The organism is Alteribacillus sp. HJP-4 (genome assembly GCF_042139015.1).
Taxonomy (GTDB): Bacteria; Bacillota; Bacilli; order Bacillales; family Marinococcaceae; genus JBHIKY01.
Window position 1 is genome coordinate 57672 of sequence record NZ_JBHIKY010000004.1, and the last position, 57671, is coordinate 115342.

The following is a 57671-nucleotide window of genomic DNA, read 5'->3' on the forward strand; positions in this document are numbered from 1 at the left end:
CAGAAAATCTCAAATGCCCACTGGGCAAGGCGGATTCCCATCTATTCGGCTACATGAGCTCTGTTACCGGCTGCAAAAGGAGCCAATATCTCAGTCTCCTTTTTTAAAGAAAAAATTTTGCACAAATACAAAAAAGAGCTGGAAAGGGCAGGATTCCCTTTCCAGCTCATACATTAGCTCTATCGTCTACATATTTCCGCCGGATACATATTCGATTTTAAAAACCAATTCTTATGTAAAAGCTACACATTTTGGAATAGCTTCAGAAATAGTGGTTACCCAAAATACTGCACATTGAAACCTAGTAAAAAGATTTTTGAGGATCTTTTTACTAGATTATCACATTTTCCTTAACTATAACATCTATTGTTTATTTTTGAGCCGGTAAATCAATTCCATGGCGGACATTCCGTTCCCGCGGCTTCGCGGAACGGTACCAGTGAAGACAAAGAATAAAAATTATAACAAGATCAATAACATCACCGCCATAATACATAAGCATACCGCCATTTTCTGCCTGAGCGGAAGACACTCCCGCGGGAGGATTTGCGTACACAAATTTAGATAATATTCCGTGTCCCGCAAGTGCAAGTAGTAAAACAACTCCCCTGTAAACAAAGCTCTTCCGATGAGGCGCCGGGTCAATATAAATAATTGAAGCAGTAAACAGCAGGCCTGCGGTAAACACATGCATATGGATTAATAAATGAAGTATTGTATATTGGTGCATTGCCTCGTAAAGAGAGGTCGTATATAAAATCCATAATCCGCCTATGTTGAGGAGAGCAGCAACCGCTGGATGTGTAAAAAAACGAACAGGCATGCTCTTTAACATCCGGCTCAGTTTACGGGCAGCAGTTACCGGAAGTGTTCTCAGAAAAAGAGTCATCGGTGCAGCCATCACCATGAAAAGTGGAGCAAGCATTCCAAGCAGCAGATGACCAAGCATATGAATTGTAAAGTCCATATGCGCCTGACGTGCGAGTGGTCCTGCTACTGCAGCAATTGCACAGCAAACCCCGACAATCCAAAGAATGATCCGGTACCATGGCCAATGTTTCTGCTGATGCATTGACATGACTGCTGCAGCAACATACACCCCTAACATCAGCGCGAAAGGCAGAGCCATCATCAATTGAACAACAGCCCCCGGTCCGTGGTCAGCGGCCATTTGAGACCTTACTAAACCTTACCCGACGCCTTGTCTGCATCAACAGGATAACTCCGGCTATAATCATGGCGCCCGCAGTGATATTCCATACGAGGTCATAGATAATGACATTCTCGACATAACGGATTTGATGGATCCTCATAAGCTTATGCTGAACGATTCCATCATACAGCTGAAATATACCTGCCCCAAGGAGGATGCCGCCAGCCCACCGCCTGGGCCAAAAACCTCTGCGCCGGCGGAGGTCCGCAAATAAAAAGAATCCTCCCACAGTCGCAAACCAGCTGAACGCATGAAATAAACCATCTGAAACGAGGCCAATCTCTGTGGTCGACTTATCATAAAAATGATGCCAGTGCAGCAGCTGATGAAAGAGTGTTTCATCTAAAAAAGCCACAATTCCAAGGCCGCATAATATGCCGGACCAAAGATTGCGCTTCGCAAAGTTATATCTGTTGGATTCCACGAATGATGGCCTCCTTCATTGATTCTTTCAATGAAAATTTTCCCTTTTATGAATGCTCTGTAAACCTCTTTCCAAGCTGATAGAGAACAAAAATAAATATCGCAGGAAAATAGTCAGGGCACATTAAAAATTTTTTCCAGTCCTTAATAGTGTGAGAAAAGGCATTCTCTTCCCACTTCCCAATATATACCAGTTTTAAATACTCAGTTTTCGTTTATAACGGGAACAAACATTCTATATTATGGAGGTGTCGATTCTATGGTGAATAAACTAACAGCTGAATCGAATTTACGATGGGAAAGCATGAGGATGATTCTTCCTGAATACAGGGAAAAATGGTTGGATGTTCTAGGAATTAAAAGGAAAAGAATGAAACCGTCTGTCGATGAACAGCAGTGGCAGGAATTTGAATGGCTGCTGAAAGAAGCAATGACCACAGACCTGGAATTAACGTTCACGTTTTGGAAAAATGGATATTTTCTTGAAACTTCCGACCGCTGCACGTGGATTAATTCTTCCCAGGGTTTACTTCATATCGAAAAGAACGATGAAGTGATCTTTATAATTGCTGAACATATTGCCGATATCAGGAGATCAGAATGACAGATCACGAGGAGCTGTTAAAATATTTGGAGCAGCGGATTAAAGAATTGAGCTACAGATCACCCTCCAGCCATGACGATTCTCTGATCTCCCTGGGAGGAAGGCTGGCAATTCAGGAAGTGAAGAAAAGCGAAAAATCACAGAAGTCGAGGTCTTTTAAACTAAACAAAAAAGGGTATATGTCTGGAACATCAATTATGGGAGTGAGACAAGATGGAAACAAAGACCAAGAAGCGCCCGGTCATCGCGTTAACCGGGGCAAGCGGATATATCGGAAAGAATCTATTAGAACAAATAACTGATTTTGCAGATGTGATTGCACTTTCCCGCCATGGTGAAGCTCGTAATAATACAGCGCATGTTGAGTGGCGTTCCTGTGATTTATTTTCAATGGCCGATGCTGAAAAAGGACTGGAAGGAGCTGATATTGCTATTTATCTTGTCCATTCCATGAAGCCATCCGCCAGATTGACACAGGGAAGCTTTGAAGATATGGATGTCATACTGGCCGATAATTTTGCCCAGGCGGCGAAAAAAAACAGAGTGCAGCAGCTCATTTATTTAAGCGGGCTGATTCCAGAAACGCCTGACTTATCCCGGCATTTGCGGAGCCGCTTAGAGGTCGAGGAGATCCTTAAGTCATATCAGATTCCCGTTACCACCATCCGTGCCGGCCTTATCGTCGGCCCAAAAGGTTCTTCTTTTCCTATACTTGCCCGGCTGGTAAAACGCCTGCCGGTGATGGCTCTCCCAAAGTGGACCCGTACGAACACTCACCCAATCGCCCTGGAGGACGTTCTTATCGCTCTCAGAAAAAGTATCGGCAATCAATCGGTATTCAGTCGCTCCATTGATGTAGGCGGACCGGACATATTAACGTATAAAGAGATGATGAAACAAACGGCCGAGGTCATGGGAAAAAAAACAAAAATGATAAATCTCCCACTTTTAACGATCAATCTTTCCAGACTGTGGGTGAGCCTCGTGTCGAATTCTCCGAAGGAAACCGTATATCCTCTCATTGAAAGTCTGATTCATCCGATGACCGCTAAACACAAAAACATGGATAAAGAGATCAGCTATGGCAAAATTCCCTTTAAACAAGCAGCCCGCCAGTCACTGGAAACCGGAAAGAAGGAACAGAGCAGCAAAAAATCTCCTATTTCAGCCGCAGCACCACCAGATATACAGCAGGACGTCCGCTCTGTTCAGCGCATCCCACTTCCGAAAGGGAAATCTGCCGAATGGCTCGCGCATCATTATATAAACTGGCTCGAAAAACTTACAGCACCATTTCTTACGATTCACACCGCTCCGGTAAAAGAGGGGCTGGTTACTATTTCTTTCGGTAACATTCCACTGCTTTCCCTGCAATACGCTACAGAACGAAGCAGCAGCAGCCGAACACTATTTTATATCACCGGCGGAGCTTTTGAGAACAAACAAAAAAATGAGCGCGGCCGCTTAGAATTCCGGCAGATTCCAGGCAGGCAGGAATGTATTGTTGCCATCCATGACTACATGCCGTCTCTGCCATGGTTTATTTATAAATATACTCAGGCAAGGGTGCACTTGTTAGTTATGTACTTTTTTCGCAGGCACCTGCAGAAATATATGCAGGAGAATAAATCAGAGATGGAAGAGAGGCCCGTACTCATTTCTCTGAATTTCTGATTTTGAATGTCTTCATTCTGCAAGCTATAGTGAAGTCATGCAAGGCATAACTATGGCTTTAAGTTAATTCTCCCAAGCAGCGGTGTGCGTGCAGGAGATCCGTTATTCCATCAAATTTTACTCTTATTGAATGGCTTGCGGACATCAGGTAAGTTATTTGCCTGAATGACGGAAAATTGGGCTTACTTTTCAACCGATAACGAAACACTCATGGCCGGGAGAGTCATTAAACCAGGTTGTTTGGAGCAAATAGCGGACGCATTGTGCAGAGAACCAGCCACGGCTGCCTCGCAGCACTTTCTAAGAGGTAGTTCCTCTTCAATCAGCTGTGTAAGCAGCATAAACTTATACATGTGAAACACGAACGCCACAGCAGGACGCTTTTGAAGATGGTAGCTATGTTTATGTTGAGAGCTGCGATGCAAAGGCTACTGCAAACTCCCGGCACCGTTTCACGTCCTGCTCTTCAGGAGTCAGCTCCACCTTTAAATTCTCTAAAACAAGTCTTGCTCCGCATGATTGAAAACGCTCTCCGAAGGTGTCAATTGCTCCTCCATATATCGGGTACATCGAATCGCAGGAACCAAATACTCCTGCTGTTTTCCCCGTTAAATCAATCTCCTCCAGATCATCATAAAATTCTTCAAATTCATACGGTATGTCTCCGTCTCCCCATGTGTAAGTTCCAAGCAGAATCCCATCATATGAAAGAAGCTCTTTGGGCTGAACCTCATCCATATCTATGTGATATTTCGTAACCGAATGACCGCAGGAGGTTACGTTCTCCTCGATAATTTCAGCCATTTCCTCCGTATTTCCGGACATGCTTGCAAACAAAATAATAATCTTAGCCACCGTTTTCCTCCCCCTTCTTCCATTACATTGTCAATGTTAAATGATAATGATTATCATTGTCAAATAAAATTCGGCAGACTAAAGCCCTGAAGTGTTTTTGCTTTCTTCAGGGCTTTGTAATAGTTTTACTATTGTTTTGCCTTCCAGACGCTTGCGTATTTCTTCCGGTATTTTGGATCTTCTTCTTTCTCTATCAGCGTCTCTGCTTTTTCTTTAATGCTTTCATCATTCGTGGCCCGGTAAAGGTTGCGAAGGTCTTTAATAATGTCATAACGAATTAAAGTATAATTTGCTTCCTCTCCGCTTTGTAAGTAACGGTTCTCAAGGCTGTCCACCACCATCTGCTTCTGTTCGTCTCCCGCCAGGCCGATTCTCCAGATTGCCTGCAGGCTGTGGCGCGCCGTAACAAATTTATCGTCTCTCGTAACTGCCTCGATGGCAGGGAAATCCTCCATGATCCGATTTTCCGGATCACTGAGAGCGAGGTTACTTAAAAACTGAGCCGCTCTCGCACGGCGGTGCTGGTCCTTGTGGGTGAGGTCTTCTTTAAGCTCGTCCCATACTTCATAGGCCCAGTCCACTTTATTTTCTGTAGCCGTCATAATGGCCTGGAATGCTTCATATTGTTCATTTCGATTCTTCGATTGTAGATTACCGAAATGATATTCGAGAATCGTGTCCATGTTCTCTCTCCTTCTCAGCTGCCTTGTTCTCCCTCTATTGTAACAGCCGTTTCCGCTGTAGGCATCCTCCTCCACCTTTAAGTAATCAGATTGAAATATAAGAGGGAGGATTATTTAACTGGAAAATTTACTTCTAATCTCTTCGATCATGCTGTTTACTCCTTCAATTTTCATAAGGTAAACGAGAATGAAATATACTGCTCCGGCAATCGTGATGGCTGTCAGAAGGGCGGGCTGAAAGCCGGTAATCGAAGACAAATAATCATAAACGAATTTCGCAGCAATGCCCATTAAGACAGAGGCGGCGCCAATTTTCATAAAGGAAACAGCCATTCGTTTATACTGCATCACGCCAATTTTTTTTCGTAAATCATAGAAAAGAAGCAGCGTGCAGAATATACCGAATACTCGTGGCAAGCGCAAGCCCTCCAATACCTAAATACCTCGAGAGGATAAAATTCAGCACGATATTGAGAGCCATCGCAATCGCAGCGTTGATCATGGGTGTTTTTGTATCCTGAAGGGAATAAAATGCCCGCGACAAAATCACCCGCAGCCCCATCCCAATCATGCCGATAGAATAATAGAAAAAGGCCTGGAATTCCAAGGAGATTCGGTACAGCAAAATATCTTTTATAATTTAAATAGCTGCTTAATATACGGATAAGTACGGTAAAATAAATACCGACGAGACTGATTCTCGTAAATAGTACTGCCGTCGCAAGCGTTTCTCCTTCGAACCCACCCGCAAATATTTTTACGAGCTGTTCTGTAAACAGCAGACCTGTCAGCACAATCAGCGTACTAAAAACAATAAGAGTATTTATTAGATTGTTCGTAAACCGCACCGCGTCGCGGTGGCCATTTTTCTCTGCAATGCGGCTGTACATCGGGATATACCCGGTGGATATGCCTTTAGCAACAACCCCAAAAACGACCGTCGGGACCGTAATCGATATTAAATATGCATCACTGATGCCGGAAGCGCCGTAGAAAAAGGCGAGTGTAACATCCCGAAAAAATCCGATTATTTTTGAGATGATGGTCAACATCATCAAGATAATGACTGCTTTTTTCATAGTATGCTCCAATGCTTTTAGACGATTTCTGCGGAGAACGACTTAAATATTATTTTTATAGTATTTTTGTTCCTCATTGGAATAAAAATGTTTCATATAGCTCGTGCTGTAGAGCTTATTAATATATTCTTCACTTGGCTTAATCATGCTTTTAAATTCTTTATATACTGAATGGTACCATTTTTTCTCACTCATATTATCTTTTATCAACGAGAAGTGATCCAATTCGAGAAACTCCCTCAGCACTTCCTCCGAATCATCGAGCTTCTCCATCTTCAAAAGAAGAATTTCCATGTTATCTTTCTCAATCACCGCATGGCCCTCCTCTTTATTAAAAGGATAGGCATATATATCGACATTCCACGCCTTCTTAAATTCCTCATGAAACCAGTTCACGCCGTAGTAATGATTAAATTTATTAAAGAAATCCTTCCGGAAGGCAGCTAGATTCGTATTCGCTTCCTGGCGGTTATCAGTTTGACTGTTAACATCCATCAAAGGAACATGAAATGCCTGGAAATACATCGATACGTTCGGGCGAGACCGGCTCACGCACAATTGAAATGATCTTTACTTTTTTTCGGCTTTTTAACAGCTTTAATATTAACCGATTGCGGATATTAAACTTCAGCCGGTGAAAAAAAGAACGGTAATATTTAATAGAGTGATAGTTTTTATACATCTGGTACGAAATCGGTGAAAAAAAGCTGTGAATATGTATCGGAAGGAACCCTTCATCCTTCAATGAGTTTGTAATGGAGGTAGAACCGACCTTTCCCATCTGATGAATGAGCACGAGGTTCTCATTTTTTCGGTACGTGTCATTATAATAATTTACTTTATTCAGCAATAGCGGACTCCTTTCCACGCAAAGCTACATGAAAAGTATAACATCGTTGCATCGTGTAGAATAGGAGGCGAAAAATGAAGATATCTGCTTTACATAGATTGTTCATCTTTCTTTAACCTGCCTATACGCTCGCTGAGGCATCTTCAGCAGTTTCTTTTTTCGCCGGTTGAGTAGTCGACGAGCTGTGTGCGGAACATGAGATCCGTATTCTCTCTAGATCATCTAATTTTCATTGTTGGAGACACGGCAAATCCATTAAACTGTGCTCTTTTAAAAGCAAATGCGGAACTCATGTCCGGAGAACCAGCCGGGTTGTCTGGAAAGTCGCTATGTTCCGCAGGCGGAGATTTTAAACTTCCTTGTAGTACAAAATAAAGGAGTAGTACAAAATAAAGGAACCATTGACTTCGGTTATGAAGCATGGCTCCTTTTCATTAAAACTATTATTAAACAGCCGGCGGTCCGAATTTTCCATCGCGAAAATCCTGGAATGCCCGTTTAATCTCTTCCATTGAACTCATTACAAATGGACCGTGAGGGACAATCTGTTCTTTAATCGGCGCTCCCGAGTAAATGAGAACTCTGGAGCGGCGGCTGTTGGAATGAAGCTTCAGTTCGCTTTTCTTATTCATGTCCCCATCCTCAGGGAATGTTAAGGTTCCTGCTCCATTTTTTTTTACAGTAACTGTTTCTTCACCTATATCCAGGTCACCCGATAATACATAAAAAATCGCGTTATGAGTTTCAGGCAGCTGAATGGTGTAAGATGCTCCCTCTGAAAGAGAAATTTCTGAAATCGTGACCGGTACCGCCGCATCCAACGGCCCTTTCGCACCTGCGATATCACCGGAAAAGACTTTTATCGCACCTCCGTCAATTGGAACAACTGGTGCCTGCTCCGAGTACACATTTTGATAGGTGGTATTGGAATTTCGAAGGTCCTTTGGCAGATTAACCCAAAGCTGAAGCGTATGGGCAATGTCATCACCTACACCTTCTTCTGCATGACGCGCTGCCCAGCCGGCGTTCATGTACTGCAGATCCCCCGGCTCTAAAATGTCGCGGCCGCCGCCATTATCAATGTGCTCGAGCCTGCCATCAATAACATACGTAATTGTTTGAAAGCCACGGTGTGGATGATCGGAAAACGCACCTCTCTTAAACCAATCCTCCGCCATTAAAATAAATGGATCAAAGTCAGCCCATCTCTCAACAGGAAGCACCCAGCCCTTCTGAATAAATGGGAATTGGGCTTCCTGATATTTTACATACCAATGATCTTTAACATTTCTCTGAAATTGATATTCACCTTCTGCCATATGATATCTCCTTTCATGCTATTAGTTGTTATAGCAACTAAATGAAATAGAATATTTCTCGAATGATTTTCCAAGGGACCTTTCCTATGATTGGAACATATATAAGAACAGAAACTCAATTAATATGTTTTTTCTACTAGTTCAATCAGAGAGCTTGTATGTGACGTTATCCGCTGCGGTGATAATGATCGGAGAGCAGCGCCAGCTCTTCAAGAGTATCATGAATCGACAACACGACATAAAACACGATTACTTCTTTCGGGAAGTGATGGTGATACTTACGCGGTACAGCTTCAGGATGATGCTCCTGGATGTGCCAAAAATGATTATCAAGCTCAGAAATTAATGTATAGTGCGGTGTAGGTATTAAAAGACTCGAACTTCTTAATATAGAGGTAATCGATTGCACGGACCGTTGGAGTATTTCATTTTCTTCGTTCGTAAAGGCACATCGGTCCTCTTCTTCTATCATATAGAGACTATTTAAATGATAAACCATCCGCTCAATGGCGTGCAGCCGCTTTTGCTCGTACTCAAAATACCGTACATTTTCCCGGCTGTAACGGTGATATTTCCATTCTTCCCGCTGATAATAAGCCAGCTGCATGGATTTATCTATTTCTCGCTGCAGCTCCGATATTCCTGCTTTGAAGTTTTTGAGATCTGCTCATCTTTAGTAAAAAGTTCTCTTGAACGTTTTTCAAGAACATCCGCCGTATGTAGAAAAAACTGTTTGTTCCGGGATGCAATCATTTCAGAAAAGTGCGGTGGAATAATTGTAAGATTGACCAGCGTAGATATGACGAGGCCAATTGTTGTGGTGCCTGCCCGCTCTAGAAATGCGAGAAGAAATGCCTCATTGGTGCCCGGCATCATCGCAACCGCAGTAAGCGTGGCAACTAGCATTCCTGCTTCGAGCCGCAGTAAATGACAAATATATATTGTAAACACCGTAGCCACCGCATATGCCATCGCATTATGCCCGAGAAAGTAAACCGAAGTAACTGCAAGGCCTGCGCCAATCAAAGATGCTGGAAAACGCTGCATCCCCTTTTTTATTGAATCTGCTGCGGTCGGTTCCAGTGTCACAATCGCCGTGATTACTGCAAAAGCAACTGGAAGATCAGCCTGCTGGCAGATAAGCGCTGTTAAAAAGACTGCTATGCCTGTTTTTACTATACGACCGCCTAAGAACTTGAATCTATTCTTCTTCATCTCATATCGCCTGCACTTTTAATCCGTTCTGCGTATATCTTATTAGTATAACAAAGAAACCGGACAGCCGAAGCTGGAGCCGGTTCTCTTTGTTTATTTAATGATTACAACGATAGAAAATAAATTACGATAAGTCATCAAAAGCATTTAAAGCGTTAACACCATGTGCAAGAGCGGAGCCGGCTTTTAATGACGCAGCCACCATGATTGCTTCTGCCACTTCTTCTTTTGATGCCTCCGCTTTTTTAGCTCCCTTTGTATGAACATTAATGCAATACGGGCATCCGGTGGTATGAGCTACAGCAATTGCAATTAACTCTTTTTCTTTTATTCCTAACAAACCAGGTTTCATTGTTTCATTATCAAAGTCTATAAATGCTTCAAAAGCCTTCCCATTTAACTGGGAAAATTCTTTAAGTCTATTAAAATAGGCGGTTTTATACAATTCGTCATCCTTTTGTTGATCATAAGCGTTGAGTGCATTTACACCATGTGCGAGAGCAGACCCGGCTTTTAATGCTACAGCCACCATAATTGCTTCTGCCACTTCTTCTTTTGATGCTTCCGCTTTCTTAGCTCCCTTTGTATGAACATCAATGCAATACGGACAACCAGTGGTATGAGCTACAGCTATTGCAATTAACTCTTTCTCCTTATGGGTCAGCGTATTTGTCTCCATTGTCTTTTTATCAAATCTGCCAAACTCATTGAATGCATCCGGGACCAAAGTTTCGAATTCTTTTAGCCTCTCAAAATATGATTGTTTATACAGACTCTCTTCACTCATTAGTAAATTCTCCTTCTGATTAGAGATATAAGAAACTTACACAGTCTGAGCAAGGATATACATAGAAGAAGCAGACAGCTGTTCACTTATTGAAAAATTCTTTCTTTTATCTTAAATAAGATGGTAACGCAGCAGGCTTAATTCTTCAAATTCTTTCTTTTCCCTTTTATTGGGGCTGTATCATAAATGATACTCGCCCCCTTTTACATGGTAAAAATGCAGTGGACAAGTCCTTCGCTTTCCGTGGGCAGCGCTTCAGCTAACCGGGCGAAACCCACGCCCGGCGGATCTTCAGCCGCTGCTCTTCCCACTGGAGTCTTCGGACTTGTCCTCTGCTATCTTCTATTTAGGATACTACTTTTTCTATAAAAAGGGGCTTTTGCTACAGCCCCTTAATCTTCAATAAAATTGTATTTTACTGTTGCAGTGGTCCAGTTGTTCTCTGGATAAAAGGGACATGGCACAAGCACTCCCTCCTTCTATGAATAAGCTATTGTATTGATATGGGAAGGGAGGTGTAAAGGATGAAGAGTAAAAGAAAAAAAACCAGAAAAAACCTAACCTATAAACATGATCTGGATGGATTCAGAATATCGATTAACATCTATAATACAAACAATAACGCAAACCAAGGAAGCAGTGCTGGCGTTAAACAAAAAGCAACACAAGGCGGGCAGAATTCTTCAGGAAAAAAAGGGAAAAATGCCAATCAAGGTGGCCAAATCACAGGAAAAAAAGGCCAAAATGCTAATCAGGACGGAATAACCGTGAAGAAAAAACGCATAAAACGTCGACGCAAAATAAATAAAGATAAACCTCTAAGATAAATTAAATTTTGAGAAATTTACACCGCAGAAAAAAGGCTAAAGCGGATAGAATTCCGCTTTCTTTATCATTTATTTTATCCCCTCTTATATCCTCGTTTCTGTTACTTTTGATTGATTTATGCTGGTTTCTTCCATTATACTTATATCATACTAAAGAATTACTTTTATCATCTGCAACTATGAGGATATCTTTAGAAACATATTATCCTTCTTCTGCTGAACACGGACAAATAGAGACATTTTTTTCACTATGTATAGAGAGGTATGAAAATCATGACAACCGTATCAATGAATGGGGTATCCCTTCAGAACCCGGCCGCAATAAACTCGGCAGTAAAAGTCGGCAGCAGAGGAAGCTTTGTGGAACAGCTGCAAAAAACTCTTGTAGAAACTGGATATAACGCTTCGTCAAATGTCGATGGCATTTTCGGTCCGAGAACTCTTGAGGCTGTACAGGCGTATCAATTATCCAACAATATCTCCAGCCCGCGCGGGAATTATTACGGTGTGGCCGGTCCGCAGACTCTTGGTTCTCTCGGCCTAGCTGCTACCAACGATTCCTCCTCTGAACCCAGGACACCGGGCCATGCTGACCGTCTTATTACTTCTGCCAAACGCCATATTGGTACCCCGTATCAATGGGGTGGAACGACATCCACAGGATTTGACTGCAGCGGCTTTATCCAGAACGTGTTCTCTGAAAATGGGAAACAGCTTCCAAGAACCACCTCTCAACTATGGGATGCCGGCACGAATGTGGCCAGCCCTTCAAAAGGTGATCTCGTCTTCTTTGAAACACGCACCGGTGCCTCCCACGTAGGGATGTATGTCGGGAACAATAAGTTTATTCATTCAGGTTCTTCTACTGGAGTCACTATCACAGATATGGATAATACTTACTGGAAATCAAAATATTTAGGGGCGAAGCAGGTCTAGCAATATGTTTATCTTCAGCAGAATAGCTTTTGAGAATCCATTTCGAGAAACATCTTAATGGATTCTTTTTATTGCATTTTTTTGTATGAACTTCGAATAGAATTGATAGATCGTTCATACATTATATTCTCCACGGAAAGACTCGTACCGTGTGTTAAAATAATAGACTGATAGAATGAATGCTCATACATTACGCAGTTCAGGAGGGAACAATAGATGGACAAAAAAGATATAGCTGGTATCCGCAGACATTTAAAAGTAGACAATGATTTATTGAAGATTACTGATATTTTCAACGTTTATATTATGAAAGAGTCAACGGAAATTTATCATCATCAGAGTCAGCCGTTCGAAATGATCGATAAGGATCAACAGGAGCTTTTCATGAACAACTTCAAAAAAGTACTTACAGGCCGGCTCGATGAAAAATTATTTGAGCTGAAATTCCAGCGGGATGCAGAGAATCATAGTCAGCTCATTCTTCATAAAGGGCTATTGAGCAGCGATGTCGAGGACTGGAAGGAACAAATGCTGCTTATGACATCAAAAATGATCGAAGACCAACCGTATGAAAAGGATATCGTTATCTCCTTTATTCGAGCAGAGTACTGGAAACCAACAAAACACCGGAATGATGAGTCGGAGGAAAATCTACGGGACGCCGTTTACTCCCATCCCTTTATTTTGTGCAGCATCAACAAAACAGAGGAGCCCAGAAAAGAGATACAGTTCGACTATATCGAAAAAGAGTTCAAATACAAGATTGAATCAGATCCAGTCATTGATCTGAAAAACCCGATGTCAGGATTTTTATTCCCTACCATTACAGACGGAGCCTCTGATGTAAACCATATTCTCTATTCTGCAGGAAAGGCAAATGAACCTGACTACCGATTTATCGAAGACGTATTAAACGGAGAAGAATTCATGACAGCGAAAGAGGACAAAGCGGTATTCGAGGAAGTCATAAAAGATGTTGTAGGCAATCAGCTCAATCCTTCCACACTCGCCAATGTATATGGAGAAATCAACCGGGTGGTGGAAGATAATGAAGAGGACATCCCTCCAACACTCGATTACAAAGACGTCGAGCGCGTTCTAAGTCAGAGCGGGGAACAAGTTGATTCTGAAAAAGTCAAAACAGCTTTTCAAAGAGCCGCTAATGACGATTCCTATGAATTCAAAGCAAGCAGCATCGTCCCAAAATATAAATCGAAATCAATTAAAATCAACACTAAAATCGCCAACATCTCCATCAGTCCTCAGGATCTGCAGTATGTAAGGCAGATCAACTATCATGGAAAACGCTGTATAATGATTGAAGTGGAAGAGGATGCGGAAATTGACGGATTTAAAATACTTCCGGAAGCTTTTGGGGAGTGAAATCTAAACTAATGACTAAGTAAACTCACAAATAAGCAGAGTCCATTTTGAGCGAGCTGTTCTCAAAATGGACTCTGCTTTTATGACACCACTTGAATCACTAAGGCATTATTGGAAACCTTCTTCGTTTTCAGTGTTACTGTTTTCATTTTTCATAAGCTCATAGCGCTGGCGCTGCCGATAGCCATATGTGGCTGAAAGCACTACATTTTCTTTTTCGAGCGCCGAACCGAGAGCTCCTATAATGGTGGAAATACTTGTGGCCGTCCATGCTATATTAAAATAATCCATAAACTGCGGAGGTTTGGATAATTGTGATTCCAGCATACCAGTGGGTATTAATACTATAACTGCTACCGAAAATAGAAAGAATAGTAATAAATAATACAAACACACGGTAAAGAAAAGAGTCAATACTGTCGCAATATTATATAATTTTCGTAAATAATTGGACCGGTCCTCCATTGTTTTTTCCCACAGGCTGTGCGCGAGAATAATCCATGCAACCATAGCTGAAATGGAAATGACGGTGAGCATAGCCATACGCCAGAGGCCATAATCGGTGCTGAGCATCCATAGTGTCGGAAATATCAAGGCATAGCTTCCTGTCGTAAATGCTATCATAATAACCTTCATAAATGCCGGAAACATCGACCACGGCCGATTGGCTCTGACCATTCCTGTTAACATACGCAGCGCCCCGCTGAATCGCGACTTTATGAAAAAACGAACATCAATAATGGTGTTTTCTACCGTATTCGTTCCGGGTACTTCCCGGTGTATTGGACTTAGTCGCTCTACTACCCTATTTCCTACCAGTTTCTTTGAGCTTTTATTTCTTAACTCTTTATGCTCCCCTTCATCTTTAGATTGAATTCTATTTTCCGCCTGCTCTCTATCTTTTTCAGATGTTCCGTAATACATTTCATTTATGAGCTGAAGAACGGATTCCTTGATTCGTTTAACCATCGGGATGGATCCCAGACCAGGAAGGCTGATGGCTGCCGCTCTCTCCCCTTCGCTGGCTTCTGCCACAATTGGTTTCCGACCACTAAGCAATGGAAGATCCGTTATGCATATAACAAAATCCCAGCCCTTCTCCTGTCTTTTCTCTCCGGCTGACTCGAGAACTTCCTCTGATTTCTCGGTTATTCCGGTCACTGGATCAACGATGTATTCCACGATCCACTCACATTCATCATTGACATAGAAGCTGAACAGTTCGGGAAGTTCTTTTTGTAAATCTTCTACAATGCTTTTCGGATAACCATGTGATGCGGCAAGCCCTACCGTAATTTCTTTTTTACCCAATGCCTTCACCTCTGACTGAAAACTACCTATTTCTATTATCCGATTTTCCTGGATCGTAACCCTCTTTTTCAACACACTATGCCATTGTTCGATATATCCACGAAACCGTTATACCTATTATCTTAATCTGTTATACTATTTAAATTATAACTGTAATATATTATCCTGTTCCTTTGTTATATGTGTTATATCTAATGTAAAACCTCTGCCATACCAATTTCAGCCGTCTTGCAGAATTATTGATTACTGGCAGCAAGAATTATTAATAAAACTAGAAATTCGAACAATTTTATATAAAAAATAGGCAATAATGCCTGAGTCTTATCTATTAATTTTAAATTTTTTGAAAAAACAATTAATATTTTATACGTAGTAAAACGCTTTCATTCCCTTTATATCAACCTCCAAGCTTCTTCAGGCAGAAAAATTAACATTTGAAGTCAGATTTGGTAAGGTATAAAGAACCTTGAATTGATACAGGTTGTATTCATCTATTAATACAGATAGAAAAAAGAGGAGGTTTTTTATGATGATAACGAAAAAAGTCGAAACATTCAGTCAGAAAAACGTTCTCTTGAATGGAGAATGGAGAGAGAATGAAAACGGGGAGCGTATCACTCTTACTTCCCCTTCCACCAGAGAAGAGATCGGAAGTGTACCAGCCCTTTCGGAGAGCGAAGTGGGTACGGCTGTAAATGCAGCCAAGGAAGCTCAGAGAAAGTGGGCGAAAACACCGCTGCACGAACGGAAGCAATTGTTATACCGCTGGGCAGACAACCTGGAAGAACATAAAGAAGTCATCGGCACCATGATCATGAAGGAAGTGGCAAAAAAGAAATCTTCAGCTGTAGATGAAGTCGTCCGCACGGCTGATTTCATCCGTCATACCGCAGAAGAAGGAGTGCGGCTGAACGGTGAACTTCTCACCGGCGACAGTTATAATGGTGGACCGGCCAGTAAAACAGCACAGGTCAGCCACGTGCCGCTGGGAGTCGTACTTGCCATTGCTCCATTTAATTATCCACTGAACCTCTCCGCTTCTAAAATAGCACCTGCGTTGATGACAGGTAACGGCGTGGTGTTCAAACCAGCTACTCAAGGGTCCCTGAGCGGCATTATGATGATGGAAGCTTTGGATCAGGCCGGCCTTCCGAAAGGGCTCGTCAACATTACAACCGGCCGGGGCTCGGAAATTGGCGATACGCTGGTAACTCATAAAGGTATAGACCAAATTTCCTTTACTGGAGGGTCCGAGACGGGACTTTCCCTGTCCAAGAAAGCAGGAATGATCCCGCTCGTCCTTGAACTGGGCGGCAAAGATCCAGCTATTGTACTTGAAGACGCGGATCTCGACAAAGCAGCCAAGGAAATCACCGGGGGTGCCTTTTCCTACTCCGGCCAACGCTGCACGGCTATCAAGAGAGTACTGGTAAAAGAAGAAGCAGCAGACGAATTAGTGGACAAGCTGAAGGAAAAAGTAGAAGAGCTGTCTGTAGGGCTGCCGGAAGATGATGCTGACGTTACACCTCTTATCAACGACAAGGGAGCCGACTACGTTCAGGGACTGATTGATGACGCAATCGATAAAAAAGCGAAAGTTGTGACCGGGGATGAAAGAAAGGAAAACCTTATCTCCCCTACTTTGCTCGATCATGTAAGCACTGATGCCCGTATTGCCTGGGAAGAGCCATTCGGCCCGGTCCTTCCGATCATCCGTGTCACATCAGAAGAAGAAGCGATCAAGATTGCCAATGATTCTGAATACGGACTCCAGGCAAGTGTTTTCACCCAGGACATTGATGCAGCACACCGCATTGCAGATCAACTCGAAGTCGGAAGTGTCCAACTCAATGGGAAAACTTCCCGCGGTCCTGACCATTTTCCATTCCTCGGAGTGAAAAATTCAGGTCTCGGAGTTCAGGGTGTGCGTTACAGCCTGCTGTCCATGACCCGCCAAAAAGTAAAAGTATTAAATGGGTAGGTGTTAAGAAAAGAGTATGACACATTAAATATAAGTAGCATAATCACTGCTTGCTGACATCGTATTCCTTAAATAAAAACAGTCGTAATGGTATATCCATCACGACTGTTTTTTTGTTCATAAATTTAACACACAACCAAAACTGGATAGCTCAACAAAAATCTTCAGCCACCCAATAATGAAACAAGCAAAAAGCTTTCCATACAGACAGTGAAACAATCTTATTCAGACTGTTGAAATTCTCGCTTCAAAACACCCATTAATATTGAGTCATGATATTTTCCATTGTAAAATAAGTCTTCTCTAATTCTACCTTCTTCTTGAAACCCTAACTTCTCTGCCTTTTTGTCCAAACGAATTTAAGCGAGAATATGTACACCTAAATGAACCTTTCTCTCTCTTAAATGATAGTTTTTCCTTATTTTATGAATTCATAAAAAATAATTCGATTGCCAAAGGGATCTCCCACTCTTACCTCTCGAGTATCCCAAGGAGTAGATTCCATGCCAGGGCGGGCGAATTTGTATTGCTTTGCCCATAGGTTTTCATGAAAGGAAGACAGGTTTTCTACTTCAATTCTCACAGACGATCCTGGGCAGGCATCCCCATGATTCTCAGAAAGATGGATTTTACAGCTGCCATGAGATATTTGCATATATAGAGGAAGATCCTCTTCAAACTTGTGCTCCCAATCCACTTCAAATCCTAAAAAGTTCAAATAAAACTCTTTTGCCTTGGCTACATCAAAGATACGGAAAACGGGTATCGAATTTTTCAATTTTGGAGATATCATTCAATTGCCCCTTTCTTAAACGGTCTGTACTTTTATTATATATTTCAGAAAATTTTATGGAAAGTTATTTTAAGGTACAGGTTATCTTTCTTTCTGACTTACTCACCATTAATGTATTAGAAAACAGCTGCTATAGTAGCAGCCGTAAATGAAGTATATAAATATGAAGAAAATGACTATATGATAGCCTTTTCTTAAATCACCTTAGTGTTAATGGAGTGGGTAGATGTCATGGACCGTCCCCACTACTTCTTTGCTAGCCATGTCACACACTCCACGTGAGTCGTCTGCGGAAACATATCAACTGGTTGTACTTCTTTCGTTTCATAACCGCCCTCTTCCAGGATCTTGAGATCACGGGCGAGTGTGGCCGGGTTACAGGAAACGTAGACGATCTTTTCTGGCTTCATAGCCAGCATTGTTTCGAGCAGTGCCTGGTCGCAGCCTTTTCGCGGCGGGTCGACGACGATCACGTCAGGCTTGATGCCGTTTGCTTGGTGCCACCAGGGGATTACTTCTTCGGCCTGTCCGACAGCAAAGGTGACGTTATCCATTTTGTTGAGCCTGGCGTTTCGCTTGGCATCGGAAACGGCTTCCGGCACAATTTCGACACCGTATACGTGCTTTGCTTTCTGGGCGAGAAACAGAGAAATTGTACCGATGCCGCAGTAGGCGTCGATAACGGTTTCGTGACCGCGCAGGTCAGCATATTCCAGTGCTTTTTCGTAAAGCACCTTTGTCTGCATAGGGTTTACTTGATAAAAGGAGCGGGCGGAAATAGCGAATTTTACGCCGCCGATATGATCGTAAATGTATTCTTCTCCGGCCAGCACCTTCGTTTTTTCTCCAAATATAACATTCGTTCGTTTCGTGTTAATGTTTTGAACGATGGAAGCTGCATTCGGCATGGACTTATGGATGTCTTCTATTAATTTATTTTTGTGCGGAAGCTCTTCCCCATTCGTAATCAGGACAATCATGAGCTCGTCGGTACTGCGGGCGTGACGGGTGACGATATGGCGCAGAACGCCGCGGTGTTTTTCTTCGTCATACGCTTTAATGCCATGCTTATCCGCAATATTTTTAACAATTTGAACAGCGTCATCGTTTGATTGCTGCTGAATAATGCAGCTTTCCATGTCGATGATGCGGTGGGTGCGCTGCTGGTAGAAGCCTGCCTTCAAGTGTCCATCTTCACGGGAACCGACCGGAACCTGAGCTTTGTTGCGGTAGCGCCACGGGTCGTCCATGCCGATAGTGGCATGAACGGGTACTTTTTCAAGTCCACCGAGCCTGGTAATCGCATTCTTAACTTGATTTTGTTTGAAACGAAGCTGTCCTTCGTAGGTCATATGCTGCAACTGACAGCCTCCGCAGCGATAATAGATCGGACACGGCGGTTCCGTGCGTTCGCTGCTTTCGTCTATTTTTTCAACAAGCCGGCCGAAGCCGTAGCCTTTTTTCGTTTTGATCACTTTTATTCTCGCTGTCTCCCCCGGGAGTCCATAAGGTACAAACAGTGCGTAACCATCGACCTTCGCCACTCCTGCCCCTTCGTGTGTCATGTCTTCAAAGGAAGCTGTAATGACATCGTTTTTTTGCACCGGTGCCACTGGCTGTTGTTTCTTTTTCATGTTATAAAGTCCTTTCTTTCTCCGTACTTATTTGCTAAAAGACATTGTATCACAGGTGCATCTTTGAGAGCTTCCTAGTACAATAGAAATATGTCAAAATTTGCTGTGCGGAGGAACAGACATGAAAAAATTAATACTCCCGTTTTTGTTAATTGGTCTGGCGGCGTGTTCGAGCGGGCCGACCCAGGAAGAAGTCATGGATGAATTTGTAACCGCCTGGAATGAGCAGGACTTTCAAACCGTGTATACATACTTATCTGAAGAGAGCAAAGAGAACTTAAATAGAAAATCCTTCGTAGACCGTTATGAAACAATTTATGAGGGTGTTGAAGCGGAAGAGCTTTCCGTGCAGGCCGGCGATCCGGACGAGGATGCGGATGATGAAGATCCCTATCCATATTCGGTGGCAATGGAAACGGTAGCCGGGGAAGTCGCATTTGACGGAGAAGCAGAACTCGTTAAGCAAGAAACGGAGGAAGGAAATACGTGGAAGGTAAACTGGGATTCTTCCTTTATTTTTCCGGAGCTTGGAGAGGATGAATCGGTACGCGTAGCTTCCGAGGAACCGGTGCGCGGAGAGATTCTCGACCGCGACAGGGAGCAGCTCGCAATGAATTCGCCGGTGGATGAAGTCGGAGTGGTACCCGGTCAGCTGGAAGACAGTTCGATTGGGGAGCTAGCAGAGAACCTTGATATGTCAGAAGAAGAAATAGAAGAAGCATTAGATGCCGGCTGGGTTACTGACGAGTCCTTCGTTCCCCTCACGGTACTGGAACCTGGCGAGGATGAGCTGGTCGAGGAAGTGACAACGATTGCCGGTGTTACTACTCAGGAGACTACCTCCCGTTATTATCCACTTGCCGAAAAAGCGGCTCACCTCACCGGTTACATCCGCAGTGTGAATGCAGACGATCTCGAAGAATTGCCGGACGGTGAATACAGCGGGTCGTCGATGGTCGGGAGCACGGGGCTGGAAAGTGTGTATGAAGAAAAGCTTCGCGGAACGATGGGATGGCGGGTTTTTATCCCGGAAAGCGATGAAACGATCGCTGAAAAAGAGGTCGAAAACGGGACGGATGTAATAACTACCATTGATGCGGAATTTCAGGAAAATATGTATGACGAGCTGAAGGAAGATACCGGAGCCGGCGTAGCGCTCCAACCACAGACCGGCGAAACCATCGGGATTGTCAGTACACCTGCCTATAATCCAAATAACTTTATTTTCGGGTGGCCGGACGGTGAGTTCGAGGAAGCAAACGAGAATGAAGACGCCCCATTCTCTGCCAAATTCAATAACCGCTACGCACCGGGTTCCACCATAAAACCAATTTCTGCATCCATTGCACTGCAGGATGGAAGCCTGGACGCCGAGGAAGCAAAGACGATTGAAGGAAGAAGCTGGCAGCCGAATGAGAGCTGGGGAGGCTATGAAGTTACAAGAGTTTCCGAGCGTTTATCTGAGGTAAATCTCGAAGATGCGCTGATTTCGTCCGACAATATTTATTTTACCCGGGCAGCGCTTGATACCGGAAATGAAGCGTTTACTGAGGGACTGCGGAGCTTCGGTTTCGAAGAGGATGTTCCGTATGAATTTCCAGTAAGCGCCTCAACTATTGCCAACGATGGACTCGATGAAGAAATTCTGCTGGCTGACACCGCTTACGGCCAGGGGCAGATGATGATGTCGCCCGTGCATTTAGCCGTTGCGTACACTCCCTTTCTAAATGACGGCAATATGCTTGCTCCGACACTCGAACGAAAGGATGATCCAGGCGACGTGTGGCGCGAGGAAATTGTACCCCCGGAAGACACGGAGATAATTACAGCCGGCCTGCGCGGCATCGTCGAGAATGAACGAGGCTCCGCGTACGAGCCAGTCCGCGACGAGCTGACGATTGCCGGAAAGACCGGCACTGCAGAGCTGAAGCAATCTCAGGATGATGAAGATGGCAGCGAAAATGGCTGGTTTGTCGCCTATGACTACGAAAATGAAGATATGTTGATCTCTATGATGATTGAGGATGTCAAGGGGCGGGGCGGCAGTGCGTATACTGTCGAGAAAGTAAAAAATTTGTTTGAGGAATAATAGGTGGAACGTGCTGGTTTTCGGGTGGTGCCCGTGGGCCAGCTCTTTTTTGTTGTTCGGCGGTGCAACGTTCAGCGACTGGTAAGTATCAGCTCGAACTTTTTTGTGGGAGTGTTGGGCGATTTTTGATTGTGGATCGGCGATTTTTTCGAATTCATGAGCGAAAATTGGAAATTCATCAGCGCTTTCTTCGATTTCATCAGCGAAAATCGAGAAATCATCAGCGAAAAGGCAGTTTGTATCTTCGCCTGCTGTATTCCCCGCTCTGGGAAACCTTTATCGACTGCAATAAACGCTTGACAGCGTCGCGGGAAGGAATTTTTAAGAACTCACGAGCCTGTTTGTTTGAAATGGTATGGGAGAAAAGCAGACTGAAATCGGAGAGCGCCTCCATATGGGCTTTTTTCCAATGTTTTTGACAGGCCGGACAATTCCAGCTCCCATGCTTTCGCTGCATCACGGAAGCCGGACAATCTGGGCAGTACACTCCCCGGATAATTTCGTCCGGGCTGATACTGAATTGTTTTAAAATGTCCCGTTTCCCTTCTTTATGCTGGTGCATTAACTTTTTCGATAAAGCCTTTAATTGGGATTGTGTAACAGTGGTTGTAGGATACAGCTTTAAGAGATCCAGCACCTTTTCGGAAGCCACATGGCCTTGTATTACATTTTCGAACGTTTCTAAGCTGTCCGGCGTTTTTTTTAACACTGTCCGATAGTTTCCCATGACGACAAAGCCTTCTACTGGAATCGAAAGCCCCACCTGCTGAAGCCAAAGTGTAAGCTGTGCCTGGTGCCGCCTCACTTGAATCAAAGGATCAGAAAAAGCTTCTTCTTTTTCCCCGTCGTATCGGATTAATTGGTTAAAGTCTGTATTAAAAATGAGAGTTCCCGAAATGCTTTTCACTTCAAGAATAACTAGAAAATGCTCAGAGAGGATGAGGGTATCCATCTGGAAATAGTGGGTCCCGTCGTGAAGACGGACATCATGAAGAATGAGAAACTTATCTTTAGGCAGGAAGGTAAGGGGATAATCAAGAGACTGCTCTCCTTTAAAACCAGCGGACCAGCGCGCCATCGTATTTTCCACCATTTGACGCTTCGGATGCGGGGATGGCAGCCTTCGCTCCAGTGCCTGAAGCTGCTGCAGATAGAGGGGAGTAGTGCGGGGTTTGACAATCAAGACATCACTTCGCTTTCTTGCTGGAATGATATTATTATTGCCGGAGACAACGAAATTGTCAAAGTTTAGTAATAATAGTTTTGTTTTTCACTAATTACGTGTTGTGAGCTGTGATATTCTGCTATGAATGGGCGATAATTCGACTTTCATCAGCACTTTCTTCGATTTCATGAGCGAAAATTTGAATTTGATCAGCGAAATTCGAGAAATCATCGGCGAAAATCAAAACATCAGAGCCGCAGACGCAATCGCAAAGCAAAAAATAGACCTGGTTCTCTGCGTGGGGCAGGCTCTGCTTATCTGTTAAGATCAGCGCTCCACATGATGTCTCCAGTTTTCTGTGCATGATTGACAGTAACATCAAATCCGTGCTTTTCATAGAAGTGAATAAGTCGATCAACGTGGCCGTAATCCCGTTCGGCGATATCGCCTGTAATGAACGGGATATTTTGATCAGCGGCAAGGCTTTTCAAATACTTCATACAGACCGAGCCATAGCCTTTGTCTGCCGGACCCTTGATGTCCCCAATATGGATCGTTTCTTCATCGGCGTAGGTCGCCTGAATCGAAAAATCCCACTTTCCCTGGTAGGCACTGTCACTGTCATTCAGCATTATTTTGCATGTGCCGGGCTCCTCCGGTGTATAGACTACGACAAGTTTATCGTCCTTCGTCTGATCGACACCGAGAACGCGGCTTTTCTTCGCTATTTTCTGGACATTGTCCTGCATGCGGAGCATGCTGAATTCAAGGTTATCAAGCTCTTCTTTTAATTCAGACGGGTCCTTGGTACTTTCTTCTTTAGCTAGTAACATTGGATACATATGGAAAACTCCCAAGCGTAATTTATTACACAAACCAGCGATATATTATAAAGGCTGGCAATCTATTTTTCAAGGAGATCGACAATGAAAAAATTATAGGGAGAATTGTCTAAGCAGGAATGGCTTCATGCATTACGGATAAAAGAAGAGAACGTGCCTGTCTCTCTTAATCTGCATGGGGAATTTGAGCACGAGGGGAATTTGAGCACGAGTGGAATTTGAATCATTGGAAGGATATTTTGATTAGGGATCAATACCTTCCCCATTGGAATATGGTGACCGGAGATTTTCAAGGAAAAAATGTTGGTTTTTCAAATGTGTTCGGCGGATCTATGGCAGGAATGCTTGTCCATCAATTTGCTTTAGTGGGAACAGAAAAATTTATCCAGACCGTCTACTTTGGAGGATTAAGCGAACAGGTTCAGTACGGAGATATTCTAATTGTTACAGCAGCCAGAACGGCGGACGGTGTGTCCCCCTTGTATACAAAGGAAAAAAAGTGTACGCCGCTCAGAGGATGGTGGAAGAAGCTGTCCGCTATTGCGATAAAAAAGGGTATGTGGATGGAAGGCACTATTTTCTAGATGGAACCAAGGTGGAAGCCAACGCCAACAAATACACGTTTGTCTGGCGCAAAAGTATCGAGGGCTATGAAGAAAAACTCCAGAAGAAAATCGAGGACAACCTGCGTGCGATTGAAGAGGCGATCGAGGTGGATATCGAGACCCTAAAACAAGAAGACGAGAGGTTTCAACGGGAACGAATCTCCCGGAGAGCCCTCGAAGAGGTCGCTGAAAAAGTCGAACAGGAGCTACGGGCCCAAGAGAACGCTATCGAAGCTGCGGACACAGCCGAAGAAAAACGGGCGAAAAAACAAGCGGCCAAACCTCTGCGTGAGTTTCATCGTGCGGTAACGAATGATTACCTTCTCCGGCTGGAGACATACGAAACCCACATGGGTTTATTTGGAGAGCGCAACAGTTATTCGAAGACGGATGTGGATGCCACGTTTATGCGCATGAAAGACGATCACATGATGAACGGCCAGCTCAAAGCAGGGTATAACATCCAGGCCGGTACGCAGGACCAGTTTATCCTCCATTATTCGATCCACCAGAGTCCGACGGACGCCCGGCTGCTTGCGCCCCATTGGGAAAGCCTCAAGGAAACCGGACGCAAGCTGCCCAAGCACCTGGTGGCCGACGCCGGTTATGGAAGTGAACCAAACTACATGTATCTCACCGAACAACAAGATCTTCACACGCTGATCCCATATAACACGTACGACCAGGAACAGAAACGGTCGTTCTCGAAAAAAGCCTATCATCCGCATCACTGGACGTATGAGGAGAAAGACGACCTTTACTGGTGTCCGAATCAGCGGAAAGTCACGTTCCGCCACTACCGCCGACGCACAGACAAGTACGGATACAGACGGGACTTTAAAATCTATGAATGTGAATCCTGTGAGGGATGCCCGTTCAAAGCGGACTGCACCACCGCCAAAGGCAACCGGAAAGTTTATTACAATCCGGTCTACGAGGAACTCAAGGCCAAAGAAGCAATCAAACTGCAAAGCGAGTTCGGACGAACACTCTACGCGCGCCGGAAAACGGACGTGGAGAGTGTATTTGGACATGTCAAACAGAATCTCGGCTTTCAGCGATTCCACCTGAGAGGGCAGGAAAAAGTTCAGGTGGAGTTCGGTTGGGTGGCTCTCGCCCACAACATACGAAAGATAGCGGCGGCGAAACACCGTAAAAAGAAACCAGCTGCATAAGCTGGTTTGAAAAAAATACCATGGTCACCATCTGGAGGGATGGCGTCCATGGTATTTTACGTTAAGGGCTTTTGATACAACCCCATTATTTTTGGGATGACCTCAACTGTCTTTAACCTTTTGATACTGCCCCATGCTGAATAACCTATTTAACGCCATCGGTGATAGAAAAACCTAGAGCATAAATTACCGTTTTTGACATCTCCCCGTCGCAAGTAGTCTTATTTTTGATATATTTTTATATTTAATTACTACCTCAAACCATTTTAGCATTATTGGTTGGAACAATAACAGAGCCTTCCTATAACCTGATAACTGCATTAGTGAGGAAGTGATCAACGATACCCACTAATATACTCATAGAAGAGCAGAGGTAAATAAATATGTGTCTCTTCCTCTTATAATTTTAGATACATATTGGTTTACACCTATCAAATTGTTCAATGCTCCACTCTATAAAATTTACGAACTATTAATAAGGACATATATATAGAACGCTCGTAGATTTTCGCACATTTTCTTTTAATTAGGCTTTATTATAGTTCGTTTCCCAATAAGAAGTTTGTGGCTATTTCTTGCCACCTCACCACTTACTCGTTGGACCGTTCATAACCTCGAGGAGAAATGAAAAAAGAAGTATTGCTGGAAAATAGCTGTTAACCAGCAAACTCAGGAAGTGATAATGTACCAGTAATTGTTGGATCTACTAAAACGGTCATTGATACAACTGCGGTAAGCTCCCAACCACTTGGTGTAGGAACAAATCCTTTACCAAACGAGATTGATGTAGATTATAATGATCCCTTTCGGGTCGGCCCCTTTTTGGGGAGCAGTAAATCCTTCATAGATGACTCTCTGACGAGTCCACCAAGTCATTGACATTTATATTATTAGTTAATAACAAGCGAACTTCCTACTATAAATAGGCGGTTCGCTTTTACTATTAGGAATAGATGCCATAAAACGGAGACAATAAGAAACAGATTGTGCCGTTTTAAGAAACACGGTAAATCTAATAAAAGATTATCAAAGAATATGAATGGACGTCTTCTTCATTTGATCGATGGATCAGTCTTTATAGACACTCCGGTTCCTTCAAAGAAGAAGTTAATCGCACACCCGAATACACTAAACCTTCGAAATAGACACCCTTATCTAACGGTTAACTTCGAAAATGGATTTGTTGATTAGTATCTTATGAAAACCGATGTAAACATCTCAAATCTTTTACTACCGACTGAAGAAGTTAAGTAAGTAAAATGGGTCTCAAAGTATGAGATCGTCCATATGATTTCAGAAGGTTTATTTATTCCTTATCATCGTCGTTTATTGAATGAATGTTTGATAGGAGAAACAACACGGGAGCGCCCAACCAAAAAGAATGTTAGTAAAAACTATAGGAATTGTACAATGTTCTCATATTGTTGTACTCTGTTATTTTCACTGTTTTCTAGCCTCTCTGTAAAGTGTAGCTCTGCTTATTTTATATGTCTCACAAATTTGGTTTACGGTTAGTTCATTTTTATCCCTGTTCTGAAAATCATCTAAGGCTGATTCTAAACCCTTATGGTTTTTTGTGTACGTTTTCGGTCTCCCTTTGTATACCCCTCTTTCTTTAGCTTTTTCAATCCCTTCTAATTGCCTTTCTCGAATCATGTCTGCTTCAAATTCTGCGACACCTGCAAGCATCGTTATCATGAACTTTCCAATCGGGGTTTGTGTGTCTACTTTCTCCCCACCCATATTCAGCACCACGAGGAAAACCCCTTTATTATTTAAAAAATCAATGGTGTTAAGCGCATCTTTGGTACTTCTGGCAAATCGATCTAACTTCGTAACCACAATGGTGTCTCCATCACTTACGGTATCCAGCAGCTTATTAAATTGCTTTCGTTGGTCCATTGAACGACCACTAATTTTTTCTTTGAATATTTTTTCACAACCAAACTCTTTGACTCAACTTGTTTTGTAAACCTGAAGATAATTCTCCATTTCTTCCTTGTACATATGGCGACATTAGATAGTAAAGAATAAAAGTCGATGTCCTTGAATACCCTCACTACTGTTACATGAGAATCAACAAAATAGTTCGTATTTCCTTCTCGTTTGGTTTCATTCCTCTGTTTTCAGCCTTGTCCTTACATTATACGAGAATTCTCTTTCATAATTTTTTCTGCTGATTTCCACAACCGCGGCAGAAAATCCACCATTTTATAGCTTCGGGCCTTCATATCTTCACTTGTATGGATGCCAAGATCGGAGACGATGGCTTTAAATGCGGGCAAGTGTTGCTGCTGTTGCTCCTCGGTGGCATCAGCTGCCAAGATCATGTGGCAGCGTGCAAAGGTAGCAACCATCCAGAAGATCGCTTCTCGGTGAAAACCAGCTTCTATCAACTTCCGGCTGCCGTCAATCGCGATCGGTCGCGATTGTACTGATATGTCACTGCTGAAAAAGAATGGCGTCTCAGATAGTTCAGCTGCGGTGTCATAGGTTCGGGCCAGTTCGCCCAAGTGGTACTCCACTTGTTCCCTGGTAAAATCCACACACCCGAGTAATGACAAGAGCTCAGGGTATAGATCGAGCTGATTGTAGTCCTGCAGGACCTCCTGTACCTTTAGATAGCGGAGGCGGACTGTAGGATTTCGGAGTGCTGCGACCAGAAGTAGATGTGTAGTGATACCTGTCGGAAAAAGCCACCCTGTTACTTGTTCATGAAACGGTTTGGAGAGATTATTAGAACGCAGGCCGAGTTCAATTCGTTCTTTTACTATCTCGCAACGTTGTCTTACCGAGGATATAGTGTAGAATTTTTGTTCGACTTCTTTCTGCAGCGGTCGAAGCTTTCCTTGGGGGTCTGTGATAATGTTATTTACGCGGAGGCTGTTCGCTAAATGATAATTGTTCAGTACCTCTTCTGTTGTCCGAAATTGGGAAGCGGCCAGATAAGAGACTTCAAGCAGCACTCCTTCGTAAACAAATTTTCCAGGCTTTAATGGCGGGTCTGCAAAGCTGGTAACAACCATAATATCGAGATCTGAGTCTGCCGGAAGCTCCTCCTCTGCTTCCAGATCCATTACTGAACCGCTGAAAAAAGCTCCACGAAACCATGACTCGCCGCCCACCTCTTCTTCCACCCACTTTTGTGCTATCGATTTTGCCGCTTCCACCTTCATATTTTTTCTCCTCCGATCCTAATGGTATGTTGTTCCATTATCTCTTTATTCATTGCCATCGGTCAAAAGAATTCAGGATTATTTTGAATAGAAGTGGAGCTTGTTTCCATTTTATCGGCAGAAATCTCAGGTTGTTCAGCGAAAATCTCTTTTCCATCAGCGAATGACTCGAATTGATCAGCGGGTTTTCGAAAATTATGGGCGAAAAATCGAAAATCATCAGCGGAAACTTTCGTAACATAGGCGAAACGAACGTTAGTCAGCCCGGTAGACTTAAGGGATTTTATCCTGCATCTTTACTCATGATTTTTACAATTTGTAAAAAGAAAGGGGATATTGCCAAAATGTAAAGAATGGTTTCATAGGGAGTATAAACAGCTCTCGGTCTTTACTTCAGAACTTCTCTTCTATTCTACATAATATTTTTTCCATAGCTTTACACTCCATTAATAGTAGTCTGATAGATTGAGAGAGGATGAAGAAAGACAAATTTACTAAAGATGAGGTGGTTCGATGCGGAAACGCTCAAAGGGAATTATTGGTTTTGGGCTGGCATTATCAGTTGGAGCATTCGGTTCTTTTGCAGCGAAGGCTGATGCGGAAAATATTGATGTGCAGCTTCTCAGCCTGAATGATTGGCATGGCCAGATTACAAAGGAAACAGCCATTGATGTCGGCGAGGACGAGGTCATGGTCGGAGGTGCTGATTACCTGGCCACCCATTTAAAGGAGTATGAAGCAGATAACGAAAATACGTTGACAGTGCATGCCGGCGATATGATCGGAGGCTCTCCGATTATTGCTTCCGCTTTTCAGGATCAGCCGGTCGTAGAAATTATGGAAGCGATGGAAGTAGATATCGGCACAGTCGGAAATCATGAATTTGATGAAGGCATCGAAGAATTTCAGCGCATGGTGGAAGGCGGAGATCATCCGGATGTTCCGGAAACGGAAGGCTACGATGGCATGAATTTTCCAAACATCGCTGCAAATGTATATGATTCCTCCACCGATGAATTACTGCTTAATCCTTATCATATCGAAGAAATTGATGGAGCTAGAATCGGTTTTATCGGAGTTGCCACTACAGATACGCCGGGTATGGTAAAGGTGCAGGGCAACGAGAATCTCGAAGTCCGTGATGAGCTCGATGCTATTAATACATATGCGGATGAGCTGGTCGATGAGGGTATAAGCGCGATCGTCGTTCTTGCCCATAATCCTGCCTCGCAGCAGGATGCCGAGTTTTCCAACGAAGTTGTAGATGGAAAAACGATCGCGAAGGCAGAAGGCGGAACAATGATTGAAGATGTCGGCGAATGGGAGGAGGAGCTCCATGATGAAGTGGATGTCATTTTCGCAGGACACAACCACGAAACCGTAAACTCCACCATTAAAGATGATGTGCAGGTCGTTCAGGCATGGGAATACGGATACGCCTTCGGAGCAGTCGATATCGAGATTGATCCAGACTCAGGCGATATCGTGAGAGAGGCTACGGAAGCGGAAGTGGTGTACAACACACACGACGTCGAACAAGACCCGGAAGTAGCGGAAATCATCGCTGAATACGATGAGCTGATTGAACCAATTCAAAATGAAGTAGTCGGCGAAAGCCTTTATGACTACGAATCAAACCGCTATCCATTCAACGACCGTGCTTATTCAGATCATGCTATCGGCAATTTGATCGCTGATTCGATGGTTTGGTCGATGGAATCTGACTTTGGAATCATGAACGGAGGCGGTGTCCGGGCCGGGCTGAATGCCGGGGAAGTTACCTTCGGCGATTTATATACGATTCAGCCATTTCAGAATATGCTTCAGAAATTCACAGTGGACGGCACAGGGCTCCGCGAAATTATGAATAATCAAATTACGAGCTACGGCCTTGATTATTCAATTGCCGGCTTTCAGTACACATATCGCTATGATCATGATGCCCAGCAGGGCGAGGTTGTCGATATTATGCTGCCGGACGGAACCCCGATTGAAGACGACGAAACCTACACCGTGACTACAAATGACTACAGTTTCCTCGCAGACAATATGGATGATTACGCAATTGGTGACAGCGAGGTTGGCGATATTGACTCTGATGTACTTCGGGATTACGTAAAAAATGAAGTGAAGACAATTGACATGAAGCCGGAAGGCCGTATCATGCAGGTCGGAGAACGTTTCAATGATGTCCCACTCGATAACTGGGCAAACCCATATGTGTTTGACATGTCATTTAACGGTCTGGCAAAAGGTACATCCGAATCAATGTTTTCTCCCCGGACGAAAATAACACGTGCTCAGTTTGCGTATATGCTCACAAGATCTCTTGGTCTCGAAGCTTCCGGCGATGCTCCATTTGACGACATCACCCATCTTGCCCAGGAATCACAGGATGAAATTGCAGCGGCATATGAAGCAGGTCTTGTCATCGGAACATCATCCGACACATTCGAGCCGCATAAGCAGATTAAACGCTCTCAGATGGTGACGATGCTCATGCGTGCCTATGAATATGAAAATGGAGAAGCCCACGAGCCTGCTTCCGAGGTGTTTAAAGATACCGATCATTTAGATGAAGAAATGGCCGCTGCCGTAGAATCTGCGTATGAGCTAGGTTACATTGACGGCTATGACGGAGATGAGTTTAAGCCGAATAACACAGCGACTCGTGCCCAATCTGCCAAAGTCCTGTCGTTGTATCGGCTAAAATAAAATGTACATGGCAGTCTCCCTTTTGGGAGGCAGCCATATTTTGATTATTGTGCTGATGAGCTTGCGTCATGTGTTGTCGAGTTATTATAGATCGCTGATGATTTTCAAAATTTCGCTGATCAATTTCGATTTACCGCCGATCAATTTAAAAAACTCGCTGATCAATTTCGAGTTTTCGCCGATCAATTTAAAAAACTCGCTGATCAATTTCGAGTTTTCGCCGATGAACCCCTGCCTGCTGCTTCATTTAATCACGAATTGACGGAGCGATAATATCAATACGGTTCGTCCAGATCCCCCCAGAAAAATCATCAGGCAGCCGTTCCATATCCTTCGCAGAATCAAAGCCTTCTGACCAGCCGCCATCTCCTGCAACAACAATTACCCTGGTGCCGGCGGCCTCCATACGATTTAAAAACTTATCCGGCCATCCCCATATCCAGGGAGCAAATTTTTCTGGAAGATGGATCTGCGTATTATGGCATGAATCAGGGACGTAACCGGACCACCCCACTCCAATGTAAGGCAGCATACAGCTTTTCAAAGATTCCATCGACATAACGCGCATGTCCGGCATGTCCTCATTCAATGCTGCAATCGGCTTGTCCCCCCCATAAACTGCAAGCTGCTTCGTACGGCTTTCTGGCAGCTCTTTCAAATATTCTGCGAGCTGATGTCCTTCTTCTCTTTCATTACTTTTTATATGTATCAAAAAGGATTCGTCCGGAAAACTCGATACTACCTCATCAAGCGAAGGCATCATTCCAATCCCTTTTCCACGAAACGGATAGGTCTTTCCATCATCTGCTGTATATCCGTAGCCGACATCGAGCTTTCTCAACTCATCCATCGTATAATCCTGCGTCGTACCTCCTGAGTCCGTGCGGCAATCGAGCCCGGCATCATGAAAAACTGCAAACTGGCCATCCTTTGTCGGCATAATATCAAACTCTACAATATCAGCTCCAAGCTCAAATGCTGCCTCCATCGACGGAATTGTGTTTTCCAAATAAGAGTGTTCCGGTTGAAATATACGCTCTGCCGTACATGTATCAGACTCTATATTTTCCATAGAGAATGGTTGCCCAAGTCCGCGATGCGCCAGCAGTAATGGATCTTCGTTGCGCTCCTCTGCAAAAAATGAGCTGTTATTTACATAGATAAAGATAATTAGAAGCAGCAGCCCTGTCACGAACCATTTCAATCTTTTTTTCCATTTCAAATGAGTATCCCCTATTCATTGTTTAAGTCCCCTCTATGGTTTTTGGGACCACGGTTCAACGATCCCGACAATCGTTCGGCCATTTTTTTGATGGTAGGCGGAGATTACGTTGTCACTGATTTCCTGTTTTGTCAGCCGTCTCGAACGGCTGTCTGATAATTTAAATCCGAGGAAAACCTCTTTATAAGTTACTTTTGAGAAATTTTACTTGAAATATGCCCTGTCCTCTGTTTTAACAGTAGGGTTTTCGGCACTGCTTCCGAGAACTCTTATTATTTCTATATGTTTGTTATTGTTAAAATAAGCTGCCTGGTTATAGAAAGAAGGCTGAGTTCTTCCATGAATCCCTGTGATATATAAAGAAATCTCACCCTACTCCCTGTTTATTTTTTTTATAGCTTCAATAAAGTCCTGCTCGTCGTTGTAGTTAAGAGAAAGTGGAACAAAGGTGCCCTGTAAGTGCTCATATTTCTGCTGAAGTGAGGATAACTTGCGTTTATTTCTACCGACAACAATAACAGTATATTGTAGAGCAAGAAAATAGGCAGCTGCACTGCTTTGCATTCCACTGCCTCCTATGATGAGTACATTTTTCATAATGCCTCATTTTTACTGATACACCTCCGTCATCCATTCGACGATGCCCTGCCCTTTTTCTGAACGCAGTTCTTCCACATTATGATGACCGATGATTTTCCCATCCTTAATGCCGATTACTTCATCTAATATCATCTCAATCTCTTTTATTTCATGAGTGGTGATCAATACGATCTGCCGTTCTAAATCAATGTATGAAATCAGGCTTTTCACAATTGAATCTCGCACCATTGGATCCAGCCCTGAAAGCGGCTCATCCATCAAAATAATTGGAACATCCCGCGACAGAGCTAAAACAATTTTAAACCGGCCACGATTACCTTTTGACAAATTTCTTAATTTGTCTTTTTTCTCCAGCTTCATGAAAGACAGCATGGCCATAGCCTTCTGTTTATCAAAATCTGGGAACTGCGAGGCATAAAAGTCCATCATGCCTCCAACAGTATAAAATCGGTAGTATTCATCCAACTCGGATAAATAAGACACTTGAGAGGCAATTCGGCGATCGACACGTCTGCCATTTACTAATACTTTTCCTCGGGTCGGCTGATTAAGCCCGGCAATCAGCTTCAATGTTGTAGATTTCCCACTACCATTTTCACCGACGAGGCCAATAATTTTCCCAGTTTCAAGTGTTAGATCAACATTATCCAATGCCTTCTTCGATAAAAAACGCTTTGTTACACCTTCCATTTTTATCATCTTAAGTCCTCCTTCGTCTGCTTAAAAAAATCAGCAATTCCTGCTTTAATTTCCTCTGCTGTATACCCCATATCACGCATAACTCCTATAAAATACGAGATTTCCTCCTGCTTTAAACGCTCCCGCATCGATTCCAATATGGCCGGATCCTCAGTCACAAATGTTCCCTGGCCTCGTCTGCTTTCCACGATATTTGATCCCTCCAGTACCTGATACGTCCTTTGAACAGTATTTGGATTCACATTTGACTGCATGCCCATCTCACGCACTGAGGGCAGCTTTTCGCCGGGCTTCAAATCCCCTCGCAGAATCTGCCGGTTGATACGATCAGCTAATTGCATATAAATTGGACTCGTTGATTGAAAATCCTCGCTCATCGCCTACACCTCAACTTTTCTATCCAAGATCCAGCATGAAAACACAAACAACAGGATCGTCACAATTGTTTCATACACGTAGTTTCCTGCATAAAACATTCCATTTTCGTTGGTGGGAGCCGCATCCATAGAAAACCCGCCGCTTTGAAAGGAGCCAGTATTTCCATGATCAAGCCAAAAGAGGACATCTGTGATTTGAAAGGCACCCCATTGGGTTAGAAAGCTGTATACCTGAGTGTCCGCGAACCAGCCGATTAATGTTAACGTAATGATTCCGAGCACAATGGTTAAAAATATACTCAAAATTGTTGGCATGGAGCGTTTGATGAATAAAAAGATCATCCAGAAAAATACGAGCCACATGCTGATGCTGATAGATAGCAGTACTACATGGATACCGATAAAACCGACAGCGCTCCACCAGTCAGCCCAGTTTCTTCCCATCAGCACTTCCGGAGTGAAAGAGACCGAGATTGTTAATACCAGTAGAATAACTGCAATCGTTACAATCTGATTCAGTAAGCCGGAAGCCAGCTTTGCAGAAATGAGGCTCTTACCGGAAGCAGGCTGATGCATCCAGATGTGTAGCCGTTTCGTGTCTGATCCAAAACTGAAAATTAAATAATAAGCCAGGTACAATACCATCGCCACTAACGAGACTGCACTAAAAGCAAGTAACGTTTCTGATAAATAGCCGGATCTATTTCCAAAAAATCCAGCAATAGCACCGACGAACAGGAACAGCCCTATTGCAATCCAGAACGCCGGCTGCCCTAAGCGTATTTCCTTTTTAACTAAATTTGTCCAAGCATGCATTTCTTCATCTCTCCTTTAAGTATCTGTGTACTAATAAAATAGTACACTAATACTTAATGACAGTCAATATTAAAAAACACCATTCTTATTGAACAGTGTTTTTTTTACTGAAATGCTGGATATTCTCGGCGTGCCGTCTGTGCTGAGAGCGGCAGATGTAGGGTGCTGGAGCATTCCGCTGATGATTTTCGAATTTCCGCCGATGATTTTCGAGATTTCGCTGATCAATTTGAATTTTCCGCTGATGAATTTCAAAATTTCGCTGGTGAGCCATCACTTTTCGCCGATTCACGTAAAAACAAAGTGTCATCTTTCTTTACTTTTCTGCAATTATCCTTTATAAAACAACAGCAGAGATAGTCCCATAAAAACCACTCCACACAGGCGGCGAATGGTAATCGGATAGGAGACGCTACCAAACATTCCAAAATGATCAAGTATCATTCCAATAATGACCTGTCCAAGTATGGCCGCTATTAGTGCTGAGCCTGCTCCAATGTTTGGAACACTCCACACCATGATAAATATGTAGGACGCCCCTAATGTTCCTATAAATAATTTCCACCATGAAAGGGATAAGGCTGCTGACAAATCCCCCTTCCCTAAAAATAAAACAAAGATAAACAGTACGACCGTTCCTGTTCCATAAGCGAGAAAGGATGCCTCCACAGTGCCTACTTTTTTCCCGATTTCCCCGTTAACACCCGCTTGAAAAGCAAGAGCTGCTCCGCCAACCAGGCTGAACAATAAAAAAAACAAATTCATTTTTCATTCTCCTTCTCCTGATAACAAACCCTTTTTGTTTTTATGGTACTATCAATATGACATCATTAATAATGAATACTTTAAATGCAAGGCATCAATTAAAATGATGGGGAAGGGTTGATAAAAGGATGGAGCTTGGAGATCTAGAGGTATTCAGCGTAATTGCCGAGGAAAGAAGTATTTCTAAAGCGGCTAAACGGTTGAATTATGTACAGTCAAATGTAACGGCGAGGATTAAGCGATTAGAAAATGAGCTTCATACTGAATTATTTTACAGGCACTCGCGAGGCGTTTCATTGACTTCATCGGGAAAAACACTACTTACATATGCCGAGAAAATATCTGCCCTCACAGATGAAGCTAAAAAAGCCGTCAGTGATCACACGGAGAGCGGCCCTTTGGCTGTTGGTTCTATTGAATCAACTGCGGCTGTAAGACTACCGGTCATTATCAATAAATACATGAGCGATTTTCCCGCTGTTGATTTCTCCCTGAAAACTGGAACAACTGAAGAATTGCTGAATGATATATTAGAATTCAAGCTGGACGGGGCATTTGTCGCCGGTCCAGTAGGCCATCCTGAGCTTCAAGGGCATTTATTCGTAGAAGAAGAGCTTGTCCTTCTTTCTGATACGGAGCATACGAAGATTCAATCGCTCCAGGATATGAATGACCGTACTCTGCTTATTTTAAAACAAGGCTGTATTTATCGGAAACAATTGGAAACCTGGCTGAGTGCGGAAGGTATTTTTCCGAAACGAAAGATGGAATTTTCTACCCTGGAAGGGCTGTTGGGATGCTTAAAAGCAGGGCTCGGAATATCTCTTTTATCCAGGCACTATGTTGTTCAGATGCATATGAAGGAAACACTGCAATGCTTTACTGTTCCTGCTCCATATCAACGAGTCTCCACCGTATTCATACACAGACGTGATGTGTTATTTACAAAGGCTCTTCAGTCTTTTATGGAAAAAATAGACGTGCTGTAAGAAGGGCGATTATGAGCAGGACTTATAACTGATCGGGCTCCCGATCAGCGCTTTTAACCAATGTATCGGCGAAACTTTAAAATTGATCAGCGAATTTTTGAAAATCATCGGCGGAGAATCGAAAATCATCAGCGAAATTTCAAAATTCATCGGCGAAAACGCAAATTACTATTCTTCCTTTCCAAATAAATAAATGGTCTGTTTTTCCTCTTTTTTCTATATCCATATAAAGGGGGAAAAGTATGAGTAAGCAGCTGCGTTTTTATAATCTATCCAAAGATGATATGACTTTTTCGGAAGTTTACAAGCATATAGAATCCTTTATTGCAGCAGAGCCCAGAGGCCGTTACCGTTTGATGATCGGCACCGATTCCCAGACTCATAGTCGGTCGACCCGGTTTATTACCGGAGTTGTTATCCGACGTGAGGGAAGGGGAGTGTGGGCGTGTGTACGAAAAAAAGAAGTCAGACGGGTAATTGTGAATCTGCATGAAAAGATGTCGATGGAAACACACCTGACAGAGGAAGTCGCCCAGCTTTTTACTGCAGCCAAAAAACAGAGGTTGGTGCAGTTGATTCTGCCGCATATTAAGGAAGGCAGCTCTTTTACTTTTGAAGGGCATCTCGATGTCGGAAATGGAACTAGAAACAAGACGAAAGTGTATGTAGAGGAAATGATGGAGCGCCTAACCATGCACGGGATGAAAGCGCGGGTAAAGCCTGATTCATTTGTGGCTTCTAGCTATGCAAATAAATACACGAAATAATTAGTCAGGTAGATCGCTCCCATACTCCGCCAGAGCCAGCCGTGAATCCGCATGATTGATAAAATCTGGTATGCCGTGAATCAAAGGTCACCGTGACTATTTCTAAACCATACCGTTCAGATTCTTCAAGAAGCGCTTGAACTATCTGCATCCCTAATCCTTGACCCTGATATTCAGGATCTACGATAATGTCTTCCATATAACCATGCTCAAGGCCCATTCCACACACATAACCAAACGCAATCAGCCTGTTTTGGTCATCACGGGCTCCGGCCCAAAAATTACACCTTTCAAATAACTCAGGGTAATCCTGCCCGCGCCTTCCCCACCCTACCGATTCTCTTAAATCAGGCACTTCATTATTTTCGATTGTAAGGTTAATTGTTATATTATATTTCACAAGGAAACACCCTTTTACTGTCGTAAATTTCTTCCAATGAGATTCGCTGAAACGGGAGGCATTCCCACCTCTCTCGACCAAACCGATAACTGGCCGATATGATGGATCTCATGAGCTATAACGTGACGAATCACTTCAGCGTGAGTAAACTCTGCCAATGTTTTATCTTCCTCAGCAGCAGTCCATCGATTTATATAATCGAGAATTTCAACCTTGCAATCTTCTGATAATTTTTTCACGTCATTCAGTGAAGGAAAGTCCTCCTTATTAAAATGAAATTCGGGTTCTCCCTGAAGTCCTTTTATCCAGGCATGCTCTATATCGACGATATGAAATAGAGTATGCAGAATAGTACCCATTCCACCGGTGCGCCGGCGATGAAGCTCCTCTTCTGAAATAGTTTCACACCAGGCAAACCATTCTTCTCTCACTTCCCAATTATATTGAAAAAATAATTGCATATCGTCTCTCCTCCTTAAAATACTATTTCCTGCAGCAGGAAATCAGGTTCTGTCTGCTCAATCACAATGCGGTCTGCATGATGAAATTTAGCAAAGGAGAGCAAAGAGGCAGCTGTTTCATTAATAAGTGTTTGGTCAATTGTAACGTGTTCCTCAATCTGCAGAAGTTTTACGACTAATGTTTTTTCCTGTTTCAGCAGCTTAGGGTTCATTCTGCCGATGAGAGAATCTCCAAATAATATCGGCATCGCGTAATAGCCGTAGATTCGCTTAGAAGCCGGCATATAAATTTCCCACGTATACTCAAAATTAAAAATATCCTTTAGGCGCGGTCTCCTCCACAGCAGATTATCAAGCGGAGGGAGAAAAGTAACCGTCGTATTCGTCGTTTCCTTTCGTTGTTCTTCATTTAATTCAACAAGTCTCAACACATCTTCTCTCAAAATAAAATACTCTTTTTTGACTTCCGGTATATGTAACGGCACAATAAAATCCTCTTGAAGAAGCCTGTCACGGATGGTTCTTCTTTCTTTGGCTGACGTCTTAAACCAGCCAAAGCGGGGATCTTCAAAATCAAACACTCGGTAGGCACGCATATATTTATTCAACATTGCTTCTTTCGCATCCTCAAGGCTGATTTCTTCTGCATTAATTAAGTACGGGGCAGGTATTTTGTGCTCTGGGATTGTAAAAAATTTTTCGCTCCCGTTTCTTTTAGCTATTGTGATTTTCCCAAGATCGAAAAGAATATTAAGCGCCAATGTCGTATCTTTTGTGGTAGCAGTTGTCGTATCCCAGTAACCTTTCACTCGGTTTGAGGACTTAAAGGCACGTGATGGCAGCGGACCTTCTTCTGCAAGACGGGTCAATATCATATCCATTACCTTTTCTAAGGCGGCGTCTGGTTGACGTCTTTCGCGGTAACGCCTGCGGACCGGCTCAAAAATTGGGTAATCTTCCACTGGTATAACACAGGCGGCATTAGCCATGTACTCAAATACGTCACCTTCTGCCAGCAATGGTTCAATCTGTCCAATAGAATAGTGAGAATTTCTTGCGAAGAGGACGAGGTCATGGTTTCTTGCCGCAGCAGCAACGGGATCCAGCTGCACACATTCCAGTTCCTTAATAATGATTAAAACATCATTTGTATCCCGCTGCAATAACTGCTGTTTTTCAAGCAGCAGCCTTCGGACGGCTGATTTTTGAATATCCATTTCGTCTCACCCCTCCACTATTAATTTCTACATTTTTCTGCTTCCTCCTCTTTGTTATTATTAAAGCAAAAATAGAGACAGGAATTATTCCCTCCCGTCTCCATACTTTTCATTATTCCTGAGGTGCTGCATGCGCATCCATGTAGAATATTTCCCAAAGGTGACCATCGATGTCCTGAAAGCTTCCTCCATACATAAAGCCTGCATCTGTCGGAGCTTTAGATGATTGAGCCCCAGCAGCAAGAGCTTTATTAACCAATTCATCCACCTCTTCCTTGCTGCTCACCGAAAGTGCAGTAATTGCCTCTGTCATCCGTGATGTGTCGGCAATTTCTTTGTCAGTAAACGTTTGAAAGAATTCTTCTTTTAACAGCATCGCATAAATATTTTCCCCTATAATCATGCATGTTGCATTTTCATCGGTAAACTGCTGATCAAATTCAAACCCTATCTTTGTAAAAAATTCAATGGACTCATTCAAATCCTTCACGGGTAAGTTGACAAAAATTTGGTCTACTTTTGCTGTCAATCGAATCAACCTTTCTATTATTTATTGTTCGTCAGCGCTCGGCCCGTATATACCGGGTACTGGAACGTCAAGTAGACGAAGGTACACAGTAAGCTGGGCGCGGTGATGATACCAGTGGTTTAACATAATCGTGCGGACCATTGAATATCTTGGCCCTGACATAATTGTTTTCCCTTCATGAGTCATTCGCCATTCCGCTGCTAAATCTTTTTCCGACCAGGAAGTCAGGATCTCCTCGGCTTTGGTCACACTTTCTTCAAATCTCTTTAGAATTTCCTTAGTGGATTCTGCTTCCTCAAGTGGAACCTCAGGTACTTCCCGGGATAATTCACGAAAAAATTCGCTTAATTCCCCTGGTAAGATTGCAACATGCAATGCAAGCTGCCCGAGAGTCATGGATTTCTCATGGGGAGTCCAGCTCAACCGTTCTTCGGGGAGACGTTCAAGAACCTTTCGAGTTGATTCAGCTTCATTAACCAGCTCCTCTTTAAGCATCAATGTCATAAAGTTATCGGTCATTTCATCACCTCCTTGCAGAGTGTCAATTATTTTTTTCTCCTTGGTAAGTAGAAACGTGCCAGCTGACATTAAATTGATCTGTGACCTGCCCATACGCCGGGCTGAAAAATGTTTCGTCGAGTTCCATCGTCACGTGTCCGCCTTCTTTCAGTTTCTCAAATACTTCCTTTGATTTTTCCACACTGTTCATTGTCACCGCGACAGTTACTTGATTTCCTTCTTTCAACGGCTGCTGATGCGGTCCTGGAAATGTATCCGATATCATCAGGTCGGTTTCTCCGATTTTTAAGTAAGCGTGAATAATATGATCTTTGACAGCATCCGGTATCGGAGTTTCCGGATTTTCGGGCAGGTCCCTGTACGTTTGTACACCCAACACCTCAGCATCAAGTGCTTCTTTATAAAAATTAATTGCTTCTCGTCCACGGCCATCAAAGATAAAATATGGATTTATTCCTAAAATCATTTCACTCACCTCATTTTAATATTATTGTTGGTAAAGGGCTCGCCCGCAAGATATATCCTACATCACTGAATTTCGTTCACTCATTTTCTCCTATCTGTCATCGTCCAGGTCGTCTGAAGTATCTGCATCCGGCTTCGTATATTGCTTCAGCTTATTTCTAAATAGAAAACCAGCAATGGCAATCGCAATGGCAATCATTAAATATACCAACACCTAAAACCTCCTTTTCTATGTATCTTCCCATCGTTCCAATAGACTTAACATATAGCGGTCCATTCGTTCTATCATCAGTTGGTCCGTAAGGTGCGCCAGACCAAAGGCCGGCCATCCAGGATAAACGGCAGGAGGGGTGACAGAATAAACATTTATTAACGATAAAATATCCCAGTATGGATGATAAATATCAGTAGCTTCCCCTGCTTCCGATTGATATGCTTCTAAAAAAGCGTCCGCTGTTTCGACTCCATACATCATTGCCAGGTTCCAGCGGCAATGCCCAATATCTATCCCGGCAGGTCCGCGGCAGGCATTCACCCAGTCCACCACTCCGCTCACTTTATTGTTTTTCCACAGTACATTCGCCGGGTGATAATCCCGATGAATAAAACAAAGCTTCGTTTCCGGTCGCGTAACGTTCACTATTCGAAAAATACGCTTCCATTCATCAGTAAAATTAGACCAGGCAGGCGGCTGAAGAGTATGAAGATCAGTATATGTAAAATAATCCCATCTGAAATCACCGGCATCTGTATGGTGAATTGAAATTAAAGAACCTGCCAGCTCCTTAATCCATTGATTCATATCGAGAGGACGTAATTCTACCTTTCCTTCTATCCTAGTCATAAGCAAAGCAGGCATGCCGGCTCCGCTGCCATCTTCATCAAAGTCTACCAACAAAGGAGCAGGAACTTTTATACCCTCCGCTTTCTGTAATGCTCTTGCCTCATGAAGGGCAAGATCCGGCTCTATTTTCAGCCAATCTTTATTGTTTACCAGGCGGAGCACATAATCTTTTTTCCTCTCTCCTTCCTTTACCGTCAGCTTCTGAACAAGAGAGGACATACCTCCTTTGAGTGGATTTACTGAGAGTAGTTCTGCCTGTGGCCCAAGAGCTTTTAATGACCAGCTCAGTGCTTTGTTTTCCCTACTATTCATAAGCTTCCTCCTGCCGCCGAATGAAACTTTTACGAGTTTATCAAATATTTCATAAAGCTCTCCTAATTCGTTATCTTATTAATCATATTTTTTATAATACTTAAACTACAATTCTATTAAATAAAGAAAAAATATTTTTTCTTTATTTTACAAAATGATGACAATTTTATTTAGAGACAATTTTCTACAAGGTATTTAATCTTCATCCGATATGATGGGTGATGTGCTTTTACGCAACTACTCATTTATTGGAGGAAATGAAATAATGGAAATGATTTATAACAAATTTAAACTTTTGAGTCAGATTCAAGTGAAAAAAAGAGAAATGTATAGAAAAGCCAAGCAATACGGGTTGACGGATGCTAGAGTAGTTGCGTGCAGCCAAGAACTCGACACGCTACTTAATACATATCAAAAAATACAATTTAAGCGGGTGCAGCTGCATTCGACTCTTCACCAGAAATAGTCTTGTTTTTAATTTTTATTGTGAATAAGCCTTTTTCAAATCTACTATGTTAATCTTTTTCATTTGCAGCATCGCCTGCATGACCCGTTCTGCTTTTACAGGGTCCGGATCCTTCAAAAGGGTATATAAAACATTGGGAACGATCTGCCACGAGACGCCGAACTTATCTCTGAGCCAGCCGCATTGTTCGATCTCCCCGCCGTCTGATAGCTTTTCCCACAGCTCATCCACCTCTTCTTGAGATTCGCAGTCTACCAAAAAGGAGATGGCAGGGGTGAAAGAGAAATGCGGCCCACCATTAATAGCAACAAAGGACTGCCCTTCAAGTTCAAATGTTACCGTCATGACACTTCCCTTTTTTCCTGGTCCGGCTTCGCTGTAGCGTGAAATATCAACGACCATTGAATTACTGAAGATAGAAATGTAAAAAGCTGCTGCTTCCTCTGCCTCTTCATCGAACCAGAGATTTGGCGTAATTTTATTGTTGAAGATTTTCATCCTGATTACCTCCTGAATTATTAACCCCACGATTTTTTCCCAACCTAAGAATAGAATTCGTTTTTGTCCCGGCTATATCCTTCTCATGCATTCTGAAAAAGCATCTAGTGTTTGCGTAAGGTTATGTTATAATTTGGTTTACTTTTGAAAGGGGGTGGCCGTTATGGTTAAGATTTTACAGACCGAGCGATTGCTTCTGCGTCCATACAGACTCGAGGATGCACCTCGCGTTACGAAGATTGCCAATGATGAAAGGATTGCGGCCACTACGCTTGCGATTCCTCATCCCTACCATTTAGAGGATGCGGAACGCTGGATTAAACAGCATCCAGCTGTAGTAGAGAACGGGGAGGCTTATCCTTATGCGATAGTGAAAAAAGCTGCTAATGAATTGATGGGCACCGTTACCATCCGTGTAGATCAAACGCACCATAATGGAGAGCTGGGATATTGGATAGGAACTGATTATTGGGGGAAGGGATTTACTACTGAAGCGGTCCGGCGCATAATGGACTTTGGCTTCCATGAATTAAGGCTTCAGCGGATATTTGCACCGATCATGAGAAAAAATACAGCCTCTGCAAAGGTGCTTCAGAAAGCCGGCCTTTTTTACGAAGGGACGCTGCGTAATCATATTCTGAAATGGGGACAGTATGAAGACCTGGATTATTATGGGAAGCTGGTAAAAGATAATGAACCTGCCGAAGATTGATTTTCCGGCAGGTTCCTAAATTATTCGATATTTCCGATGGAAACAAATTTATCTTCTAAATATTCCTCCATCCCCTGACGGCCGCCTTCTCTTCCGATTCCGCTTTCTTTAACGCCTCCGAATGGAGCTTGTGCGGTCGTTGGGATAGGATCATTGATGCCGATAATGCCGTATTCCAGACCATCCATTACCCGGTTGGCACGGCCGATATCCTTTGTGAAGCAATAGGCAGCCAATCCGTAGTCACTATGGTTTGCCCGCTCCACTGCTTCTTTTTCCGTGGTGAATGTAAATACCGGGGCGACAGGACCGAATGTTTCCTCCGTGGAAATCAGCATGCTGTCTTTGGCGTCAGCAATGACGGTCGGGGTGTAAAATTTATCACTCGTACAGCCTGAAGCCTGCTCTCCTCCATACATTACTGTTCCACCTTTTTGCACGGCATCCGCGACATGCTCCTGAACCTTTTTCACAGCTCCTTCATCAATAAGGGGACCGATATCTGTTCCATCTTCCAGCCCGTTTCCGATTTGAAGCTCTTTGACGCGGGCGGTGAATTTTTCTAAAAATGTCTTTTCGATAGATTTCTGGACATATATACGATTAGTACATATGCAGGTTTGACCGGCATTGCGAAACTTACTGTTCACGACGCCCTCAACGGCAGCATCGATATCTGCATCTTCAAACACAATAAATGGCGCATGGCCGCCTAATTCCATTGACATTTTTTTCACAGTGGCTGCTGATTGTTCAATTAACTTTTTGCCCACTTCCGTGGAGCCGGTAAATGTAATCTTACGTACCTCCGGGCTGCGCATTAACTCGCCAACAATTGGAGAGGCGGAGCCAATCAAAAGGTTAAGCACACCTTTAGGCAGTCCTGCTTTATCAAAAGCTTCTACAATTTTCATGGCCGACAATGGCGTTGCAGAAGCCGGCTTGACGATGATCGGGCATCCTGCAGCAAGTGCCGGAGCTACCTTTCTCGTGATCATGGCAACCGGAAAATTCCACGGAGTCACTGCTGCTACGACTCCGACTGGTTCTTTGAGAACCATCAGCCGCTTCGAGGAAGAGGAGGCTGGTATGATTTCTCCGTAAGCTCGCTTTGCCTCTTCAGCGTACCACTCTAAATAGTCGATGCCTAAACCGATTTCTCCTTTGGCTTCCTTAAGGGGCTTTCCCATTTCCGCCGTTAAAATTTCAGCTAGTTCTTCTGTCTGTTCACGCAGAATAGCCGCTGTCCGGAGTAGAAAGGAACTTCTCTCTTTTGCGGTCGTTTTTTTCCACCCTGGAAAAGCAGTGGATGCGGCCGCCACCGCTTTTGCTGCATCTGTTTCATCTGCTTTTGCCGTCTCCTGGATAAGTTCATTTGTCGCTGGATTTATTACCTCCATCGTTTGTTTTTTCTCTGCGTCTGTCCACGATCCATTGATATACAACATTCCCACCGACTCCTTACTTAGAAAGTAATGTTTCCTTCAAAAAGTGTATCACACGATCTATTTCTTTTCGTTTCACAGTAGTCGGAGCAATAAAACGCAGCACGTTTTTATTTACGCCGCAGCCCAGAAGAATAATACCCTCTTCCAAAGCTTTATCCCGAATGTATTGAAGGAGCTGAGAATCTGGATTCCCGTTCTCATTTGTCAGTTCAATCCCAATCATCAGCCCAAGACCCCGCACTTCGCCGATCTGACCTGTCTGCCCGGCAAGCTTTTTCAATTCTTGAAGGAAATAAGAGCCCTGTTCCGCTGCGTTGGCTATGCCTTCTCGTTCTAAAATACGAATCGTGGAAAGAGAAGCGGCGCATGCGACTGGATTACCACCGTATGTGCCGCCATGCGTACCGGCCGGCCACTGCTCCATCAAATCGCGGCGGGCGATAATCGCGCTTAATGGAAAACCGGAGGCAATTCCCTTGGCCAGCGTTAAAATGTCCGGCCTGATTCCATAATGCTCATAAGCAAACATTTTCCCGGTCCTGCCAAAGCCGGTTTGAATTTCATCAAAAATAAGTAAAATACCATGTTCATCACAAATACGGCGGATTTCTTTCATAAATGGCACCGGAGCCGGCAGATAGCCGCCTTCACCCTGTACCGGCTCCATCACCATCGCAGCGACATTTTCCGGATCGATTTGATAAGAAAATAACTCGTGGATCGTTTCAAGACAGTGGTCGACCTCTTCCTGTTCAGTGCGGTTGTTTTTAAACGCATACGGATAATCGGCAAAATAGACACTCGGAAGCAGTCCCTCATAATCCTTGCGGTGGGCGGCGCTCGATCCGGTGATCGAGGTAGTCGCCATCGTTCTGCCGTGAAAGCTCCGCTTAAAGGAAATAATCGCCGGGCGCTTCGTCACTTTCTTGGCAAGCTTCATGGCCCCCTCATTTGCCTCTGCGCCGCTGTTGCTGAAATACACCATCTGAGAGCCGCCGTTCAGTTCATTTAACTTTTCAGCAAGCTCAATATAGGAAGGATAATAGACGACATTGTGACCGCCGTGTATCATCTCTTCCATTTGTTTTTTCGCCGCCTCGACCACCTCCGGGTGATTGTGGCCGACATTAGTGACAGCGACACCGCTGGCAAAATCGAGATATTCTTTTCCGTCTTCTGAAATGAGGTAATGTCCTTTGGCTTTGACAATACCTAATCGTGTTGCCCGCTTTGCAATGGGAGGCAGAACCTGATCTGCTCTTTCCTCCAGAGAAACTGCAATTTTATCCATGTCTGTGCTCACCTGCTTTCACAACGGATTCCATTTTTTCTTTTTTCATGACGGCGATCAGCGCCGCCATCTCAAAAACAACGTTTGCTCCAAGGGCAGACGTAATATCACTGTGGTCATAGGAAGGTAAAATTTCTACCACATCAAAACCGATAAACCGGATGCCGGTTAAACGCCTCAGTATATATATAGCTTCCCTTGATAGAAGACCGCCAACCTCTGGGGTCCCAGTACCAGGAGCACAGGAAGGATCAACGAAATCCACATCAAATGTCAAGAAGGCAGGATAGTTTCCAACACGGCTTTTAATTCTTGCGATGGCCGCGTCCCAGCCGATTTCCAGCAGCTCATCACCGGTGATAACCTCATAGCCGAGGTTTTTTGCTCCATCTACGTCCACCGGATCATTCACAGAGCCGCGGATTCCAACCTGAATCGAACGGGAAGTATCAATCAGCCCTTCTTCTACCGCCCGCCGAAAAGGGGTTCCATGCGTATATTTCTGGCCGAAATATTCATCTGTCGTATCACAGTGGGCATCAAACTGTACTAAAGCAAGCGGACCATATTTTTTGGCAGCAGCTCTCAGTTCCCCGAGGGTAATAGAATGATCTCCTCCGACCGATATTGGTATGATTCCTTTTTCAAATACCGGCGTTAGTGTCTTTTCAATATTGGCATACGTATCATGAATTGATCCGGGCACGACCGGAACATCACCGAAATCGACACCGGAAAGGTACTCAAACAGGCCGATTTTATGAAAATATGAATACGACCGTACTAATGAAGAAAAATTCCTTACAGCCTGTGGTCCAAAGCGTGTACCCGTCCGGAATGTAGCGGCCGTATCAAATGGAATTCCGGTAATCATAAAATCTATATCATTGAGTGTATTTACATGATGAAGTCTCATAAAGGTGCTGACACCACTGAATCGTGGTGTTGCGAATGTATTATCCTGCGTGTATTTTAAATCCATTAGTACTCTCCTTTTAGATTACATTTGTTAAATTTTGATGCTGATCATTACGGAAGGCCATATAATTCTTATAAAATAATGCCAGCGTTCGATTAATATATTGATCGGTTTTAGAAGAGAAATGCGGCGTCACGATCACTTTTTTATGCTTCCATAACGGATTCTCACGCGGCAGCGGCTCGCTATCAAATACGTCAAGTATGGCAAGCTCTATTATCGATTGGTCTAACGCCTCTGCAAGCGCACTTTCTACTACCGCATCTCCACGGCCAACATTCATAAATACCGTACCGCGCTTCATCTGCTGAAATGCAGTATCGTTAAAGATACCTATTGTCTTCGGGGTGGAGGGCAGGACAGAGCAGACGATATCCGACTGCCTGAACAGCTCTCCTCTGTCTTTTAAAGCATAGGTTTGATCGAAACCTTCAATTGCCTGGCCGTTACTGTTCATACCGAGTGTAGTCATTTGAAAAATGCTGGCTTTTTTGGCGATTTCTTTTCCAATGCTGCCGGTTCCGAGTATACCTATCGTTTTACCCTCGAGCTCGGAAGCGGTTACCTCACTCAGCCACGATTGTTCTGACTGAGCCTTCGTCAAGACCGCTATCTTTTTGAAATGATAAAGCAACATGCCGATGACATATTCACTGATCGGCTTGGCATGAACTCCATGGGAATTTGTCAGCACCACCTCTCGTCCTTTTAGGTAAGCAAGCGGTACTGTTTCAATGCCAGCGCTCATAATATGGACGTATTTTAAAGCCGGCAGCTCGGCTAACTCCTTTTCGTACAGCTCATCATCATAATTTCCATAGCTGATAATTACTTCTGCCCGGTGTTTTTCTTCCTTCGTTAAATCCTTAATTTTTTTACAGATTATATGTTCACCTGTTCTTGTCTCAAGCTCAGCCTTGTATTCAAGTAAATCTTCATGGGTGGCAATAATCATTCATACATCCTCCTATTTAATAGAAAAACATATTCGCGGCAAGCACTGTCACGAGCAGGGTAATGATGGTTCGTTCGAGAAAGATCACGAACAGCTCGCCGATACCGACCGGAATTTTAGAACGTAGCAGCAGGACACCGATCTCTGACATGTAAATTAACTGGTTCACAGAGATAACCGCAATAAGAAACCGGGTCAGTTCACTTTCAATGCCGCCTGCAAAAATCACGGGAAGGAACATGTCAGCGAACCCGACTAATAATGCTGGAGCCGCAGCACTTGCTTCCGGCACTCCGAGTACCGTCAATAGTGGAATGAGCGGGTAGGAGAGGAAAGTAAATATCTCCGTATACTCAGCAGTGATTAAAAAAATGGTACCAACAGCCATAACAACTGGTATCAAACCAAACCAAATATCAGCCACGATGAAAGCGCCTTTGCTGAAAATATCCTTTGGTCCTTTCACGTTTTGTGCTTTCTTTATTCCCTGTTGAAGACCAAACTGTAAAGAGTTCATTCCAACTGGCCTTTCTTCTATAATCTGTTTACCTGCTTCTTCGTCATAGGTGTCCGCTTTCCGCGATAATGGCGGAATTCTCGGACAGATGACAGCCGCAGCAATCCCACTCAGCACGACACAGAAGTAAAATTGTAAAAATATATGCTGCAGTTCAACAAAGCTGATAATAATGACTGTAAAGGGAATGGAAGCAACAGAAAACGTTGTAGCAATTGTAGTAGCTTCTCTTTTCGTATAATATCCTTCTTCATATTGTTTCGTCGTAATTAAAACCCCAAGTGGACCGTTTCCCACCCAGGATGCCAGTGTATCGATCGAGGCTCGTCCGGGCAGTCGAAACAATGGTTTCATAATTTTCCGAAATTGATTGCCGACAAATTCCATCAGGCCAAACTCTGTGAGAAACGGGAGGAAAAATCCGGCCGCGAGAAAAAATGTGCCGAGCACTGTAATTAAGCTAAATAGAATCGTTCCTCCGGTCGCTTCCGAATGAATTACAGCCGGACCAGCCTCAAGTATTGTCAATACCGCAAATACAGCTCCGGCAGTCCTGAGCAGTATGGAAAAAATACTTACTTTGAAAATGCTCTGTAGCTGCAGGTTATTTTTGAACCAGGCCGGCTGATACAGCTTAAAAAGAATACTTATCCCTGCGGAGAAACAGATCGCGTACGTCATAATCGCCGGAAGACTGTTTCCAAAAAAGCCTTCGAGCCAGTTAGCCAGGGCACCCACCCCGATCGTAACAGCTTCTTCCTGTGGGTATGGTACTAAAAACAGCAAAACCCCAACAAGAGATGGCAGTAAAAACATCCACAACCCCTTTTTAGAGTATGACTGCTCCTGCTTTTCCCCTGGACGTTCCGCATTCACCTGTTTGTTAGCTAACGACAAAAAACCACCTCTTCTCTAAAAATTAACTCTCTCCTTTTAATGAAATTTTCTGATTTCTCTATCTACTTAAATCGTACAGGCAGAAAGGCGATACGTTAACTAGATGTCTTTAATGGCTCCCATTAATTTTTTCTATGGAAGAATTTCTTCTTAAAGAAAAGCCTGGCTTATCGCCTAATAAAGATCTTGTTTTATATTAAGAAAAGCACTTATAAAATAAATGTAAGTACAAAGAAAAAATGTCTGCAGCCCAATAAAATAGGCCGCAGACAGTCACTTCACATTGGCAGGTGGAACCCTGAGAGGAATTGATTTTTTTAAAGAAAAATAAAAAAGGGCCTGCCTCAGGACAGGCTCAATTGTAATCTTCAAAAGATTCAGGCCAATGATTGATGATTAAATTCTTTAAAGATTTGATGTTTGGTTCCTCTGCTTTATCTTTTAAACAGATTAGAGAGGTTTCTATAGTAATGGGTGGAGCTTCCAAGGGGACTTTCACGAGAAGACCTTTCCTTAATTCATGCTTTACTAAATTTTGACTTACCAGCCCTAGTCCCATTTTATTGATGATCGCTCGCTTCACTCCTTCTTCACTGCCAATTTCGATTTTTGTAGCAGGCTGTAAATCTATATCGTGTAAAAATCTGTCCATTTCCCGTTTATAATGACCCTCCACTTTATAGTGAATATATGTAAGCTCACTGATAGGTGTGGAATTAGTAAGTAGCGCAGGGGAACAGACAAGCAGCAGTTCCTCTTCTTCTAAAATGATATTATGAACTGCTTCGGAAGATAACACACCGCTGATAATGCCAATATCGTAGTGATTGCTGTAGACACCATCTATCACGTCATTGCTGTGGCAGGAATGCAGCGCCAAAAAATTAGCAGAATGGAGCTCATTATAGTTAGCAATGATCTGCGGAAAGTAATGAGTACAGTAAAATTCAGAGGCGGCCACTCTCACCTCCCCATATGGATCGTATAACGCCTCAAAATCCTCATTGATCTCTTCAATGACCTCTAATAATTTTTCCGCCTTCTCTTTCAAAATTTCTCCGGCTGGTGTGAGAATAATTTTATTATTTATCCGGTAAAACAGTTTTTGATTCAGCTCTTTTTCTAACGAATGAATCTGTGCGGTTACCGTAGGCTGGGCAAAATTAAGCTCCTCTGCGGTACGGGTAAAGTTTAAGTGGCTGCTTGCTGATAAAAATGTTTTTAAATTTCGAATGTTCATCCTTAATCTCTCCATCACTGACAGCACATTTTTCCATCATCCACTAACTGCTGTCAAATCCGCTTTCGTTCTAAGTCCACCTCGGCGCTGTCCATGCCGACTACATCACTGCGGCGTTCATACAGCTCGACATCCTTCCAGCTCCCCTTCAGCTGGCCGATCCGCTCTCTGACACCAACCCTGCGGAACCCGGCTGCTTTATGGATTTTTATGCTGTTCTTATTTTCCGGAAATATTCCTGCCTGCAGTGTCCAATAACCTTCCTTTTCCGTCACGCGGATCATTTCCTGCAGCAGAAGAGTGCCGACTCCGCGCCCTCTTACTTCATCGCGGATATAGATGCTTGTTTCCCCGACCCCGTTGTAGACCTCGCGATTGGAAACAGGGGAAATCGCTGCCCAGCCAAGCACACGGCCATTGCTGTCATCTACCACAACCATCCTGCAGACAAGATCATGTGTCGCGGACCAAATCTCCCAGGAGGGTGCTTTCGTTTCAAAAGTCGCGCTTCCGGTTGCAATTCCCATTTTATATATTTCTTCGACCTGCGGCCAGTGCATCTTCTGTAATCGTTCAACCGTATGTTCCATCGTAGCCCCTCTTTTTAATTTGAATTGTGTAATTTTCGGCGGGGCCTGGCCCCAAAAAAGCTTATGTCCACTTTGCTCCCCAAAGCTTCATTTCTTTGGTGATTTTATGCAGTTCCTGTCCTTTTTGTGTCAGCGTATATTCTACCTTTGGCGGAACAGTTGGATAGACGGTCCGTGTAAGAATTTCACTTTCTTCCAGATGCCGGAGTGTATCTGTTAACGCCTTCGGACTGATATGAGAGATAGATTTCTTCAGCTCGCCGAATCGTCGGGTTCCTTCGAATAACTCTTTTAACACAAGAAAAGACCATTTCCCACCGATGACATCAAGCGCCTTTTCAATCGAGCATTCGACATTTTTTAATTCCTGATCTGTTGTTTCCACTGTCAATCCCCTCCCTTTTCTATCAAATTTGTACTTACTATCTTTTTTATACTAACTTCTATTCTATATAGTATATGAAAAATATTTCACTTCTTCAAATGCAAGCGTTTACCATATATGATAGGTACAGTACACATCAGCTTCATAATACAAAGGAGGTACACGATGAAAAAAGTCGTAATCACCGGGGGAAGCGGTCTGCTGGGCCCCGCCGTGATTCAGGAATTTGTTAATCACAGCTATGAGGTAATAAACCTGGACTCAAAAAAACCGGACAACCCTCTTTGTCCGACAATCATTACAGATTTAACTAACCTTGGTGAAGTTTTCAGCGGGCTGGCTGGAGCGGATGCCGTCGTTCACCTGGCAGCTATTCCGGTCGCATATTCTCACCCGAATGAAGTCACTTTTGTCAACAATGTACTGTCTACTTATAACGTACTGGAGGCAGCTGCCCAGCTCGGCATAAAAAAAGCCGCTATTACCTCCAGTGAATCCTCTTACGGGCTCGTTTTCTCCAAGCAGGGGCTCGCCCCTCAATATGTGCCGCTTGATGAAGATCATCCACAGCTGCCGGAAGACAGCTACGGATTATCAAAGATTGCCAATGAAGAGACTGCAAAGGCTATCCACCGCCGTACGGGTATGCAAGTGGTCTCCATGAGGCTGGGAAATGTGATTACACCTGAAAAATATGAGAATTTCCCTTCCTTTATCCACAAACCACTCGAACGAAAATCCATTTTATGGAGCTATATTGATGCCCGTGATGCTGGCGCTGCCTACCGCTGTGCGGTAGAAAAGGACGGTCTGGGAGCAGTAGAGCTGAATATTGCAAATGATGATTCGAGCATGGACATGACCGGGGAAGAGTTAATGAAAGCTGCTTTTCCAGAGGTCACTGATTTTCGTGAACCGCTTGATAACTATCGCACACTCTTCAGCAATAAAAAAGCAAAACAATTGCTCGGCTGGGAGCCTCAATACTCGTGGAGAAATGAAATAAAAAAAATACTGGAGTGATTTGGAAATGAATTATCGCCGCTTAGGAAGCAGTGGAATGAAAATAAGCGAAATCGGACTCGGCAGCTGGCTTACCTATGGAGAATCCGTCGAAGATAATAACTCGATTGATATTATTCATCACGCCTACAACAATGGAATTAACTTCTTCGACACCGCAAATGTTTACAACCGCGGAGAAGCAGAAAAAGTCGTCGGGCGTGCATTGAGTGATTATGCCCGGGACAGTTACGTTCTTGCCACCAAAGTTTACTTTCCAATGGGAGAAGGACCGAATGACCGCGGCTTATCCCGAAAGCATATTGTCGAGCAGTGTGAGGCAAGCCTGCAGCGCTTAGGCGTTGATTACGTGGACCTGTATCAATGCCACCGCTTTGATCCGGAGACGCCGGTGGAAGAAACCTTAATGGCCCTTGATGATCTCGTAAAGCAGGGGAAAATTTTATACTATGGTGTAAGCGAGTGGTCAGCCGCACAGATTGCCGATGCTGTACATGTCGCAAAAGAGCGCAACCTGAATCCGATGGTCTCCAATCAGCCGATCTATAACATGCTTGTCCGCTATATTGAAAAAGATGTTATGCCTGTCAGCGAAGCCAATGGGATTGGCCAGGTCGTCTTTTCCCCGCTGGCTCAGGGGATATTGACCGGAAAGTACCGTCCCGGCCAGGAGGTTCCAAAGGACAGCCGGGCAGCAAATGAAGACATTAACCGATTCATGAAGCAATATTTAAATGATGACGTACTGCAGCAGGTCATCCGACTCGAGGATCTTGCTCAAAACGAACTGGGCATTAAACTCTCTCAGCTTGCCCTTGCCTGGATTCTGCGAAAGCCCGGTGTCAGCTCTGCAATCGTCGGCGCAAGCCGCCCCTCTCAGCTAGAAGAGAACCTCAAAGCGGCCGAAGTAGAATTAACAGACGATGTGAGCGGAGAAATCGACAGCATTCTAGAAGAATTAAAGCACGTGAAACTGTGATAATTTGACAGCCGCCTGGTAGAATCCAATTCTATCAGGCTTTTTCATTTTCTTGGAAAATATTTTTTGGATTTTAAAAGTCTTATATTTTAAATAGTATGTCACAAATGGTAGAATATACTAATGTAAGCGAATACAAGAAAAGGAGGGCAAGCCACTTTACGTGTCTGGAAAAATACAGGCAGGTGCCTGAAGAATCATGAAAGCACGTTTTTACACCCGAAAGGAGATGGAAAAAAATGCGTTATGATGCACCAAATACTTCTGGAAGTCCCGTACAATTTAAAGACCGCTACGACAATTTTATTGGTGGGGAATATAAACCACCTGTAAAAGGTGAATATTTTGACAATATCACAACTGTTACCGGCGAAGTATTTTGTCAAGTGGCTCGCTCCTCGTCAGAAGACGTAGAGCTGGCGATTGATGCAGCACACCAGGCAAAAGATTCCTGGGGAAGAACCTCCGCAGCAGAAAGAGCAAATATCTTAAATAAAATTGCAGACAGAATCGAAGAAAACCTGGAAAGGCTTGCGGTTGCAGAAACGTGGGATAACGGAAAAGCAGTACGCGAAACACTGAATGCTGACATTCCGCTTGCTGTAGACCATTTCCGATACTTCGCAGGTGTCATCCGCGCTGAAGAGGGTTCCATCAGCCAGATTAATGATAACACGGTTGCTTATCATTTTAATGAGCCCCTCGGCGTGGTAGGCCAGATTATTCCCTGGAACTTTCCAATTTTAATGGCTACATGGAAGCTGGCTCCTGCACTTGCGGCCGGGAACTGCGTTGTATTAAAGCCGGCAGAACAGACACCGGCATCAATCTTTGTGCTGATGGATCTGATTCATGATCTGCTTCCGCCCGGCGTGGTGAATATCGTGAGTGGGTTTGGCGTGGAAGCCGGCAAACCGCTTGCCACCAACAGTCGTATTAACAAAGTCGCTTTCACCGGTGAAACAACAACTGGACGTTTAATTATGCAGTATGCGTCTGAAAATATAATCCCTGTCACACTCGAGCTCGGCGGAAAATCCCCGAATATTTTCTTCGAGGACGTGATGCGTGAGGATGACAAATTCCTTGATAAAGCCATCGAAGGCATGGTCATGTTTGCGTTGAACCAGGGTGAAGTATGTACATGTCCGTCCCGTGCCTTAATTCATGAGTCAATTTATGACCGCTTTATGGAGCGTGCTCTCCAGCGGGTAGAATCCATTAAGGTCGGCCACCCGCTAGATACCGAAACCATGATGGGAGCCCAGGCTTCACAGGAGCAGATGGAAAAGATTACGTCTTATTTAGAGATCGGTAAAGAAGAAGGCGCTGAAGTGCTAGCCGGCGGCGGCCGCAATCAGCTTGAAGGCGAACTCGCCAATGGTTATTATATTCAACCGACTGTATTTAAAGGGCACAATAAGATGAGAATTTTCCAGGAGGAAATATTCGGGCCGGTGCTTGCAGCCACTACTTTTAAAACAAATCAGGAAGCACTGGAAATTGCAAATGACACTCTCTATGGACTTGGTGCCGGAGTGTGGTCCCGCGATATCAACACAGCTTATCGGTTCGGACGTGAAATTCAGGCAGGTCGTGTATGGACAAACTGCTATCATGACTACCCGGCTCACGCAGCATTCGGCGGATATAAGAAATCCGGGATCGGCCGGGAAAACCATAAGATGATGCTTGGCCACTACCAGCAGACGAAGAATCTTCTCGTCAGTTACGGCGATGATCCCCTTGGTTTTTTCTAAAATCAAAACATCAGGCAGGAAGACAGGCTCATGTCTTTCCTGCTTTTTTAAAAATGTTATGCTTACCTTATAATCGGGTACAATATAAGTAGAATTAATGAAAGGGTGATAACTGATGAAAGTGGAAAAAGTTACTGCCACAGATGCAGCCCTTGAATTGATGGAAAAATTAAAAGAACGCCACGGAGAGCTGATGTTTCATCAATCCGGAGGCTGCTGCGATGGAAGTTCGCCAATGTGTTATCCAAAAGGCGATTTCCGCACCGGTGATAGTGATGTCCACCTTGGAGATATAGGCGGTGCCCCGTTTTATGTGTCAAAGGATCAATATGAATACTGGAAGCACACACAGATTATCATAGACGTGGTGGACGGACGCGGAGGAATGTTTTCCCTTGAAGGTCCAGAGGGCAAACGATTTTTATCTCGCTCACGCGTATTTACCGAGGAAGAACGAAAGTCTCTCCAGGAAGAAGAAGCTCAGACTCAATCTTAAAACACGTAGAATGAAGATGTAACCTCTTTGTATAAGGGGTTTCTTTTTTTACTGGATTTAGTTGCGGTATTTTCATTGAAAAGGCTTTCTATATTGATTTTTTCGTAAAAGAATAATATTATTTTTAATAGAGTACACTGACATTAAAGAAAACATCTCCGCAGCGAAAGGGGTACATACTGCATGCATTGGTTTATTATTTTCACCATCCTGATTTCTGTGGTGACAGGAATCTGGTCTATGTTCAATATTCGAAAAGGCCACTAAAAGATAGAGGGTGGGACAAACCCAGTAAAGAAAAACTTGGCTTCCCGCCAAGTTTTTTTAATATTTTATTCCTTTTATTGAGATTAAATTTTTTTTGGAAGGATTAAAGAAGAAGGTACTCCTTAATGGTAAGACTGCATCAAAGAGGTAGACTTTTTTCGGAGTAGAATTTCTACTCGGATTTTTTATTTTGTCATATTTCTCTCCTCACAACGTAATTACCGGAGTCAAAAGGAGTAACAAATTTATCTTCTTTCAATTATTTTCTATGCTATAATTTTATTAGCAACATCTTACATAATTGAAGGAGCCGCAGCGATGACGAAGAAAGCCATTTTTATATTGGGCATCTGCTTTATGTTTTTCATGCAGCCCCATCTCGTTGATGCAAGCAGCTTCTGGCCGTTTCAGCCGCAGAAAGAACCTGAAGAAATTGATGAAGAAACCTTCGAAGAGCGCTGGACTGATGCCCAAAATGAAGTAGAGGAAGCTGACGAAGAAATTCGTTCTGAAGAAGAACGACTCGCTGATGTCAATCAGTCATTTCAGGAATTAGAAAACGACAGCCATTCTTTATTTTTAGAGGAAACCAGACAAGACTCATCTTTTCAAAGCACCTGGGACAAATTCGGAATGACGTTTGGAGCTATGAGAGAAATGCGGGCACAGCTTTGGAACAGTAAAAATATTACCGTAGAATCCCCGGACGCCAGTATTTCCGATAAATTCTCTATCCCGGATAACCATCTGGAAAACTCTGAGCTATCAGACACCGGACAAACCGAGAACGACTGGGAAAACTTCGATAAACAGTGGGAAGATTTTGATAAGGAGTGGGAGGATACTTTCAAC

59 protein-coding genes and 2 pseudogenes (1 of these 61 only partly in view) are annotated in these 57671 nt (G+C 43.5%); 19 read left to right on the plus strand and 42 right to left on the minus strand.

Features of this window, described 5'->3' with window-relative positions:
• Positions 1 to 370: 370 nt before the first annotated feature.
• Together ACE4RR_RS04765 and ACE4RR_RS04770 are read right to left on the minus strand one after the other, a co-directional pair.
• The gene (locus ACE4RR_RS04765; protein ID WP_375534426.1) at positions 371 to 1108 is read right to left on the minus strand and encodes a cytochrome c oxidase assembly protein; all 738 of its coding nucleotides are present in this window, start codon (positions 1106 to 1108) and stop codon (positions 371 to 373) included.
• A gap of 52 nt (positions 1109 to 1160) precedes the next feature.
• The gene (locus ACE4RR_RS04770; protein ID WP_375534263.1) at positions 1161 to 1637 is read right to left on the minus strand and encodes a DUF2243 domain-containing protein; all 477 of its coding nucleotides are present in this window, start codon (positions 1635 to 1637) and stop codon (positions 1161 to 1163) included.
• Positions 1638 to 1895: 258 nt separating this feature from the next.
• On the opposite strand from ACE4RR_RS04770, the gene ACE4RR_RS04775 reads away from it, so the two are divergent.
• Positions 1896 to 2240, plus strand: a complete 345-nt coding sequence (locus ACE4RR_RS04775) for a YolD-like family protein (protein WP_375534264.1) — start codon at positions 1896 to 1898, stop codon at positions 2238 to 2240.
• A 213-nt stretch (positions 2241 to 2453) separates the two neighbouring features.
• Positions 2454 to 3914: an NAD(P)H-binding protein gene (locus ACE4RR_RS04780; RefSeq protein ID WP_375534265.1), complete on the plus strand. Its 1461-nt coding sequence runs from the start codon at positions 2454 to 2456 to the stop codon at positions 3912 to 3914.
• A gap of 402 nt (positions 3915 to 4316) precedes the next feature.
• Here ACE4RR_RS04780 and ACE4RR_RS04785 read toward each other — a convergent pair whose 3' ends face one another.
• The 10 genes from ACE4RR_RS04785 to ACE4RR_RS04830 form a co-directional block, all read right to left on the minus strand.
• On the minus strand, positions 4317 to 4769 hold the full coding sequence (locus ACE4RR_RS04785) for a flavodoxin (protein ID WP_375534266.1): 453 nt from the start codon (positions 4767 to 4769) through the stop codon (positions 4317 to 4319).
• Positions 4770 to 4897: 128 nt separating this feature from the next.
• Positions 4898 to 5452 carry a hypothetical protein gene (locus tag ACE4RR_RS04790; protein ID WP_375534267.1) on the minus strand — a complete coding sequence of 185 codons (555 nt, stop codon included), beginning with the start codon at positions 5450 to 5452 and terminating at the stop codon, positions 4898 to 4900.
• 114 nt (positions 5453 to 5566) lie between these two features.
• Complete coding sequence (locus tag ACE4RR_RS21530) at positions 5567 to 5785, minus strand: hypothetical protein (RefSeq protein WP_483860813.1); 219 nt, start codon at positions 5783 to 5785, stop codon at positions 5567 to 5569.
• Between the two features lie 14 nt (positions 5786 to 5799).
• On the minus strand, positions 5800 to 6531 hold the full coding sequence (locus ACE4RR_RS21535) for a lipid II flippase MurJ (protein WP_483860814.1): 732 nt from the start codon (positions 6529 to 6531) through the stop codon (positions 5800 to 5802).
• Positions 6532 to 6573: 42 nt separating this feature from the next.
• Positions 6574 to 7026, minus strand: a complete 453-nt coding sequence (locus ACE4RR_RS04805; RefSeq protein ID WP_375534268.1) for a putative capsular polysaccharide synthesis family protein — start codon at positions 7024 to 7026, stop codon at positions 6574 to 6576.
• On the minus strand, positions 7016 to 7381 hold the full coding sequence (locus ACE4RR_RS04810; protein ID WP_375534269.1) for a hypothetical protein: 366 nt from the start codon (positions 7379 to 7381) through the stop codon (positions 7016 to 7018). Before ACE4RR_RS04810 ends, ACE4RR_RS04805 begins: the two co-directional genes overlap by 11 nt.
• Positions 7382 to 7827: 446 nt before the next feature.
• A complete protein-coding gene (locus tag ACE4RR_RS04815) occupies positions 7828 to 8700 on the minus strand; it encodes a pirin family protein (RefSeq protein ID WP_375534270.1) in 873 nt (290 codons plus the stop codon).
• Positions 8701 to 8866: 166 nt separating this feature from the next.
• A complete protein-coding gene (locus ACE4RR_RS04820; RefSeq protein WP_375534271.1) occupies positions 8867 to 9307 on the minus strand; it encodes a hypothetical protein in 441 nt (146 codons plus the stop codon).
• A gap of 8 nt (positions 9308 to 9315) precedes the next feature.
• Positions 9316 to 9915 carry an FUSC family protein gene (locus ACE4RR_RS04825; protein ID WP_375534272.1) on the minus strand — a complete coding sequence of 200 codons (600 nt, stop codon included), beginning with the start codon at positions 9913 to 9915 and terminating at the stop codon, positions 9316 to 9318.
• Positions 9916 to 10039: 124 nt separating this feature from the next.
• On the minus strand, positions 10040 to 10702 hold the full coding sequence (locus ACE4RR_RS04830; RefSeq protein WP_375534273.1) for a carboxymuconolactone decarboxylase family protein: 663 nt from the start codon (positions 10700 to 10702) through the stop codon (positions 10040 to 10042).
• Between the two features lie 524 nt (positions 10703 to 11226).
• Between ACE4RR_RS04830 and ACE4RR_RS04835 the strand changes: the two genes are divergently transcribed.
• The 3 genes from ACE4RR_RS04835 to ACE4RR_RS04845 all read left to right on the plus strand — a co-directional run bounded on the left by ACE4RR_RS04835 (position 11227) and on the right by ACE4RR_RS04845 (position 13848).
• On the plus strand, positions 11227 to 11529 hold the full coding sequence (locus ACE4RR_RS04835; protein WP_375534274.1) for a hypothetical protein: 303 nt from the start codon (positions 11227 to 11229) through the stop codon (positions 11527 to 11529).
• A 273-nt stretch (positions 11530 to 11802) separates the two neighbouring features.
• Entirely contained in the window at positions 11803 to 12465 is a 663-nt protein-coding gene (locus tag ACE4RR_RS04840; RefSeq protein WP_375534275.1) for a C40 family peptidase, read from the plus strand.
• A gap of 216 nt (positions 12466 to 12681) precedes the next feature.
• Complete coding sequence (locus ACE4RR_RS04845) at positions 12682 to 13848, plus strand: DUF4317 domain-containing protein (protein ID WP_375534276.1); 1167 nt, start codon at positions 12682 to 12684, stop codon at positions 13846 to 13848.
• 108 nt (positions 13849 to 13956) lie between these two features.
• Here ACE4RR_RS04845 and ACE4RR_RS04850 read toward each other — a convergent pair whose 3' ends face one another.
• Positions 13957 to 15159 (minus strand): hypothetical protein, encoded by a 1203-nt coding sequence (locus tag ACE4RR_RS04850; RefSeq protein ID WP_375534277.1) that lies wholly within the window; start codon positions 15157 to 15159, stop codon positions 13957 to 13959.
• A gap of 529 nt (positions 15160 to 15688) precedes the next feature.
• Here ACE4RR_RS04850 and ACE4RR_RS04855 point away from each other — a divergent pair.
• Positions 15689 to 17140 (plus strand): NADP-dependent glyceraldehyde-3-phosphate dehydrogenase, encoded by a 1452-nt coding sequence (locus ACE4RR_RS04855; protein ID WP_375534427.1) that lies wholly within the window; start codon positions 15689 to 15691, stop codon positions 17138 to 17140.
• 418 nt (positions 17141 to 17558) lie between these two features.
• Here the strand turns inward: ACE4RR_RS04855 and ACE4RR_RS04860 are convergent, their stop codons facing one another.
• Both ACE4RR_RS04860 and rlmD read right to left on the minus strand, forming a co-directional pair.
• Complete coding sequence (locus tag ACE4RR_RS04860; RefSeq protein WP_375534278.1) at positions 17559 to 17933, minus strand: glyoxalase superfamily protein; 375 nt, start codon at positions 17931 to 17933, stop codon at positions 17559 to 17561.
• A 245-nt stretch (positions 17934 to 18178) separates the two neighbouring features.
• The gene (gene rlmD, locus ACE4RR_RS04865) at positions 18179 to 19567 is read right to left on the minus strand and encodes a 23S rRNA (uracil(1939)-C(5))-methyltransferase RlmD (protein ID WP_375534279.1); all 1389 of its coding nucleotides are present in this window, start codon (positions 19565 to 19567) and stop codon (positions 18179 to 18181) included.
• A gap of 121 nt (positions 19568 to 19688) precedes the next feature.
• Here rlmD and ACE4RR_RS04870 point away from each other — a divergent pair, with 121 nt between their 5' ends.
• The gene (locus ACE4RR_RS04870) at positions 19689 to 21656 is read left to right on the plus strand and encodes a penicillin-binding transpeptidase domain-containing protein (protein WP_375534280.1); all 1968 of its coding nucleotides are present in this window, start codon (positions 19689 to 19691) and stop codon (positions 21654 to 21656) included.
• A gap of 220 nt (positions 21657 to 21876) precedes the next feature.
• Here the strand turns inward: ACE4RR_RS04870 and ACE4RR_RS04875 are convergent, their stop codons facing one another.
• Positions 21877 to 22839 carry a nuclease-related domain-containing protein gene (locus ACE4RR_RS04875; RefSeq protein ID WP_375534281.1) on the minus strand — a complete coding sequence of 321 codons (963 nt, stop codon included), beginning with the start codon at positions 22837 to 22839 and terminating at the stop codon, positions 21877 to 21879.
• Positions 22840 to 23135: 296 nt separating this feature from the next.
• On the minus strand, positions 23136 to 23663 hold the full coding sequence (locus tag ACE4RR_RS04880; RefSeq protein ID WP_375534282.1) for a hypothetical protein: 528 nt from the start codon (positions 23661 to 23663) through the stop codon (positions 23136 to 23138).
• Between the two features lie 239 nt (positions 23664 to 23902).
• Between ACE4RR_RS04880 and ACE4RR_RS04885 the strand changes: the two genes are divergently transcribed.
• Both ACE4RR_RS04885 and ACE4RR_RS04890 read left to right on the plus strand, forming a co-directional pair.
• Positions 23903 to 24247 carry a nucleoside phosphorylase-I family protein gene (locus ACE4RR_RS04885; protein ID WP_375534283.1) on the plus strand — a complete coding sequence of 115 codons (345 nt, stop codon included), beginning with the start codon at positions 23903 to 23905 and terminating at the stop codon, positions 24245 to 24247.
• Positions 24211 to 25434 (plus strand): annotated as a pseudogene (locus ACE4RR_RS04890) (IS1182 family transposase); the annotation flags it as partial. The gene ACE4RR_RS04885 and the pseudogene ACE4RR_RS04890, both read left to right, overlap by 37 nt.
• Before the next feature lie 1449 nt (positions 25435 to 26883).
• Here ACE4RR_RS04890 and ACE4RR_RS04895 read toward each other — a convergent pair.
• Both ACE4RR_RS04895 and ACE4RR_RS04900 read right to left on the minus strand, forming a co-directional pair.
• A pseudogene (locus ACE4RR_RS04895) lies at positions 26884 to 27384 on the minus strand (recombinase family protein); the annotation flags it as partial.
• 197 nt (positions 27385 to 27581) lie between these two features.
• On the minus strand, positions 27582 to 28619 hold the full coding sequence (locus ACE4RR_RS04900) for a hypothetical protein (protein ID WP_375534284.1): 1038 nt from the start codon (positions 28617 to 28619) through the stop codon (positions 27582 to 27584).
• Between the two features lie 513 nt (positions 28620 to 29132).
• Here ACE4RR_RS04900 and ACE4RR_RS04905 point away from each other — a divergent pair.
• Positions 29133 to 31334: a 5'-nucleotidase C-terminal domain-containing protein gene (locus ACE4RR_RS04905; RefSeq protein WP_375534285.1), complete on the plus strand. Its 2202-nt coding sequence runs from the start codon at positions 29133 to 29135 to the stop codon at positions 31332 to 31334.
• A gap of 247 nt (positions 31335 to 31581) precedes the next feature.
• On the opposite strand, the gene ACE4RR_RS04910 is transcribed toward ACE4RR_RS04905, so the two are convergent.
• The 6 genes from ACE4RR_RS04910 to ACE4RR_RS04935 form a co-directional block, all read right to left on the minus strand.
• Complete coding sequence (locus ACE4RR_RS04910) at positions 31582 to 32556, minus strand: glycerophosphodiester phosphodiesterase family protein (RefSeq protein WP_375534286.1); 975 nt, start codon at positions 32554 to 32556, stop codon at positions 31582 to 31584.
• Positions 32557 to 32928: 372 nt separating this feature from the next.
• Positions 32929 to 33120 carry a hypothetical protein gene (locus tag ACE4RR_RS04915; RefSeq protein WP_375534287.1) on the minus strand — a complete coding sequence of 64 codons (192 nt, stop codon included), beginning with the start codon at positions 33118 to 33120 and terminating at the stop codon, positions 32929 to 32931.
• Between the two features lie 45 nt (positions 33121 to 33165).
• Complete coding sequence (locus ACE4RR_RS04920) at positions 33166 to 33855, minus strand: ABC transporter ATP-binding protein (protein WP_375534288.1); 690 nt, start codon at positions 33853 to 33855, stop codon at positions 33166 to 33168.
• On the minus strand, positions 33852 to 34232 hold the full coding sequence (locus tag ACE4RR_RS04925; RefSeq protein WP_375534289.1) for a GntR family transcriptional regulator: 381 nt from the start codon (positions 34230 to 34232) through the stop codon (positions 33852 to 33854). Before ACE4RR_RS04925 ends, ACE4RR_RS04920 begins: the two co-directional genes overlap by 4 nt.
• A gap of 3 nt (positions 34233 to 34235) precedes the next feature.
• Positions 34236 to 35048, minus strand: coding sequence for a hypothetical protein (locus tag ACE4RR_RS04930; protein ID WP_375534290.1), 813 nt, complete (start codon positions 35046 to 35048; stop codon positions 34236 to 34238).
• Positions 35049 to 35378: 330 nt separating this feature from the next.
• On the minus strand, positions 35379 to 35813 hold the full coding sequence (locus ACE4RR_RS04935) for a DMT family transporter (RefSeq protein ID WP_375534291.1): 435 nt from the start codon (positions 35811 to 35813) through the stop codon (positions 35379 to 35381).
• A 128-nt stretch (positions 35814 to 35941) separates the two neighbouring features.
• On the opposite strand from ACE4RR_RS04935, the gene ACE4RR_RS04940 reads away from it, so the two are divergent.
• Positions 35942 to 36802 (plus strand): LysR family transcriptional regulator, encoded by an 861-nt coding sequence (locus ACE4RR_RS04940; protein WP_375534292.1) that lies wholly within the window; start codon positions 35942 to 35944, stop codon positions 36800 to 36802.
• 242 nt (positions 36803 to 37044) lie between these two features.
• Positions 37045 to 37569, plus strand: coding sequence for a ribonuclease H-like YkuK family protein (locus tag ACE4RR_RS04945; RefSeq protein ID WP_375534293.1), 525 nt, complete (start codon positions 37045 to 37047; stop codon positions 37567 to 37569).
• 4 nt (positions 37570 to 37573) lie between these two features.
• On the opposite strand, the gene ACE4RR_RS04950 is transcribed toward ACE4RR_RS04945, so the two are convergent.
• From ACE4RR_RS04950 to ACE4RR_RS04985, 8 genes are all read right to left on the minus strand, one after another.
• Positions 37574 to 37969 (minus strand): GNAT family N-acetyltransferase, encoded by a 396-nt coding sequence (locus ACE4RR_RS04950; RefSeq protein WP_375534294.1) that lies wholly within the window; start codon positions 37967 to 37969, stop codon positions 37574 to 37576.
• 14 nt (positions 37970 to 37983) lie between these two features.
• Entirely contained in the window at positions 37984 to 38430 is a 447-nt protein-coding gene (locus ACE4RR_RS04955) for a DinB family protein (protein ID WP_375534295.1), read from the minus strand.
• A 14-nt stretch (positions 38431 to 38444) separates the two neighbouring features.
• On the minus strand, positions 38445 to 39647 hold the full coding sequence (locus ACE4RR_RS04960; protein WP_375534296.1) for a DNA glycosylase AlkZ-like family protein: 1203 nt from the start codon (positions 39645 to 39647) through the stop codon (positions 38445 to 38447).
• Positions 39648 to 39759: 112 nt separating this feature from the next.
• Positions 39760 to 40182, minus strand: coding sequence for a VOC family protein (locus tag ACE4RR_RS04965; protein WP_375534428.1), 423 nt, complete (start codon positions 40180 to 40182; stop codon positions 39760 to 39762).
• Positions 40183 to 40197: 15 nt separating this feature from the next.
• Positions 40198 to 40695, minus strand: coding sequence for a DinB family protein (locus ACE4RR_RS04970; protein ID WP_375534297.1), 498 nt, complete (start codon positions 40693 to 40695; stop codon positions 40198 to 40200).
• 22 nt (positions 40696 to 40717) lie between these two features.
• Positions 40718 to 41161 carry a VOC family protein gene (locus tag ACE4RR_RS04975; protein ID WP_375534298.1) on the minus strand — a complete coding sequence of 148 codons (444 nt, stop codon included), beginning with the start codon at positions 41159 to 41161 and terminating at the stop codon, positions 40718 to 40720.
• A gap of 90 nt (positions 41162 to 41251) precedes the next feature.
• On the minus strand, positions 41252 to 41374 hold the full coding sequence (locus ACE4RR_RS04980) for a hypothetical protein (protein WP_375534299.1): 123 nt from the start codon (positions 41372 to 41374) through the stop codon (positions 41252 to 41254).
• A 15-nt stretch (positions 41375 to 41389) separates the two neighbouring features.
• Positions 41390 to 42316: a phosphotransferase family protein gene (locus tag ACE4RR_RS04985; RefSeq protein ID WP_375534300.1), complete on the minus strand. Its 927-nt coding sequence runs from the start codon at positions 42314 to 42316 to the stop codon at positions 41390 to 41392.
• A gap of 265 nt (positions 42317 to 42581) precedes the next feature.
• On the opposite strand from ACE4RR_RS04985, the gene ACE4RR_RS04990 reads away from it, so the two are divergent.
• The gene (locus tag ACE4RR_RS04990) at positions 42582 to 42782 is read left to right on the plus strand and encodes a Spo0E family sporulation regulatory protein-aspartic acid phosphatase (RefSeq protein ID WP_375534301.1); all 201 of its coding nucleotides are present in this window, start codon (positions 42582 to 42584) and stop codon (positions 42780 to 42782) included.
• 15 nt (positions 42783 to 42797) lie between these two features.
• Here ACE4RR_RS04990 and ACE4RR_RS04995 read toward each other — a convergent pair whose 3' ends face one another.
• Complete coding sequence (locus ACE4RR_RS04995; RefSeq protein WP_375534302.1) at positions 42798 to 43280, minus strand: VOC family protein; 483 nt, start codon at positions 43278 to 43280, stop codon at positions 42798 to 42800.
• Between the two features lie 163 nt (positions 43281 to 43443).
• Here ACE4RR_RS04995 and ACE4RR_RS05000 point away from each other — a divergent pair, with 163 nt between their 5' ends.
• Positions 43444 to 43992, plus strand: a complete 549-nt coding sequence (locus tag ACE4RR_RS05000; protein WP_375534303.1) for a GNAT family N-acetyltransferase — start codon at positions 43444 to 43446, stop codon at positions 43990 to 43992.
• Between the two features lie 20 nt (positions 43993 to 44012).
• On the opposite strand, the gene ACE4RR_RS05005 is transcribed toward ACE4RR_RS05000, so the two are convergent.
• The 8 genes from ACE4RR_RS05005 to ACE4RR_RS05040 all read right to left on the minus strand — a co-directional run bounded on the left by ACE4RR_RS05005 (position 44013) and on the right by ACE4RR_RS05040 (position 52294).
• Positions 44013 to 45437, minus strand: coding sequence for an NAD-dependent succinate-semialdehyde dehydrogenase (locus ACE4RR_RS05005; protein WP_375534429.1), 1425 nt, complete (start codon positions 45435 to 45437; stop codon positions 44013 to 44015).
• A 16-nt stretch (positions 45438 to 45453) separates the two neighbouring features.
• Positions 45454 to 46731, minus strand: a complete 1278-nt coding sequence (locus tag ACE4RR_RS05010; protein WP_375534304.1) for an aspartate aminotransferase family protein — start codon at positions 46729 to 46731, stop codon at positions 45454 to 45456.
• The gene (gene speB / locus ACE4RR_RS05015) at positions 46724 to 47713 is read right to left on the minus strand and encodes an agmatinase (RefSeq protein ID WP_375534305.1); all 990 of its coding nucleotides are present in this window, start codon (positions 47711 to 47713) and stop codon (positions 46724 to 46726) included. Before speB ends, ACE4RR_RS05010 begins: the two co-directional genes overlap by 8 nt.
• Positions 47714 to 47726: 13 nt before the next feature.
• Positions 47727 to 48665 (minus strand): NAD(P)-dependent oxidoreductase, encoded by a 939-nt coding sequence (locus ACE4RR_RS05020; RefSeq protein WP_375534306.1) that lies wholly within the window; start codon positions 48663 to 48665, stop codon positions 47727 to 47729.
• Between the two features lie 16 nt (positions 48666 to 48681).
• A complete protein-coding gene (locus ACE4RR_RS05025; protein WP_375534307.1) occupies positions 48682 to 50079 on the minus strand; it encodes a YjiH family protein in 1398 nt (465 codons plus the stop codon).
• Between the two features lie 355 nt (positions 50080 to 50434).
• Complete coding sequence (locus ACE4RR_RS05030; RefSeq protein ID WP_375534308.1) at positions 50435 to 51319, minus strand: LysR family transcriptional regulator; 885 nt, start codon at positions 51317 to 51319, stop codon at positions 50435 to 50437.
• Between the two features lie 53 nt (positions 51320 to 51372).
• A complete protein-coding gene (locus ACE4RR_RS05035) occupies positions 51373 to 51909 on the minus strand; it encodes a GNAT family N-acetyltransferase (RefSeq protein WP_375534309.1) in 537 nt (178 codons plus the stop codon).
• Between the two features lie 61 nt (positions 51910 to 51970).
• A complete protein-coding gene (locus ACE4RR_RS05040; RefSeq protein ID WP_375534310.1) occupies positions 51971 to 52294 on the minus strand; it encodes a winged helix-turn-helix transcriptional regulator in 324 nt (107 codons plus the stop codon).
• A gap of 165 nt (positions 52295 to 52459) precedes the next feature.
• Between ACE4RR_RS05040 and ACE4RR_RS05045 the strand changes: the two genes are divergently transcribed.
• The 5 genes from ACE4RR_RS05045 to ACE4RR_RS05065 all read left to right on the plus strand — a co-directional run.
• Positions 52460 to 53317, plus strand: coding sequence for an NAD-dependent epimerase/dehydratase family protein (locus tag ACE4RR_RS05045; RefSeq protein WP_375534311.1), 858 nt, complete (start codon positions 52460 to 52462; stop codon positions 53315 to 53317).
• A gap of 7 nt (positions 53318 to 53324) precedes the next feature.
• Positions 53325 to 54296 (plus strand): aldo/keto reductase family protein, encoded by a 972-nt coding sequence (locus ACE4RR_RS05050; RefSeq protein ID WP_375534312.1) that lies wholly within the window; start codon positions 53325 to 53327, stop codon positions 54294 to 54296.
• Positions 54297 to 54535: 239 nt separating this feature from the next.
• A complete protein-coding gene (gene adh, locus ACE4RR_RS05055; RefSeq protein ID WP_375534313.1) occupies positions 54536 to 56056 on the plus strand; it encodes an aldehyde dehydrogenase in 1521 nt (506 codons plus the stop codon).
• 115 nt (positions 56057 to 56171) lie between these two features.
• Positions 56172 to 56552 (plus strand): DUF779 domain-containing protein, encoded by a 381-nt coding sequence (locus ACE4RR_RS05060; protein ID WP_375534314.1) that lies wholly within the window; start codon positions 56172 to 56174, stop codon positions 56550 to 56552.
• Positions 56553 to 57137: 585 nt separating this feature from the next.
• A protein-coding gene (locus ACE4RR_RS05065; RefSeq protein WP_375534315.1) for a hypothetical protein crosses the window boundary here: on the plus strand, positions 57138 to 57671 show its 5' portion. Its footprint extends 30 nt past the window's final position; 534 of the gene's 564 nt are visible here — the first part of the coding sequence; its start codon is at positions 57138 to 57140; its stop codon lies beyond the right edge, outside the window.

What these genes read in the sequence shown, in the direction of transcription:
- ACE4RR_RS04765 (WP_375534426.1), bottom strand. Translation starts at nt 1,108, where the DNA reads ATGTTAGGGGTGTATGTTGCTGCAGCAGTCATGTCAATGCATCAGCAG.
- ACE4RR_RS04975 (WP_375534298.1), bottom strand. Translation starts at nt 41,161, where the DNA reads ATGATTTTAGGAATAAATCCATATTTTATCTTTGATGGCCGTGGACGA.
- ACE4RR_RS05000 (WP_375534303.1), top strand. Translation starts at nt 43,444, where the DNA reads ATGGTTAAGATTTTACAGACCGAGCGATTGCTTCTGCGTCCATACAGA.
- ACE4RR_RS04920 (WP_375534288.1), bottom strand. Translation starts at nt 33,855, where the DNA reads ATGATAAAAATGGAAGGTGTAACAAAGCGTTTTTTATCGAAGAAGGCA.
- ACE4RR_RS04905 (WP_375534285.1), top strand. Translation starts at nt 29,133, where the DNA reads ATGCGGAAACGCTCAAAGGGAATTATTGGTTTTGGGCTGGCATTATCA.
- ACE4RR_RS04985 (WP_375534300.1), bottom strand. Translation starts at nt 42,316, where the DNA reads ATGAATAGTAGGGAAAACAAAGCACTGAGCTGGTCATTAAAAGCTCTT.
- ACE4RR_RS21530 (WP_483860813.1), bottom strand. Translation starts at nt 5,785, where the DNA reads ATGGCTGTTTCCTTTATGAAAATTGGCGCCGCCTCTGTCTTAATGGGC.
- ACE4RR_RS04805 (WP_375534268.1), bottom strand. Translation starts at nt 7,026, where the DNA reads ATGGATGTTAACAGTCAAACTGATAACCGCCAGGAAGCGAATACGAAT.
- ACE4RR_RS04925 (WP_375534289.1), bottom strand. Translation starts at nt 34,232, where the DNA reads ATGAGCGAGGATTTTCAATCAACGAGTCCAATTTATATGCAATTAGCT.
- ACE4RR_RS05030 (WP_375534308.1), bottom strand. Translation starts at nt 51,319, where the DNA reads ATGAACATTCGAAATTTAAAAACATTTTTATCAGCAAGCAGCCACTTA.
- ACE4RR_RS04995 (WP_375534302.1), bottom strand. Translation starts at nt 43,280, where the DNA reads ATGAAAATCTTCAACAATAAAATTACGCCAAATCTCTGGTTCGATGAA.
- ACE4RR_RS04830 (WP_375534273.1), bottom strand. Translation starts at nt 10,702, where the DNA reads ATGAGTGAAGAGAGTCTGTATAAACAATCATATTTTGAGAGGCTAAAA.
- adh (WP_375534313.1), top strand. Translation starts at nt 54,536, where the DNA reads ATGCGTTATGATGCACCAAATACTTCTGGAAGTCCCGTACAATTTAAA.
- speB (WP_375534305.1), bottom strand. Translation starts at nt 47,713, where the DNA reads ATGGATTTAAAATACACGCAGGATAATACATTCGCAACACCACGATTC.
- ACE4RR_RS04790 (WP_375534267.1), bottom strand. Translation starts at nt 5,452, where the DNA reads ATGGACACGATTCTCGAATATCATTTCGGTAATCTACAATCGAAGAAT.
- ACE4RR_RS04960 (WP_375534296.1), bottom strand. Translation starts at nt 39,647, where the DNA reads ATGGATATTCAAAAATCAGCCGTCCGAAGGCTGCTGCTTGAAAAACAG.
- ACE4RR_RS21535 (WP_483860814.1), bottom strand. Translation starts at nt 6,531, where the DNA reads ATGAAAAAAGCAGTCATTATCTTGATGATGTTGACCATCATCTCAAAA.
- ACE4RR_RS04775 (WP_375534264.1), top strand. Translation starts at nt 1,896, where the DNA reads ATGGTGAATAAACTAACAGCTGAATCGAATTTACGATGGGAAAGCATG.
- ACE4RR_RS04900 (WP_375534284.1), bottom strand. Translation starts at nt 28,619, where the DNA reads ATGAAGGTGGAAGCGGCAAAATCGATAGCACAAAAGTGGGTGGAAGAA.
- ACE4RR_RS04825 (WP_375534272.1), bottom strand. Translation starts at nt 9,915, where the DNA reads ATGAAGAAGAATAGATTCAAGTTCTTAGGCGGTCGTATAGTAAAAACA.
- ACE4RR_RS04955 (WP_375534295.1), bottom strand. Translation starts at nt 38,430, where the DNA reads ATGCAATTATTTTTTCAATATAATTGGGAAGTGAGAGAAGAATGGTTT.
- ACE4RR_RS05035 (WP_375534309.1), bottom strand. Translation starts at nt 51,909, where the DNA reads ATGGAACATACGGTTGAACGATTACAGAAGATGCACTGGCCGCAGGTC.
- ACE4RR_RS05050 (WP_375534312.1), top strand. Translation starts at nt 53,325, where the DNA reads ATGAATTATCGCCGCTTAGGAAGCAGTGGAATGAAAATAAGCGAAATC.
- ACE4RR_RS04820 (WP_375534271.1), bottom strand. Translation starts at nt 9,307, where the DNA reads ATGCAGCTGGCTTATTATCAGCGGGAAGAATGGAAATATCACCGTTAC.
- rlmD (WP_375534279.1), bottom strand. Translation starts at nt 19,567, where the DNA reads ATGAAAAAGAAACAACAGCCAGTGGCACCGGTGCAAAAAAACGATGTC.
- ACE4RR_RS05020 (WP_375534306.1), bottom strand. Translation starts at nt 48,665, where the DNA reads ATGATTATTGCCACCCATGAAGATTTACTTGAATACAAGGCTGAGCTT.
- ACE4RR_RS04870 (WP_375534280.1), top strand. Translation starts at nt 19,689, where the DNA reads ATGAAAAAATTAATACTCCCGTTTTTGTTAATTGGTCTGGCGGCGTGT.
- ACE4RR_RS04840 (WP_375534275.1), top strand. Translation starts at nt 11,803, where the DNA reads ATGACAACCGTATCAATGAATGGGGTATCCCTTCAGAACCCGGCCGCA.
- ACE4RR_RS04930 (WP_375534290.1), bottom strand. Translation starts at nt 35,048, where the DNA reads ATGCATGCTTGGACAAATTTAGTTAAAAAGGAAATACGCTTAGGGCAG.
- ACE4RR_RS04780 (WP_375534265.1), top strand. Translation starts at nt 2,454, where the DNA reads ATGGAAACAAAGACCAAGAAGCGCCCGGTCATCGCGTTAACCGGGGCA.
- ACE4RR_RS04915 (WP_375534287.1), bottom strand. Translation starts at nt 33,120, where the DNA reads ATGCAAAGCAGTGCAGCTGCCTATTTTCTTGCTCTACAATATACTGTT.
- ACE4RR_RS04860 (WP_375534278.1), bottom strand. Translation starts at nt 17,933, where the DNA reads ATGATATCTCCAAAATTGAAAAATTCGATACCCGTTTTCCGTATCTTT.
- ACE4RR_RS04835 (WP_375534274.1), top strand. Translation starts at nt 11,227, where the DNA reads ATGAAGAGTAAAAGAAAAAAAACCAGAAAAAACCTAACCTATAAACAT.
- ACE4RR_RS04990 (WP_375534301.1), top strand. Translation starts at nt 42,582, where the DNA reads ATGGAAATGATTTATAACAAATTTAAACTTTTGAGTCAGATTCAAGTG.
- ACE4RR_RS05010 (WP_375534304.1), bottom strand. Translation starts at nt 46,731, where the DNA reads ATGGATAAAATTGCAGTTTCTCTGGAGGAAAGAGCAGATCAGGTTCTG.
- ACE4RR_RS05060 (WP_375534314.1), top strand. Translation starts at nt 56,172, where the DNA reads ATGAAAGTGGAAAAAGTTACTGCCACAGATGCAGCCCTTGAATTGATG.
- ACE4RR_RS04845 (WP_375534276.1), top strand. Translation starts at nt 12,682, where the DNA reads ATGGACAAAAAAGATATAGCTGGTATCCGCAGACATTTAAAAGTAGAC.
- ACE4RR_RS04880 (WP_375534282.1), bottom strand. Translation starts at nt 23,663, where the DNA reads ATGTATCCAATGTTACTAGCTAAAGAAGAAAGTACCAAGGACCCGTCT.
- ACE4RR_RS04935 (WP_375534291.1), bottom strand. Translation starts at nt 35,813, where the DNA reads ATGAATTTGTTTTTTTTATTGTTCAGCCTGGTTGGCGGAGCAGCTCTT.
- ACE4RR_RS04855 (WP_375534427.1), top strand. Translation starts at nt 15,689, where the DNA reads ATGATAACGAAAAAAGTCGAAACATTCAGTCAGAAAAACGTTCTCTTG.
- ACE4RR_RS04970 (WP_375534297.1), bottom strand. Translation starts at nt 40,695, where the DNA reads ATGACCGATAACTTTATGACATTGATGCTTAAAGAGGAGCTGGTTAAT.
- ACE4RR_RS04945 (WP_375534293.1), top strand. Translation starts at nt 37,045, where the DNA reads ATGAGTAAGCAGCTGCGTTTTTATAATCTATCCAAAGATGATATGACT.
- ACE4RR_RS04940 (WP_375534292.1), top strand. Translation starts at nt 35,942, where the DNA reads ATGGAGCTTGGAGATCTAGAGGTATTCAGCGTAATTGCCGAGGAAAGA.
- ACE4RR_RS04815 (WP_375534270.1), bottom strand. Translation starts at nt 8,700, where the DNA reads ATGGCAGAAGGTGAATATCAATTTCAGAGAAATGTTAAAGATCATTGG.
- ACE4RR_RS05045 (WP_375534311.1), top strand. Translation starts at nt 52,460, where the DNA reads ATGAAAAAAGTCGTAATCACCGGGGGAAGCGGTCTGCTGGGCCCCGCC.